The sequence below is a fragment of the Marinomonas profundimaris genome (assembly GCF_000508165.1).
GTDB lineage: Bacteria > Pseudomonadota > Gammaproteobacteria > Pseudomonadales > Marinomonadaceae > Marinomonas > Marinomonas profundimaris.
The window spans coordinates 57672-114532 of the sequence record NZ_AYOZ01000005.1; the positions used below are offsets into that span (position 1 = coordinate 57672).

48 protein-coding genes, 1 tRNA gene and 1 riboswitch (1 of these 50 only partly in view) are annotated in these 56861 nt (G+C 44.9%); of the genes, 31 read left to right on the plus strand and 18 right to left on the minus strand.

The features are described 5' to 3' along the window. From rsmI to thiH, 6 genes are all read left to right on the plus strand, one after another. Positions 1–550: the 3' portion of a 16S rRNA (cytidine(1402)-2'-O)-methyltransferase gene (gene rsmI / locus D104_RS23470; RefSeq protein WP_235075889.1), read on the plus strand. 311 nt of this gene lie to the left of the window's left edge; 550 of the gene's 861 nt are visible here — the last part of the coding sequence; its start codon lies off the left edge, out of view; it ends in the stop codon at positions 548–550. A 77-nt stretch (positions 551–627) separates the two neighbouring features. After that, a riboswitch (TPP riboswitch) is annotated at positions 628–732 on the plus strand. A 196-nt stretch (positions 733–928) separates the two neighbouring features. Then, the gene (thiC, locus tag D104_RS23475; RefSeq protein ID WP_024023090.1) at positions 929–2938 is read left to right on the plus strand and encodes a phosphomethylpyrimidine synthase ThiC; all 2010 of its coding nucleotides are present in this window, start codon (positions 929–931) and stop codon (positions 2936–2938) included. A gap of 11 nt (positions 2939–2949) precedes the next feature. Further along, the gene (thiE, locus tag D104_RS23480; protein ID WP_024023091.1) at positions 2950–4353 is read left to right on the plus strand and encodes a thiamine phosphate synthase; all 1404 of its coding nucleotides are present in this window, start codon (positions 2950–2952) and stop codon (positions 4351–4353) included. Further along, complete coding sequence (gene thiS, locus D104_RS23485) at positions 4350–4547, plus strand: sulfur carrier protein ThiS (protein WP_024023092.1); 198 nt, start codon at positions 4350–4352, stop codon at positions 4545–4547. Before thiE ends, thiS begins: the two co-directional genes overlap by 4 nt. Before the next feature lies 1 nt (position 4548). Beyond that, complete coding sequence (locus D104_RS23490; RefSeq protein ID WP_024023093.1) at positions 4549–5325, plus strand: thiazole synthase; 777 nt, start codon at positions 4549–4551, stop codon at positions 5323–5325. Then, positions 5322–6500 (plus strand): 2-iminoacetate synthase ThiH, encoded by a 1179-nt coding sequence (thiH, locus tag D104_RS23495; protein WP_024023094.1) that lies wholly within the window; start codon positions 5322–5324, stop codon positions 6498–6500. Before D104_RS23490 ends, thiH begins: the two co-directional genes overlap by 4 nt. Before the next feature lie 104 nt (positions 6501–6604). Here thiH and aroA read toward each other — a convergent pair whose 3' ends face one another. Continuing rightward, positions 6605–7882, minus strand: coding sequence for a 3-phosphoshikimate 1-carboxyvinyltransferase (aroA, locus tag D104_RS23500; RefSeq protein WP_024023095.1), 1278 nt, complete (start codon positions 7880–7882; stop codon positions 6605–6607). 299 nt (positions 7883–8181) lie between these two features. On the opposite strand from aroA, the gene D104_RS23505 reads away from it, so the two are divergent. Further along, positions 8182–9081, plus strand: coding sequence for an aldo/keto reductase (locus tag D104_RS23505; protein ID WP_024023096.1), 900 nt, complete (start codon positions 8182–8184; stop codon positions 9079–9081). Positions 9082–9146: 65 nt separating this feature from the next. On the opposite strand, the gene D104_RS37615 is transcribed toward D104_RS23505, so the two are convergent. Beyond that, a complete protein-coding gene (locus D104_RS37615) occupies positions 9147–9656 on the minus strand; it encodes a YchJ family protein (protein ID WP_031214518.1) in 510 nt (169 codons plus the stop codon). Positions 9657–9764: 108 nt separating this feature from the next. Between D104_RS37615 and sbcB the strand changes: the two genes are divergently transcribed. The 4 genes from sbcB (at position 9765) to pyrC (ending at position 15531) form a co-directional block, all read left to right on the plus strand. Next, a complete protein-coding gene (gene sbcB, locus D104_RS23515) occupies positions 9765–11219 on the plus strand; it encodes an exodeoxyribonuclease I (RefSeq protein ID WP_024023098.1) in 1455 nt (484 codons plus the stop codon). A gap of 9 nt (positions 11220–11228) precedes the next feature. Continuing rightward, positions 11229–12272 carry an AI-2E family transporter gene (locus D104_RS23520; protein ID WP_024023099.1) on the plus strand — a complete coding sequence of 348 codons (1044 nt, stop codon included), beginning with the start codon at positions 11229–11231 and terminating at the stop codon, positions 12270–12272. Positions 12273–12427: 155 nt separating this feature from the next. Further along, positions 12428–14302 (plus strand): DEAD/DEAH box helicase, encoded by a 1875-nt coding sequence (locus D104_RS23525; protein WP_024023100.1) that lies wholly within the window; start codon positions 12428–12430, stop codon positions 14300–14302. Positions 14303–14499: 197 nt separating this feature from the next. After that, complete coding sequence (gene pyrC / locus D104_RS23530) at positions 14500–15531, plus strand: dihydroorotase (protein ID WP_024023101.1); 1032 nt, start codon at positions 14500–14502, stop codon at positions 15529–15531. A gap of 138 nt (positions 15532–15669) precedes the next feature. Here pyrC and D104_RS23535 read toward each other — a convergent pair. After that, positions 15670–15754 (minus strand) — tRNA-Leu (locus tag D104_RS23535). A 184-nt stretch (positions 15755–15938) separates the two neighbouring features. On the opposite strand from D104_RS23535, the gene D104_RS23540 reads away from it, so the two are divergent. The 5 genes from D104_RS23540 to D104_RS23560 all read left to right on the plus strand — a co-directional run bounded on the left by D104_RS23540 (position 15939) and on the right by D104_RS23560 (position 21259). Then, on the plus strand, positions 15939–16670 hold the full coding sequence (locus D104_RS23540; protein ID WP_024023102.1) for a DUF599 domain-containing protein: 732 nt from the start codon (positions 15939–15941) through the stop codon (positions 16668–16670). Beyond that, positions 16660–17364, plus strand: coding sequence for an O-methyltransferase (locus tag D104_RS23545; RefSeq protein WP_024023103.1), 705 nt, complete (start codon positions 16660–16662; stop codon positions 17362–17364). The genes D104_RS23540 and D104_RS23545 overlap by 11 nt, the downstream gene beginning before the upstream one ends. 213 nt (positions 17365–17577) lie before the next feature. Continuing rightward, on the plus strand, positions 17578–19506 hold the full coding sequence (gene htpG, locus D104_RS23550; protein WP_024023104.1) for a molecular chaperone HtpG: 1929 nt from the start codon (positions 17578–17580) through the stop codon (positions 19504–19506). Between the two features lie 172 nt (positions 19507–19678). Further along, complete coding sequence (locus D104_RS23555; RefSeq protein WP_024023105.1) at positions 19679–20518, plus strand: DNA ligase; 840 nt, start codon at positions 19679–19681, stop codon at positions 20516–20518. Between the two features lie 27 nt (positions 20519–20545). Beyond that, positions 20546–21259 (plus strand): alpha/beta fold hydrolase, encoded by a 714-nt coding sequence (locus D104_RS23560; protein WP_024023106.1) that lies wholly within the window; start codon positions 20546–20548, stop codon positions 21257–21259. Here the strand turns inward: D104_RS23560 and D104_RS23565 are convergent. Continuing rightward, positions 21249–21563: an ArsR/SmtB family transcription factor gene (locus tag D104_RS23565; protein WP_024023107.1), complete on the minus strand. Its 315-nt coding sequence runs from the start codon at positions 21561–21563 to the stop codon at positions 21249–21251. The genes D104_RS23560 and D104_RS23565 overlap by 11 nt on opposite strands. Before the next feature lie 178 nt (positions 21564–21741). Continuing rightward, entirely contained in the window at positions 21742–22557 is an 816-nt protein-coding gene (gene xthA / locus D104_RS23570; protein ID WP_024023108.1) for an exodeoxyribonuclease III, read from the minus strand. Between the two features lie 184 nt (positions 22558–22741). Between xthA and gorA the strand changes: the two genes are divergently transcribed. After that, positions 22742–24118: a glutathione-disulfide reductase gene (gorA, locus tag D104_RS23575; protein ID WP_024023109.1), complete on the plus strand. Its 1377-nt coding sequence runs from the start codon at positions 22742–22744 to the stop codon at positions 24116–24118. A 69-nt stretch (positions 24119–24187) separates the two neighbouring features. Here gorA and D104_RS23580 read toward each other — a convergent pair whose 3' ends face one another. Then, positions 24188–25861, minus strand: a complete 1674-nt coding sequence (locus D104_RS23580; RefSeq protein WP_024023110.1) for a pectate lyase — start codon at positions 25859–25861, stop codon at positions 24188–24190. Between the two features lie 221 nt (positions 25862–26082). On the opposite strand from D104_RS23580, the gene D104_RS23585 reads away from it, so the two are divergent. The 4 genes from D104_RS23585 to D104_RS23600 all read left to right on the plus strand — a co-directional run bounded on the left by D104_RS23585 (position 26083) and on the right by D104_RS23600 (position 33636). Next, complete coding sequence (locus D104_RS23585) at positions 26083–27555, plus strand: aminoacyl-histidine dipeptidase (RefSeq protein ID WP_024023111.1); 1473 nt, start codon at positions 26083–26085, stop codon at positions 27553–27555. A gap of 163 nt (positions 27556–27718) precedes the next feature. Continuing rightward, positions 27719–28588: a 2Fe-2S iron-sulfur cluster-binding protein gene (locus tag D104_RS23590; RefSeq protein WP_024023112.1), complete on the plus strand. Its 870-nt coding sequence runs from the start codon at positions 27719–27721 to the stop codon at positions 28586–28588. A 51-nt stretch (positions 28589–28639) separates the two neighbouring features. Continuing rightward, a complete protein-coding gene (gene sbcD / locus D104_RS23595; protein ID WP_024023113.1) occupies positions 28640–29905 on the plus strand; it encodes an exonuclease subunit SbcD in 1266 nt (421 codons plus the stop codon). Then, a complete protein-coding gene (locus D104_RS23600) occupies positions 29902–33636 on the plus strand; it encodes an AAA family ATPase (RefSeq protein ID WP_024023114.1) in 3735 nt (1244 codons plus the stop codon). The genes sbcD and D104_RS23600 overlap by 4 nt, the downstream gene beginning before the upstream one ends. 161 nt (positions 33637–33797) lie before the next feature. Here the strand turns inward: D104_RS23600 and D104_RS37385 are convergent, their stop codons facing one another. Further along, positions 33798–33938: a hypothetical protein gene (locus tag D104_RS37385; RefSeq protein ID WP_024023115.1), complete on the minus strand. Its 141-nt coding sequence runs from the start codon at positions 33936–33938 to the stop codon at positions 33798–33800. Between D104_RS37385 and minC the strand changes: the two genes are divergently transcribed. From minC to D104_RS23625, 5 genes are all read left to right on the plus strand, one after another. Next, positions 33937–34662: a septum site-determining protein MinC gene (gene minC / locus D104_RS23605; protein WP_024023116.1), complete on the plus strand. Its 726-nt coding sequence runs from the start codon at positions 33937–33939 to the stop codon at positions 34660–34662. The genes D104_RS37385 and minC overlap by 2 nt on opposite strands. A gap of 61 nt (positions 34663–34723) precedes the next feature. Then, positions 34724–35533: a septum site-determining protein MinD gene (gene minD, locus D104_RS23610; RefSeq protein WP_031214525.1), complete on the plus strand. Its 810-nt coding sequence runs from the start codon at positions 34724–34726 to the stop codon at positions 35531–35533. A 1-nt stretch (position 35534) separates the two neighbouring features. After that, on the plus strand, positions 35535–35792 hold the full coding sequence (gene minE, locus D104_RS23615; RefSeq protein ID WP_024023118.1) for a cell division topological specificity factor MinE: 258 nt from the start codon (positions 35535–35537) through the stop codon (positions 35790–35792). A 165-nt stretch (positions 35793–35957) separates the two neighbouring features. Further along, positions 35958–37142, plus strand: coding sequence for a cytochrome-c peroxidase (locus D104_RS23620; protein WP_024023119.1), 1185 nt, complete (start codon positions 35958–35960; stop codon positions 37140–37142). Between the two features lie 169 nt (positions 37143–37311). Continuing rightward, positions 37312–38364 (plus strand): aldo/keto reductase, encoded by a 1053-nt coding sequence (locus tag D104_RS23625; protein ID WP_024023120.1) that lies wholly within the window; start codon positions 37312–37314, stop codon positions 38362–38364. Between the two features lie 139 nt (positions 38365–38503). Here the strand turns inward: D104_RS23625 and fusA are convergent, their stop codons facing one another. The 5 genes from fusA to D104_RS23650 all read right to left on the minus strand — a co-directional run bounded on the left by fusA (position 38504) and on the right by D104_RS23650 (position 44879). After that, positions 38504–40600, minus strand: coding sequence for an elongation factor G (gene fusA / locus D104_RS23630; protein WP_024023121.1), 2097 nt, complete (start codon positions 40598–40600; stop codon positions 38504–38506). A 183-nt stretch (positions 40601–40783) separates the two neighbouring features. Further along, positions 40784–41953, minus strand: coding sequence for a cation:proton antiporter domain-containing protein (locus tag D104_RS23635; RefSeq protein WP_024023122.1), 1170 nt, complete (start codon positions 41951–41953; stop codon positions 40784–40786). Positions 41954–41966: 13 nt separating this feature from the next. Continuing rightward, positions 41967–42635 (minus strand): TIGR04211 family SH3 domain-containing protein, encoded by a 669-nt coding sequence (locus D104_RS23640; RefSeq protein ID WP_024023123.1) that lies wholly within the window; start codon positions 42633–42635, stop codon positions 41967–41969. A gap of 122 nt (positions 42636–42757) precedes the next feature. Continuing rightward, positions 42758–43234 carry a DUF934 domain-containing protein gene (locus D104_RS23645; protein ID WP_024023124.1) on the minus strand — a complete coding sequence of 159 codons (477 nt, stop codon included), beginning with the start codon at positions 43232–43234 and terminating at the stop codon, positions 42758–42760. Continuing rightward, positions 43218–44879, minus strand: a complete 1662-nt coding sequence (locus tag D104_RS23650) for a nitrite/sulfite reductase (RefSeq protein WP_024023125.1) — start codon at positions 44877–44879, stop codon at positions 43218–43220. Before D104_RS23650 ends, D104_RS23645 begins: the two co-directional genes overlap by 17 nt. 248 nt (positions 44880–45127) lie before the next feature. Here D104_RS23650 and nfuA point away from each other — a divergent pair, with 248 nt between their 5' ends. After that, on the plus strand, positions 45128–45709 hold the full coding sequence (nfuA, locus tag D104_RS23655; RefSeq protein WP_024023126.1) for a Fe-S biogenesis protein NfuA: 582 nt from the start codon (positions 45128–45130) through the stop codon (positions 45707–45709). Positions 45710–45784: 75 nt separating this feature from the next. On the opposite strand, the gene D104_RS23660 is transcribed toward nfuA, so the two are convergent. Both D104_RS23660 and D104_RS23665 read right to left on the minus strand, forming a co-directional pair. Beyond that, entirely contained in the window at positions 45785–46861 is a 1077-nt protein-coding gene (locus D104_RS23660; protein WP_024023127.1) for a 3-deoxy-7-phosphoheptulonate synthase, read from the minus strand. Positions 46862–46956: 95 nt separating this feature from the next. Beyond that, a complete protein-coding gene (locus D104_RS23665; protein ID WP_024023128.1) occupies positions 46957–47718 on the minus strand; it encodes a sulfite exporter TauE/SafE family protein in 762 nt (253 codons plus the stop codon). Positions 47719–47826: 108 nt separating this feature from the next. On the opposite strand from D104_RS23665, the gene cysB reads away from it, so the two are divergent. Then, entirely contained in the window at positions 47827–48801 is a 975-nt protein-coding gene (cysB, locus tag D104_RS23670) for an HTH-type transcriptional regulator CysB (RefSeq protein WP_031214529.1), read from the plus strand. 125 nt (positions 48802–48926) lie between these two features. Here cysB and wrbA read toward each other — a convergent pair whose 3' ends face one another. From wrbA to D104_RS23690, 4 genes are all read right to left on the minus strand, one after another. Next, on the minus strand, positions 48927–49529 hold the full coding sequence (gene wrbA / locus D104_RS23675; protein ID WP_024023130.1) for an NAD(P)H:quinone oxidoreductase: 603 nt from the start codon (positions 49527–49529) through the stop codon (positions 48927–48929). Positions 49530–49543: 14 nt separating this feature from the next. Next, a complete protein-coding gene (gene arsC / locus D104_RS23680) occupies positions 49544–49888 on the minus strand; it encodes an arsenate reductase (glutaredoxin) (protein ID WP_024023131.1) in 345 nt (114 codons plus the stop codon). Positions 49889–49979: 91 nt separating this feature from the next. Next, positions 49980–51704, minus strand: coding sequence for a proline--tRNA ligase (locus D104_RS23685; protein WP_024023132.1), 1725 nt, complete (start codon positions 51702–51704; stop codon positions 49980–49982). Between the two features lie 71 nt (positions 51705–51775). Beyond that, positions 51776–52645, minus strand: a complete 870-nt coding sequence (locus D104_RS23690) for an SMP-30/gluconolactonase/LRE family protein (RefSeq protein ID WP_024023133.1) — start codon at positions 52643–52645, stop codon at positions 51776–51778. Between the two features lie 85 nt (positions 52646–52730). Between D104_RS23690 and D104_RS23695 the strand changes: the two genes are divergently transcribed. From D104_RS23695 to D104_RS23705, 3 genes are all read left to right on the plus strand, one after another. Continuing rightward, positions 52731–53174 (plus strand): HIT domain-containing protein, encoded by a 444-nt coding sequence (locus D104_RS23695; protein WP_024023134.1) that lies wholly within the window; start codon positions 52731–52733, stop codon positions 53172–53174. A gap of 106 nt (positions 53175–53280) precedes the next feature. After that, entirely contained in the window at positions 53281–54903 is a 1623-nt protein-coding gene (locus D104_RS23700) for a hypothetical protein (protein ID WP_235075890.1), read from the plus strand. 164 nt (positions 54904–55067) lie between these two features. After that, positions 55068–56585 (plus strand): fumarate hydratase, encoded by a 1518-nt coding sequence (locus tag D104_RS23705; RefSeq protein ID WP_024023136.1) that lies wholly within the window; start codon positions 55068–55070, stop codon positions 56583–56585. The last annotated feature ends 276 nt before the right edge of the window (positions 56586–56861 follow it).

The following is a 56861-nucleotide window of genomic DNA, read 5'->3' on the forward strand; positions in this document are numbered from 1 at the left end:
CGTGCATGCGTTACGTGAAAAAAGCCATAAAGTCATGCCAATCCCCGGAGCTTGTGCTTTGATTTCTGCTCTTTGCGCATCCGGATTGCCTACCGATCAGTTCTTCTTTGCGGGTTTTGTTCCTGCCAAATCCAAAGGCCGTCGTGACTTATTTGAGTCGTGGAAACAACAAGTGGGTACGGTTGTTTTTTATGAATCAACACATCGAATTTACGACTCTATGGCGGATGTTCAGCAAGTGTACGGCGATGATGCTCAACTTGTGCTGGCACGCGAAGTAACCAAAACGTTTGAGACATTCCTTTCCGGTACGGCGGCTGAAATATTGGCGATGTTTGATGCCGATGCCAACCAAATGCGCGGTGAATTTGTTGTTATGTTGAGCTTCACGCAAGAAAGTGGTAACGAAGCAGAGCTTGAGGCGAAGCGTATTTTGACGATTTTGCTAGAAGATTTGCCGGTTAAGCAGGCGGCCGCTATGGCTGCAAAATTAACGGGGGAAAAGAAAAACTACCTCTACAAAATGGCGCTGGAAATGCAAAGCCAATAGATCGTCATTGCTTATCTTTGGTAAACACCCATAAAAAATGTGGGTGTTTACATTCTAATTAGACTGAGTATACTCGCAATCACTTGTCGGAGTGCCATTTGGCTGAGATCGCATAAATAAATGCGGGATCCGCAGAACCTGATCGGGCTAACACCCGCGTAGGAAACAAGAAAGTCTTCAATTTTCTTTTCTGCATCGAATGAACTCCTGTCTTTTTTATGACGATTGATTCGATGTTGCCTTATTCGCTTCACCACTCTTTTCTCATTAAAAATTCAGGGTTCATGTTTTGCTTTAGAAAAACGCCTTTCGTGCGTTTGCCAGTAAAACAGCACCCCAGACAAGCGATTCTCCAAGTTTTTAATAAGGGAAGTGCTCATGTCGACGATAAACACAAATAACCCAGTCAAAAAACCAAATAAACAGTCTCGTGAAGAATCACGCCAAGCGGCGAAGTCTTACATAGAGTCACTGCAAGCCTCACCGTTTCCAGCATCAGAACGCGTGTATTTAACAGGCTCTGATGATTCCATTCGCGTTCCTATGCGCAAAATTAATCTAACAGATACGCCCATTGGCTCTGATCCAGATAACCTTACTTTCGAACCTAACGAAGCCATTTACGTTTATGACTGTTCTGGCCCTTATGCGGATCCGCAAGAGAATATCGACGTTTATCGTGGCTTGGCTCCGATGCGTACACCTTGGATCGAAAAGCGTGAAGATACAGAGGTATTGCAAAGTGTGTCATCTGAGTTTTCGCAATCTCGTTTAGACGATGCCGCGCTCGACGCGTTGCGTTTTAAAACATTACCAACAGTTCGTAAAGCGCGAAAAGGTAAATGTGTGACACAAATGCATTACGCACGCCAAGGTATTGTGACACCAGAGATGGAATACATTGCGTTGCGTGAAAATCAAAACATGGACGCGATCAAGAGTGAGCTTTTGCTTAAGCAGCATCCAGGGCAAAGTTTCGGTGCGAATTTACAAGCGCGGATTACGCCCGAGTTCGTACGTGATGAAGTCGCAAGAGGTCGCGCCATCATTCCGAACAACATCAATCATCCAGAATCTGAACCCATGATCATTGGCCGTAACTTCTTAGTGAAGGTGAATGCCAACATTGGCAATTCGGCGGTCACGTCTTCTATTGAAGAAGAGGTGGAGAAATTGGTGTGGTCGACGCGCTGGGGCGCCGATACTGTGATGGATTTGTCGACTGGCAAAAACATTCATGAAACGCGTGAATGGATTTTGCGAAATTCTCCCGTGCCGATTGGCACAGTGCCCATTTATCAAGCCTTAGAAAAAGTGGATGGCGTGGCCGAGGATCTTAATTGGACGGTTTTTCATGACACCTTGGTTGAGCAAGCCGAGCAGGGTGTGGACTATTTCACCATTCACGCCGGTGTGTTATTGCGATATGTGCCGATGACAGCAAAACGTCTGACTGGCATCGTTTCTCGTGGTGGTTCTATCATGGCGAAATGGTGTTTGGCGCACCATACCGAAAGCTTTTTGTATGAACGCTTTCGTGAAATTTGCGAGCTGTGCGCTGAGTATGATGTGGCGTTATCGCTAGGGGATGGATTGCGCCCAGGTTCCATTATGGACGCCAATGACGAAGCGCAAATGTCGGAGTTACGGACGTTGGGCGAGTTGACAAAAATTGCTTGGGAATACGATGTTCAAGTCATGATCGAAGGTCCAGGGCACGTGCCAATGCAGTTGATCGAAGAAAACATGACTGAGCAGCTGAAGCATTGCCACGAAGCGCCGTTTTACACATTAGGGCCTCTGACGCAAGACATCGCGCCGGGTTACGATCACATTACGTCGGGCATTGGTGCGGCGCAAATCGGTTGGTATGGCTGCGCCATGCTGTGTTATGTGACGCCAAAAGAACACCTTGGTTTGCCAAATAAAGAAGACGTCAAAGAGGGTTTGATTACCTATAAAATCGCGGCGCACGCGGCCGATTTAGCCAAAGGCCACGCTGGCGCGCAGATTCGCGACAACGCTTTGTCAAAAGCACGTTTTGAATTTCGCTGGGAAGACCAGTTCAATTTATCGCTTGATCCGATGACGGCCAGAGCGTATCACGATGAAACCCTACCTCAGGCATCTGGTAAGGTCGCGCATTTTTGCTCGATGTGCGGGCCGAAATTCTGTTCGATGAAAATCACCCAAGAAGTTCGAGATTATGCCAAGGGGTTAGAGAGCGCAAAAGGCTCGGAGCTTGAAGCGCAGGCAATTGATGTCAGCCAGCTCGCGCTAACCGAAGCGGAAAGTGGTATGCAAAAAATGTCAGAACAGTTTCGAGAGCTGGGCAGTGATGTCTATTTGACCACAGACAAGTTAACGGCAGACAAGTTGTCTCAATAAAGGGGGGATTTATGTCGATAAAACTTCCTCTTATCTGGTGTGTGGGCGGTGCGGATTCGTTCGCCCGCACAGCCTTACCGGAATTGTCTGTGAATTTACGCACGGGACAGAACCTAGACTGTCGTGTGCAGCATATTGCGACGTGTGTTGCTGCACAGAATGTTGAAGGTGTTTCATTTACTGAGCCGGTGTCTTTGACCTCGTTCGATGCGCAATGGCGAGCCTTGCTTGATGACGCGGTGCCAGATGCGATTAGCGTGTGTTTTCTGCCATCAATGGAGATGGCGAAAGCCTGTTCTGTCTTGCTAAAGCGCATAAAAACGGACTTTCCGGCGGTATCGGTGGTGTTTGAATCAATATCACCACAAAAGAGCGATGTTCAGGTTCCATCAAGTGCTGATTTTCAGGTGTCTTTATTACCATTTATTGATGTAGTTATTATCAATGCTGAGGCGTTCGAAACCCTCACAAATGCGGCCGTGTGGCCGTGTGGTTGGTTAATTCGAGGTAGCAATAACGATACAGGGCAAGTGATGTACAGGTTTTTAAGCCAAAACGCGGCGGTGGGCTTCTCTAGTAGCGGTGTTGAGAGGAATGAAGACGACGTCTTATCCATGGCGTTGGTGTGTTTTATGGCGCATGGCTACGATATAAAAGACTCTGTTACCTTGGCAAAAGCTTATTGTGCAGGTGAGCAAAAAGGTTGGCCTTCATCGCTTGAATGTTTCCCCAAGATCCTCATACAGGGTAGATCCATTTCGACGTCTGATTTGTCTTTTGCGGCAATGGATGTTGAAAAAATGGGCTTGTATCCGGTGGTCGACACGGTTGCTTGGTTGGAGCTTGTTCTTGCGCAAGGGGTGAATGTTGCTCAGCTACGCATTAAAAACCCTGACGATCCGCAGCTGAGTGACAAGATTCAACAGGCTATTTTGCTGGGTAAAAAATACAACGCACAGGTGTTTATCAATGACTATTGGCAGCAAGCAATCGAATTTGGTGCTTATGGTGTTCATCTCGGGCAAGAAGACCTGGACGTTACGGACCTTGCTCGTATTCAATCGGCTGGCTTGCGATTAGGCATCAGCACGCATGGCTATTATGAAATTGCGCGCGCTCAATCCATCAAGCCGAGTTACATCGCGCTGGGTCACATTTTTCCAACACAAACCAAAGACATGCCTTCTCAACCGCAAGGGTTAATACGTCTTGCGCATTATGCACGGCTATTAAAAGGCCATTATCCCACCGTGGCGATTGGCGGCATTACTGCGGAACGATTGCCTTTGGTGGCGCAGACTGGTGTTGACAGTGTGGCGGTGGTAACGGCGATTACCAAGGCTGAATCGCCAGATGTGACGACGCGATCACTCGCGGCGTCATTACGATTACATAAAGTGGGGAACGCCAAATGAATATAATGCTAAACGATGTGCCTTTTGAGTTTTTTGGTAATACGTTAACGGACTTGCTCGACAGCTTGGAAAAAGAAGCAAAAGGCATTGCCATCGCGATCAATCAAAAAGTGGTGCCGAGGAGTTTATGGGATCGTACTGAGTTGGATGAGCAGAGTCAGGTGTTTATTTTTGAATCGATCGCAGGAGGCTAACATGTCGTCTTTATTTATTGCTGGACACGAATTTCATTCTCGACTTTTTACGGGTACTGGCAAATACGCCAGCGCAGACGCCATGTTGGCGTCGTTAGTGGCCAGTGAAAGTGAACTGGTCACTTTGTCGTTACGCCGTATGGATTTAAAACACCAAAGTGACAACATTCTCCAACCTTTGCAGAAGCAAGGGATGAAACTGCTGCCAAATACGTCTGGCGCACGAACCGCAAAGGAGGCGGTTCTTGCAGCCGAATTGGCAAGAGATGCATTGGAAACTCATTGGGTGAAGTTAGAAATTCACCCAGATCCACGCTACTTGATGCCGGATGGCGTGGAAACCTTATTGGCTGCAGAAGCGCTGATCAAAAAAGGCTTTGTGGTGATGCCGTATGTTCATGCTGATCCGGTGTTGTGCAAGCGGCTTGAAGAAGTCGGTTGCCAGTGTGTCATGCCATTGGGTTCGCCGATTGGTTCCAATATGGGATTGGCGAGTCGTCCATTTTTGGAAATCATCATTGAGCAAAGCGCGGTGCCAGTGATCATTGACGCTGGCATTGGCGCGCCGTCGGATGCGGCGTTAGCGATGGAGATCGGCGCGGACGCTGTTTTGGTCAATACGGCGCTTGCGGTGGCCAAGCAACCCGCTCAAATGGGCGAAGCATTCCGATTAGCGGTGCAGGCTGGGCGCATAGCGTATGAGTCAGGTTTGGGTGAAAAGCGTGTTCAAGCGCAGGCGACCAGTCCGTTGACTGATTTTCTTGGAGGCTTGTCATGAGCTTGATTGCGAGCTCGAACCAAATGGCAAAAGTGAATATGTTAGAGCAAAGCCCAGCTGTTGACGGTCAGTTTAGTCAGGTTGTAGAAAGCGCAGATTGGCAACAAGTGACGCGATTGCATCACGCAAAAACCGAGCAAAATGTGAGGCAAGCTTTGAGTAAAAGTAAGCTCGATGTGGAAGACTTTGCCGCCTTAATCTCTCCTGCGGCAGAACCATTTTTACTGGAAATGGTCGCGAAAAGCGAACAGCTCACGTTGCAGCGTTTTGGCAATGCCTTAAGTTTGTTTGCGCCTTTGTACTTATCTAACACCTGTGCCAACGAATGTACGTATTGCGGCTTTTCCATGAGTAATGCGATGAAGCGCTTAACACTCAATGAAACGCAAATAGGGCAAGAAGTCGCGGCAATTAAAAGCAAAGGTTTTGATCATCTTTTATTGGTGACGGGCGAAACGAAAAGGGTCTCCATGCCGTACTTTGAACGCATGATTCCCTTAATTAAGCCGCATTTCAGTCAACTATCTATGGAGGTGCAACCATTAGAGACTGACGAATACAGGCGGCTAAAAGGCATCGGTTTGGATGGTGTTTTGGTGTATCAAGAGACCTATCGTCGTAAAACCTACCTAGAACATCATTTGCGTGGCAACAAATCCAATTTCAATTACCGGCTTGATGCGCCAGATCGAATTGGTCAGGCGGGCATTCATAAAATCGGTTTAGGGGTTTTATTGGGTTTGGAAGATTGGCGAACAGATTCTGTGATGATGGCGCACCATCTACGGCATTTGCAAAAGCGCTACTGGCGCAGCCGATTTAGTGTTGCGTTTCCACGTATTCGTCCCTGCAAAGGGGGGATCATACCGAAATCGGTCATTTCAGACCGACAGCTGGTGCAGTTGATTGCGGCGTGGCGGTTATTTGATAGAGATTTAGAAATGAGCTTGTCGACACGAGAGTCGCCTGAGTTTCGCCACCACGCGGTGCGAATGGGGTTTACGACGATGAGTGCCGAGTCTAAAACGCAACCCGGTGGGTATGCAGATGACTCTCAGGAGGCGTTGGAACAATTCGAAATAAGTGATGAACGTTCTGTGGCAGACATTTCAGCGATGATTCGATCGCAAGGGCGTGGCGTGGTGTGGAAGGACTGGGATCCTGCGTTATCGTAAGGTATTTAAAGATGTGAATCGGTTGTTTGGTATTAAAAAGTGGCTTCTAAGGTTTTTTTAGAAAGAACAAGGCTTCCCCTTAATAAAGGGAAGCCCGCAAATTTTTAGCTTGCGACGGAATTGAATAATTCAAAGTACGTCGGGAAGGTTTTTGATGTGCAACCTGGGTCGTTTATTGTGACTGGCGTGTCCGAGAAGGCGACCAATGAAAAGCACATGGCGATTCGATGGTCGTTGTACGTATCGATTTCGGCGTGTTTCAACTTTTCCACTGGTGTAACGGTAATGAAGTCTTTGCCTTCGATGACGTCAGCGCCGAGTTTTTTTAATTCCGTTGCCATGGCGTATAGACGGTCGGTTTCTTTTACGCGCCAGTTGTAGATGTTGCGAATGGTGGTCGGGCCTTTGGCGAACAGGGCGGTCGTTGCTATGGTCATGGCCGCATCTGGGATATGGTTCATGTCTAAGTCTACGCCGTTTAGTTCGTTGTGTTCCGCTTCTATCCACGTTGGGCCGTAGGTAATTTTGGCGCCCATTTGCGCAAGTACATCGGCGAATTTTACATCACCTTGTACGCTGTCTGTTCCTACGCCGTGAACTTTGATTTTACCGCCGGCAATCGCAGCCGCTGCTAAGAAGTATGATGCAGAAGACGCATCGCCTTCCACCATGATCTCGCCTGGGCTTTGGTAGGTCTGTTGGCCTTTGACGACAAATGCTTGGTAACTTTGATTCTCTACTTCAACGCCGAATTGCTTCATCACATGCAATGTAATATCGATGTACGGCTTAGACACTAATTCACCATCAACTTTGATGGTTAAGTCGCTCTTTGCCAAAGGTGCGCTCATCAATATAGCGGTTAAAAATTGGCTAGAAATGTTGCCTTTGATGGAGACTTCGCCGCCAGACAAACCATTGGCTTTAATGCAAAGTGGCGGGTAGTTTTTCTCGCCTTCGTAAGCAATGTCTACGCCTAATGCTTGTAGTGCGTCGACTAGATCGCCAATTGGGCGCTCGTGCATTCGAGGTTCGCCGTGAAGGTGAAACTCACCTTGACCAAGACAAAGTGCTGCCGTAAGTGGGCGCATTGCCGTGCCGGCATTGCCAAGGAATAAATCGCCAAAATCGGCCTGAATGGGGCCACCAAGCCCTTCTAGAATACAAGTTGTGCCATTGTCTTCTAGAGAGTAGTTGACGCCTAATTTGGTTAAGCTTTCTAGCATGTGACGAATGTCGTCGCTGTCTAGTAAGTTGGTGATTTTCGTGGTGCCTTTAGCAAGCGTTGCCAACAATAAAATGCGGTTTGAAAGGCTTTTGGAACCCGGAATTTGGATCTCTCCATTTGCGTTGGAAAGAGGGCCTAGCGTAATTGAATTCATTATTAAGTCCATCACAGTGGTGTTGTGTTTGTTGGTTATTAGCGTATCGCTGCGAGTAAATTATAAGTGTTCGGTATTGCCCAAAAGTTGTCCGTTTGTATGTGGTCGCGTCGCTCTTTATGAAGAGGTCAGTCTTGAATGCGGATTAGTATACATTCGATGGCGTGCTGTGTCAGTGCTCACTATTATGCGTTGTGATATTGAATGCGTACTTTTTAATAAAAGCAGTTGATTTGTGTTGTGGCGAAATTTACTTAGAATAGCGCGCATTAAAATAATCATAGGAAAGGAGAGTAACCATGAGGCATCAATATCACCCGCTCGGTTTTGACGGTTCGCGTATTGCGCAAGGCTTTTGGCGAATGAATGAATGGAATATGACGGCTGAAGCGTCTTTGGGTTTTATAGAGGCTTGTTTGGATCTTGGTGTGACAACATTCGATCACGCGGATATCTATGGAGATTACCAGTGCGAAACATTATTTGGTAACGCGTTAGCACTTAAGCCTGCGTTACGAGAGAAAATGGAAATTGTCACGAAGTGCGGGATCTTGCTGCCCTCGAGTAATCGACCTGATATTAACGTACATCGTTATGATTATCGTGCGGAACACATTTTGGCGAGCGTGGATCGATCATTGGCAATTCTGCAGTGTGAATACATTGATACTTTGTTACTGCATCGCCCAAGTCCATTAATGGACGCTGACGAGATCGCTCAGGCATTTGATTTGCTGTTTACACTTGGTAAGGTGAAGCACTTTGGTGTGTCCAATTTCACCACAAATCAGTTTGATTTATTGCAGTCTCGCCTTGATGCACCGTTGATTATTAATCAAGTGGAATTGTCGCCGTTGGCATTGCAGCATTTTGAAGATGGCACGCTGGATCATGCTCAACGACATGCAGTGACGCCAATGGCATGGTCGCCTTTTGCTGGTGGTGAGTTGTTTTCTGGTACTGATGAAAAGGCAAAGCGAGTCCGTGCAATATTGGGTGAAATGGCTCAAAACAAAAAATGTTCGGTTGATCAGCTGGTTGTGGCTTGGTTGTTACGCCATCCGTCTGGTATTTGTCCTGTTATGGGGTCTGGGAAGATCGAGCGTTTAGCGGCGGCGGTTAATGCGGTGTCTATTGAGCTAAGCGATGACGATTGGTTTCGCGTTTGGATTGCATCGCAAGGTCATTCGGTTGCGTGATAATACAAAGCATCGCTTGAGCGTGGCGTTTGACATGCGATGATTTGCAAAGAGTGTTGCGCAGTTTATGTAACCGCGCAGCATTTTTTGAACTTTTTACCTGAGCCACACAAGCAAGGGTCGTTACGGCCTGTTTTCATTTCTTCAGAATTAATAAGCGGTGTGTTTTTCTGGACATCGTGTTCGCCAGAAATATAAAACCACTGACCTTTAGTTTTTTTGAAAATAGATCGTTCGCTTAAACGGCCAATGTGTTTGCCTTCTTTAAAATGGGCGGAAAAGGCCACGACGCCTGTTTTGTCTTTTTCTAAGCCTTCTTCCGTTTCGGTGATTTCCAGCTTGATCCATTTTGTGTGTTCATTGCTGTCTTGGATGTCTGTCGCGGATTGTTCTGGTGCTTCTTTTATTTTTTGTGTTGCGGCTATGTAGTCAAAGTCGCCAATGGCGAAAGCCGTATAGCGAGAGCGCATGAGTGTTTCGGCGGTCGGCGCTGTGCCTGGATTGTTGTGATACATGCCGCAGCACATTTCGTAAGGGCTTCCTGTTCCGCAAGGACATTTCACTGGGATTGGCATAGAACAACTCCTCTCATGGCCAAATACACTTTAATAAATGAACTTTAACAAATGAACTTCAAGGTGCGTATAATACCTGTCTTATTTAATGGCTAACAGGAATTATTTGTGACCTCATCGGGCCCAACTTCATTTTTTTGGTTTGATTTTGAAACAACTGGAACGGACCCAGCGCGAGATCGTCCTATGCAATTTGCAGGGATTAGAACAGATCTTGATTTTAATCCTATCGGCGAGCCTGTCATGTTTTATTGTCGGTTAGCAGAAGATGTTCTTCCTCAGCCGGAAGCGTGTTTGTTAACGGGAATCAGTCCGCAAGATGCAAATCGAGAAGGTTTGTGTGAAGCCGAATTTATGCAGGCAGTGGAAGCAGAGTTGTCATTGCCAGGAACGTGTGCGCTTGGCTACAACACCATTCGTTTTGATGATGAAGTGGTACGCCACGGTTTTTATCGTAACTTTATTGACCCATATGCACGTGAATGGCAAAACAATTGCTCTCGCTGGGATATGATTGATCTGGTTCGAATGACGTATGCAATGCGCCCAGAAGGGATTGTTTGGCCGAAAGGTGAAGACGGACAAGTCTCAATGAAACTGGAAGCGCTCACAAAAGCAAATGACATTGCCCACGAACAAGCGCATGACGCACTGTCAGATGTATACGGTACGATTGAAATTGCTAAGTTGATTCGTAGCAAGCAGCCGAGGTTGTTCGATTATTACCTGAAAATGCGTCAAAAGCATGAATTACAGCAATTTATTGATCCAGTTCGAATGAAGCCTTTTTTGCATATTTCGGGTATGTTCGGACAAGCGAAACATTATTCTGCATTTGTTGTTCCTATCGCGCCGCACCCAACGAATAAAAACGGTGTCATCGTTTACGACTTGATGTCGGATGCTCAGCCTTTGATTGATTTGAGTGTGGAAGAGATTCGTCATCGAGTGTTTACTCGCAAAGACGAATTAGGTGATTTAGAGCGATTGCCATTAAAGGTGATTCATTATAATAAATCCCCCGCGGTGGCACCGGCTACTTTCCTTAAAGATGCTGATGTGGTTAAGCGTTTAGCATTGGATGGTGAAATTTGTCGTCATAATCTTGCCGTTATTAATGGGCAAACTGGACTAGCGGCCAAGTTGAGTGATGTTTTTGTTCAAGAAGATCGACCGATTTTAAAAGACCCAGATTTAATGTTGTATACAGGCGGTTTTTTCTCACGCGAAGACAAAGTGAGAATGGAGTCGATTCGTTCGACACCGCCGAGCAGTTTGGCTGAACTAGCGATGTCGTTCGATGATCGACGCTTGCCAGAAATGTTAATGCGTTATATTGGTCGTAACTACCCTGATCAGTTAACCGAGTCTCAGCGAGTTGAGTGGGAAGAGTATCGTCAAATTCGTTTGCTTGAGGCGGATGGTGGCGGTTCTATTACGATGGAGCAATTTTTCGCTCAACTAAATCATATTGCTCAAACGCCAGATTTGCCTGCGTCTAAGCAAATTATGCTGCAAGATTTGGCGGACTACGCTCAAAGTATTTACCCAATACCAATGTAAGGAATAGAGATGATTGATCAGCATAAAGGAACACATTGGCTTGTCGGAGTGGCTGCATTTGTCATTATTATTGCGGGCTTAAAGGCGGCGTCACAGATTGTGGTTCCTTTAATGTTGTCTGTCTTTATCGCTATTATTTGTGCGCCAGCTATGTCGAGCTTGCGCCGACGAGGTTTGCCAACCTGGTTGTCTATCTTGCTGGTTGTGTTTGTCATCTTGGTTGGTATTAGCTCGCTTGCTTTATTGGTGGGTGCATCGTTGGACAGTTTTTCGAGTCAATTGCCTGTTTATAAACAGCGCTTTGCGGAAGAAACGTCTAACGTGATTAAGGTGTTTAATAGTCTTGGCGTACAAATATCGTACGATCAGGTGAAGGGTTATATTGATCCCTCAGCCTTGATGCAGATGGTCGCGAATGCGTTAAGGGGGTTGGGGAGTGCTCTAACGAATTTCATCTTAGTGGTGATGATCGTTATTTTTATATTGTTTGAAGCAGTGGAGTTGCCTAAGAAATTGTCGTTGGCGATGTCAGACACGTCAGGTTCAATTGAATGGTTTGAGTCATTTATTCGTTCGGTGAATCGTTATTTAATCATTAAGACATTGGTGAGTATGTTGACCGGTGTGCTAATCACCGTTTGGTTGTGGGTCTTGGGTGTTGATTTCCCGATTTTGTGGGGTGTGTGTGCTTTTCTTTTAAACTTTGTGCCAAATATCGGTTCCATTATCGCGGCCGTGCCGGTTGTGTTGTTGGCGTTTGTTCAGCTAGGAAGTTTATCAGCGGGTTTGACAGGATTGGGATTTTTGATCGTAAACTTGATTGTCGGCAATATGATTGAGCCTCGCTACATGGGGAAAGGCTTAGGGCTGTCTACTTTGGTGGTCTTTCTGTCTTTGTTGTTATGGGGGTGGGTTTTTGGCCCTGTCGGAATGCTGCTTTCTATTCCACTGACCATCATCATGAAATTGGCTTTTGAAGCCAATCCAAAAATGCATTGGCTGGCGATTATGATCGACTCAGAGTCTGAGGCGTCAAAACGCGATTCGAATTAAGAAGGTGCTAAGTCAGTCGTATCTTATTTTGAACCTTACTGGCTTTTTTTTATTTTTTCGCATATACTTCGCCATCGGATTTTCGTTCGAAGAATTCTATTAGGGCATGTAAATATTACAGGCCTTATACTCACCAAAAAAAGGTACTAATTTACATGTCTGATGCTGAAACTCAGCCTACATTTGATTCGTTGGGTCTAATCGCCCCTGTTCTTAAAGCGGTTGCTGACCTAGGTTACGAGCAACCATCTGCTATCCAAGCGCAAAGTATTCCATATTTATTAGAAGGTCGTGATCTTCTAGGACAAGCGCAAACGGGTACTGGTAAGACGGGAGCGTTCGCGCTTCCTTTGTTGTCTCGCATTGATATTACAGATAAAACGACACAATTACTTGTTCTGGCTCCAACTCGTGAACTTGCTATTCAGGTCGCTGAAGCATTTCAAAGTTACGCACGCCACCTTCCAGATTTCCATGTGTTGCCAATTTACGGCGGCATGTCGTATGACACTCAACTTCGTCAGCTAAAGCGTGGCGTTCAAGTTGTTGTTGGTACACCTGGCCGTGTTATGGATCATATTCGTCGTAAAACATTAAAACTAGATGGCCTTAAAGCGCTGGTACTTGATGAAGCGGACGAAATGCTACGTATGGGATTCATCGACGATGTCGAATGGGTTCTTGAGCAAACACCACCAACTCGCCAAATTGCTTTGTTTTCTGCAACGATGCCTAATGTGATTCGTCAAGTGGCTAACCGTCATTTGAATAACCCAAAAGAAATCAAAATTGTTACGAAAACATCGACGGCAACGACGATTACTCAAAAATACTGGCCAGTAAGTGGTTTGCATAAGCTTGACGCTTTGACTCGTATTCTTGAAATGAACGAACACGATGGCATGATCATCTTTGTTCGTACAAAAGCGGCAACGGTAGAATTGGCTGAAAAGCTGTGTGCTCGTGGCCATGCTTGTGAAGCTTTGAATGGTGATATTAGCCAGAATTTACGTGAACGTACGGTTGATCGTATCAAGAAAGGTCAAATTGACATTCTTGTTGCAACAGACGTTGTGGCGCGTGGTTTGGATGTAGAGCGTGTAAGTCACGTTGTAAACTATGATATTCCATACGATACAGAGTCTTATGTTCACCGTATTGGTCGTACGGGTCGTGCAGGCCGTTCAGGTACAGCAATTTTGTTTGTTGCTCCTCGTGAACGTCGCATGTTGCAAGCCATTGAGCGTGCAACTCGTCAGCCAATCGAAACAATGACACTTCCAACTGCGTCAGATATTAATGAGCATCGCGTTAATCGCTTCAAGCAGAAAATCACTGACGTGATGGACAATGAAAACCTCGATTTCTTCCTAGAGCTTGCGCAAAGCTACCAGAAAGATAATGAAGTTGATCCAATCAAAATGGCGGCTGCTTTAGCGCACATGGCTCAAGGCAAAAATCCATTGTTATTGTCAGAAATGGAAGTTCGCCAAGAGCGCAGAGAGCGTCGTGATGATCGCGAAAATTCTCGCGGTGATCGTGGAGAGCGCGGTGATCGTGCCCCTCGTGAGCGTAAAGTTCGACCAGTAACCGCTGATGCGATGCCGTTGAAAGACGATCCAAACACCGCAATGACGCGTTATGTTGTTCAGGTTGGTTACAGTGCAGGTGTTAAGCCAGGTAACATCGTTGGTGCGATTGCGAACGAAGCGGAAATTGAAAGCCGTTACATTGGTCACATTGAAATCTACGAAGATTTTGCGACTGTTGATTTACCAACAAACCTGGATTCAGGTGTATTGGGTAAATTAAGCAAAACGCGTATTTGTGGACAGCGTACAGACATTGCTAAGCTAGAGAATGCAGAAGAGTTGAATAAGCGAGCTGCTTCGCCTTCAACTCGCAAGCGTCCTTCTGGTGGCGGTGATCGTCGTCCTTCGAATGCTGGTGAACGTAAGCGTCCCGCTGGCGGCCGTGGAGATAATAACCGCGGTGAGCGTCGTCCAAGAGCGCCACGTAAAGACAGTTAAGTCGCTTTGCTGATGATTGACTTTGAAAAACCGAATCTTGTTTAGAGATTCGGTTTTTTTATGTCGATTTTTTGAATGCACCAAAATCAAAATCAAAGTCGAAGTGTTTGGCTCTGCTACTTCCATTGAGATTCTGTTAACATTCCTTTGCTTTTTCCCCTCTTTACTCTCTAATTAGTTATCTAAAAAGGCCTGTGATGAACGAAATTACTATAATCAAGCCAGACGATTGGCATTTACATTTTCGTGATCAAGACATGTTGCTTGAAACGGTTCCAGCAACGGCGCGTTGTTTTGAGCGTGCTGTGGTAATGCCTAATTTGGTGCCGCCTGTCACGACAGCTGCATTGGCGTTGAGTTACCAAGAGCGTATTTTGGCGGCTCGTCCAGAAGGCAGTACTTTTACGCCCGTGATGACGATTTATCTTACGGATAAGACCAGCATACAAGACATTAAAGATGCGAAAGCAGCCGGCGTTCTGGCGGCGAAAATGTATCCGGCTGGCGCCACCACAAATTCTGATTCTGGCGTAAACTCTCTGGAATCTCTTTACCCTGTGTTTGAAGCCTTAGCGGATAACGACATGTTGTTGTTGATTCATGGCGAAGTCACGCAGAAGCACATTGATATTTTTGATCGTGAGAAAGAGTTTATCGATCAGCACATGGTCAACATTGTTGATCGCGTTCCAAATCTAAAAGTGGTTTTTGAACACATTACTACGAAAGATGCTGTTGACTTCGTTTTGGCGGCGCGTGATGGTGTTGCCGCGACCATTACGCCTCAGCATTTGATGTTGAACCGTAATGACATGTTGGATGGCGGTATGCGTCCGCACAACTATTGTTTGCCTGTGCTTAAGCGTAGCACTCACCAAGAAGCGCTTCGAGCCGTGGTAAAGTCGGGTTCACCAAAGTTCTTCTTAGGGACGGATTCTGCGCCGCACGCGAAGCATCGTAAAGAGTCTGATTGCGGTTGTGCGGGTTGTTATAGCGCTTGGTCTGCTTTGGAGCTTTATACACAAGTGTTTGATGAGCTTGGTGCGTTAGATAAATTAGAAGGCTTTGCGAGTCTGTATGGTGCCGATTTTTATGGCTTGCCACGTAACACAGAAACCGTAACCTTGGTTCGTGAGTCATGGGAAGTGCCGGCGAGCATTACCTTGCCAAACGGCGATCCGATTGTACCATTTTTTGCGGGTAAGCAAGTGGCTTGGAAGCTGAAATAGTACTGACAGCGGTTTCTTAAAAATGCCAAAGCCGAATTCAGAAATGGGTTCGGTTTTTTATTGGATCCAGAAGTTGAGCAGAGTGTTTGGCTTGAAGGGAATTCTGTATGGAAAAGACATTTTTTTGAAAGGAAATGATGGTGCGGATGGAGAGACTCGAACTCTCACGCCGTGAAGCACTGGAACCTAAATCCAGCGTGTCTACCAATTCCACCACATCCGCATGTCGTGTTGACGAGGCGGAATATTACCGATATTCAGACATGATGCAAGTCTTATTTGGAAGATGGTGAAAATTATTTACGTTATGTTTTTTGCAGGCTTTTTATCGGTGTAAACAGGGACATACAAAGTGAAAAATGATCTAATGTTGGCAACATAAATTGTTATCGAAGCAGAGTTGAATTATGGAAAGTCGTTCAGTTTCCTTACTATTAAACACACTTGATCTTACTACGCTTTTTGTCTTTTTTACTTGTTGGTGGGGCTATGCTTTTTATGCCCAATATAATTCAAAACGACGTGCTTGTTTGGTCAGTGTCCTTCATCAATTTCGATTGGCTTGGATGTCCCGGTTATTGCGCCGAGATAACCGAATTGCCGATGCGTCTGTGATGGCAAACTTAGAGCGGAGCAGTTTGTTTTTTGCTTCAAGTAGTTTATTGATTATTGCCGGTTTGTTTACCGCGTTTAACTATTCTGAAAAAGCGCTTGGTATTCTTTCGGACTTCTACCTTTTGGCACCGATGAGCCCACAAGAATGGGAAGTTAAAATTATCGTCTTGGTGGCCATATTTTCTTATGCCTTTTTTACCTTTACTTGGTCGGTTCGACAATACAATTTTTGCTCTGTATTAGTAGGGAGTGCACCGCTTGCAACGGAGCGTGGTATTGAAGACAGTGAGCGCGAATTGTACGCGATGCACATGGCGCAAATTTGCAGCTTGGCGGCCAATCAGTTCAATTACGGCTTACGGGCTTATTATTTTGCGATGGCATTTTGTGGCTGGTTTCTGGGCCCTTATTTTTGTATGGCGGCCAGTGTGATGGTAGTGGCTGTACTGTATCGTCGTGAATTTCGATCGAAAACCTTTAAAACCTTGAGCCGTGGACTCGTGATGAAATCCCATGCTTCCTAATTTTCCTAAACCCTTACCAGAAGATGATAAACCTGTAAATCGCACCGTAAATGTTGATGATAGGCTTTATCAATATTTGGTAGATGTGTCTGTTCGAGAGTCTGATTTATTAAAATCACTACGTCGAGAAACGGCGCAATATCATATGGCGCGTATGCAGTTGTCGCCAGAAGTTGGCCAGTTGTTGGCTTTGCTCGTTAAAATGCAGGCGCCATCGAAGATTCTCGAAATTGGCGTTTTTACGGGTTATAGCACCTTGTCGATGGCGATGGCGATGCCGAAAGACGCGACGCTAGTAGCCATTGAAAAGAAACAAATGTGGTTGGACATTGCGGCGCGTTATTTAGATCAAGCTGGCGTGATGGATAGGGTTACAACTTATTGTGATAAGGCACTGCCAGTCATGACGTCTTTGCTGGAAAATGAGTCGGAGACTTTCGATTTTATCTTCATTGATGCAGATAAGAAAAATTTGCTGGCGTATTACCAATTGGCCAAGCAATTATTGCGCCCAGGCGGCTGTTTGTTGATCGATAATACCTTGTGGTGGGGGAATGTCGCAGATGACGACTTTACCGATAAAGACACCAAAATTGTTCGTGAGTTGAATACAACCATTCATCAAGATCAAGCCGTTGATTTATCGCTCATTCCGATCGGCGATGGGCTGACATTGGTTCGCAAGCGCATTTAATTTAACGCGCTTTCTGTCTTAAGCTCTGCTCTCAAATTCCTCTCTAAATGCACTAACAATCTAATATCCATAATAAATTTGTGACTTTTTCTTTGTTTTGCTTACGCTGCCTCTTGAAATCGCGTCAAGAGGCTTTATTTATGGAGCACAAGTGAAAAGAAATACGCCTTTGATTGTAATCGAAGGTTCATTCAAATAGGAGCAAGCTACAACATGGCAACTGATACTCAAAAAGAAACGTTAGGATTTCAAACGGAAGTAAAACAACTACTGCATTTGATGATCCATTCTTTGTACTCCAACAAAGAGATCTTTCTACGAGAGCTCATTTCAAACGCATCCGATGCGGTCGATAAGCTTCGCTTTGAGTCTGTCGCTAACGCAGACCTTCTCGCTGAAGACCCGAACCTACGTGTTCGCATTGAATTTGATAAAGAAACAAACACCGTGATTATTGATGACAACGGCGTTGGTATGTCTCGTGAAGAAGCCATTACCAACCTTGGTACTATCGCCAAATCTGGTACGTCTTCTTTCCTAGAGCAATTAAGCGGCGATCAAAAGAAAGACAGCCAGCTTATTGGTCAGTTTGGTGTGGGTTTTTATTCTGCTTTCATCGTTGCTGACAAAGTGACTGTCGAAACTCGTCGTGCTGGCGCGTCGGAAAATGAAGCGGTTCGTTGGGTGTCTGATGGTTCTGGTGAATTCACTATTGAAAACATCGACAAAGCGACACGCGGATCGCGCATTACCTTGCATTTGAAAACAGAAGAAAAAGACTTTGCGGATAACTTCCGTCTTCGCTCTTTAGTGACAAAATATTCGGATCATATTTCCATTCCTGTTGAAATGGAAAAGCCGGTGTATCCAGAAATGGACGAAGAGGGCAACCCTAAGCCTGTTGATGAAAGCAAAGCGGCTGAATTCGAAGCAGTGAATTCAGCGAAAGCGTTGTGGACTCGTCCTCGTAACGAAGTAACAGAAGAAGAATACCAAGAATTCTACAAGCACATCTCTCATGATTACCAAGAACCTTTGAAGTGGTCTCACAATAAGGTAGAAGGTAAGTTGGAATACGCAAGCTTGCTGTACATTCCGTCTAAAGCGCCTTACGACCTTTGGAATCGTGACATGCAACGTGGCCTGAAATTGTACGTTCAGCGCGTGTTTATCATGGATGAAGCAGAAGCCTTCTTGCCGCCTTACATGCGTTTCGTAAAAGGTGTGGTGGATTCTAACGATCTGTCTTTGAACGTCTCTCGTGAGATCTTGCAAAACGACCACGCGGTTGACTCTATGCGCTCTGCATTGACCAAACGTGTGTTGGACATGCTGACTAAGATGGCGAAGAACGAACCAGAAGATTACCAAAAATTCTGGGACGAGTTTGGTAACGTCATCAAAGAAGGCCCTGCAGATGACATGGGCAATAAAGACAAAATCGCTGGTTTGTTACGTTTCAGCTCAACCAATAACGACGCACCAGAGCAAACGGTATCATTGGCTCAATACATCGAGCGTATGAGCGAAGGTCAAGATAAGATTTACTACATCTATGCGGAAAGCCATAACACGGCGAAAAACAGCCCGCATCTAGAAATTCTTCGTAAGAAAGGCTACGAAGTCTTGTTGCTGAGCGATCGTATCGACGAATGGATGATGTCTTCATTGCAAGAATTTGAAGGCAAATCTTTCCAAGACGTGACCAAAGGCAAGCTGGACTTAGCCGATCAAGAAAACGAAGAAGAGAAGAAAGAAAAAGAAGAAAAAGCGGAGCAAATGAAGCCGCTTCTTGATCGCATGAAAGCGGTATTAGAAGAGAAAGTGGCCAGTGTAAATTCAACAGACCGTTTGACAAATTCACCAGCGTGTTTGGTGGTTGGCGAAAACGACATGGGGCTGCAAATGCGTCGTTTGCTTGAGCAAGCGGGTCAGAAGCTACCAGAATCTAAACCAACGCTTGAGGTGAACCCTGATCACCCAATCGTGGCGAAGATGAATGATGAATCTGATGAAGAGCGCTTTGCGGACATGGCTTGGTTGTTGTTTGAACAAGCTACCTTGTCTGAAGGTGGTCAATTAGAAGATCCTGCGACCTTTGTTAGCCGCATGAATAAGTTGATTGTTCAGCTGAGCAAATAAGTAACAGCGACACCGTTTCTTTTTAGAACATAAAAGCCCATATTGGATGACCAATATGGGCTTTTTTTATGACGGCATTTATTACCATGTGAAAGTTTGATTCATTAATTGAAATGGTTTAGCGTTATCACGTGCTAAGGAGTAGCGCATTTATTTATCAAAGGAGTGAAAAATGTTGTCTAAAAAGTATTTGTTGGTTTTTCTGTGGTTGTTTTCTGTCTTGTTGCGTGCTCAACCAGAAGTGCAGCTTGCAACCCAATTTACGGAAGGTACTCACGTCGATGAGTATTTAGTGAGTGAAAAATACGATGGCATTCGCGCCATTTGGACAGGAGAGGCGCTGCTGACTCGTCAAGGTAATCCTATTAATGCACCGAGTTGGTTTACTGAAAAATTGCCAAATGTTTGGCTGGATGGTGAGCTTTGGTCGAAGCACAATGACTTTGAGTTTGTTATGTCGACCGTCAGGAAAAATAACCCCGTTGATGATGAGTGGCGAAAAATACATTACATGATATTTGACGCGCCAGACAAAGAAAAAGCCATGACGTTTGAAGCAAGATTTACACGTTACACTCGTATTGTTAATGCTCTCAAATTACCGCATGTTATCCCTATCAAACAATTCACCGTCGCTAATAATCAAATGCTCCAGAATGTCTTGGATGAATATGTCCAGCAGGGCGCAGAAGGCTTGATTTTGCATCGTAAGTTGGCGCGCTTCGAAAGCGGCAGAACCGACAATTTACTCAAATTGAAACCGCATATGGATGCCGATGCGAAGGTCATTGAGATTCTAAACGGTTCTGGAAAATACGACGGCATGATGGGCTCAATGTTGGTTGAAATGCCATCTGGTATTCGCTTTAAAATAGGCAGTGGTTTTACCGATGCTGAGCGAGCGTCTCCACCTCAGCCCGGTGAATTTGTAATATATAAATATCATGGTTTTACCGAACGTGGGGTGCCTCGTTTTGCGAGTTTTTTACGTCTTCGTAATCAAGGTTATTAACAGCACATTTTCAGCAGAGAGAGCGCTTTGATCGAAATTTATTGTTTACCAGGCACAATGTGCGATCAACGGTTATGGGATTCTACACAAGCGGCATTAGGTCAGGATGTCGTATTGCGTCCTATCGCGATCCCAATGGAAGACAGTATTGAGTTGATCGTAAGGGTATTGGCGGATGTCCTGCCGCAACAGCCAATTCATTTACTTGGGTTTTCCATGGGCGGTTATATTGCGAGTGCTTTTGCCAGTCAATATCCTCAGAGAGTTTGTCGTTTAATGGTCGTGTCGAATACCTCGACTGGGTTGTTGGCGGCGGAGCGGCGGCAGCGTGAAGTGGCTCTCGATTGGGTTCAGAAGCAGGGTTATCGAGGGCTGCCAAGGAAAAAAGCGCAAGCCATGTTGGGCGATAAGCATAAGGGCAATGAATTGATTTTAGACATTATGAAAACTATGGACAAGGCGCTTGGTGAGCGTATCTTGATTCAGCAGTTGCAGAGTAGCTTGGACCGTCCTGATCTTTTGTCGTATCTAGAGCAAACGCATCTCCCTATCTGTTTTGCAGTGGGTAAAGAGGATGCATTAATGCCAGCATCTGCATTGGAGCAGATTGAAAACAATGAGCATTTTGATTTGAATACAGCGGAACAGTGTGGACACATGCTGCCTTTAGAGCAGCCAATTTGGCTGTCTGCGTTGATTCACCGTTTCTATGCTGAAGAGACAAATAGAATTATAAAGTAGGGCAAAATAATAGGTGTAGAGTTTGGATTAGTTCCTTCACCTTGGCATCACCGATACGGTAATAAATCGTCTGAGATTCACGACGAGTGTTGACTAAACCGTCTTTTCTTAATATGGCCAGATGTTGAGAAAGGGCAGATTGACTCAGTGGCAGCTTTTCGTTCAGTGCAGTGACGGACAGTTCTTGATCCAGTAAATGGCATAAAATCATGAGACGGTTTTCATTGCTTAATGCTTTTAAAAACACGGCGGCTTGTGATGACTGGCGCAACATGTCTTCCATTGTGGGTGTGTCGTTATTCATGTACGTATCTCGTTTAAAACAGAGCAAATGGCATGCTTTGCTGTATGACAATAATAAAACCATCCACATTGTCTGTGGATAAATTTTGTATAGACAGAGTTAATAGCGGTTCTCATCAAGTAAGGCGGTCACTGTATCATTTTGTATGTTATTTGATCAGGTTCCGCCTTGGCATTTTTTATGGGGTTAATTTGAACGTTGTCCAAATTGGTGCGTGGTCAGAAGGTTTTTCTAAGGCGCGTAATTCATAGTCTACATCGGAATCTTCCAAGTAAGGCGTTAAGCCATTGGAAGACATGATAACGTCAATTCTTAGGCCACGCTTTGGCGTATCGTCGAAGCCTTTTGAGCGATAATCAAACCAGCTAAAACGGTCGTTTTTGGTTGGGTTTAGTTGGCGGTAAGTGTCAGTCAGTCCCCAATTCGTTAATGTACTAAACCATTCTCTTTCTTCTGGTAAAAAGCTGCATTTCCCCGTCTTTAACCAACGCTTTGCATTGGGTTCACCAATGCCGATATCCAAATCCGTTGGCGAAATATTTATATCTCCCATGACGATGATTTTTTCATCAGCAGAGTGAGATGCGAGATAGCGCATTAGATCCGCATAGAACTTACGCTTTGAGGGAAATTTGGTTTCGTGGTCACGGCTTTCTCCTTGAGGAAAGTAACCGTTTAGTACTTTAACCGGACCTTGTGGGGTATCGAATGTGGCGATGATCATGCGGCGCTGAGCATCTTCGTCGTCGCCAGGGAAGCCGTACTCTACGCTAGTGGCTTCTTGCTTACTAAAAATCGCCACGCCGTAGTGGGATTTTTGGCCATAATAATAGGCATGATAGCCAACCGATTTGGGGATCTCATGCGGGAACGCATCATCATGAACCTTGATTTCTTGTAAGCCGATAACGTCCGGTGCATGCTTTTCTACAAGTGCTTCTATCTGATGTGGTCGAGCTCGTAAGCCATTGATATTAAAAGAGACAAATTTCATGAGAATTATTTCCGTAGCAAGTTGTCCTAATCATACCTAGATGTGGCGCGCTCATAAAGTGCTGAACCCATGTAACTTGGTTGGTTTTTTAGATCGTGATAATAGCGGTATTCTTTTTAACATCTTTAAATTGCCCTGTTACACTGGTTGAATGATTTTAATGGATAACATTGGAGTGCGAAAAATGGCTTATCAGTACGATTTATTTGTAATTGGCGCAGGCTCAGGCGGTGTAAGAGCGAGTCGTGTTGCGGCCTCAAAAGGCTACAAAGTCGCGGTTGCAGAAGGCAGCGCATTAGGCGGTACTTGTGTGAACATTGGTTGTGTTCCTAAGAAGCTTTTTGTTTACGCGTCTGAATACGGCCATGGTTTTGATGAAGCGGCAGGGTTTGGTTGGAAACACGAAGGCCTTCAATTTAATTGGTCTGTATTGCGTGATAACAAAACCAAAGAAATCGAGCGCCTAAACGGCATTTATGGCAACTTGCTGAACAATGCAGGTGTAGAGTTGATTTCTGGTTTTGCTAGCTTTGTGGATGAACATACTGTCATGGTGGATGGAAAAACCTACACAGCAGAGCGGATTCTTATCGCCGTTGGCGCAAAACCTTTCATACCAGAATTTCAGGGAAGCGATTTGGTCGTTAGCTCCAACGAAATGTTTTATCTTGATGAGCTGCCCAAAAAAGCTCTCGTTGTGGGTGGTGGTTATATTGCGGTTGAGTTTGCTGGGATTTTGAATGGCCTAGGCGTGGAAACCGCATTGGCTTATCGCGGTGATCAGTTACTTCGCGGCTTCGACGAAGATGTCCGAGCGTTTGCCAGTGAAGAGTACGCTAAATCTGGCATTGATGTGCGTTTGAATACTGATGTTGAGCGCATTGAATTACTTGATACCGCTAATCCAAACGGCGCTCGAACGGTTCATTTCAAAGATGGTCATTCAGAAACGTTTGGTTTGATCCTTTATGCAACGGGCCGAGTGCCTAATGTGGCGTCACTGGCGCTTGAAAAAGCCGGTGTCGAGACGGGCAAAAATGGCGCGGTAATCATTGATAAAAACTTCACGACATCAGCAAGAAGCGTGTTTGCCTTAGGGGATGTGACGGACAATATTCAATTAACGCCGGTTGCTATTAAAGAAGCCATGGCGCTGATCGATTACTGGTTTGATGGCAAACAAGTTGATTTTGATTACGACAACATTCCAACTGCGGTTTTCAGCCAACCAGCGATTGGTACGGTGGGTTTGTCTGAGCAAGAGGCGGAAAAACGCGGCCTAGACTTCCGAGTTTATCAAACGGACTTCCGTCCAATGAAACACACGTTAAGTGGCGGCACTGCACGTTCTTTGATGAAATTGTTGGTGAACAACGCAGACGATAAAGTAATTGGTGCGCACATGGTCGGTGATTATTCGGGCGAAATTATTCAAGGTCTTGGCATTGCATTAAAAGCAGGCGCGACGAAAGCCGACTTTGATGCGACGGTTGGCGTTCATCCAACCAGCGCTGAAGAGTTTGTTACTTTCACAGCAGGGTCGCTCAAAGAACGTAAATAGTGTTTGAGTTGTCCTTTCGCAAAAAGCAAAAAAAGACGCATCGGTAGACTATGACTGATGCGTCTTTTTTTATGAATCGAATGACGTTTTTCTAGATTGTGTATAAGAATGTTTCGTTCTCAAATAAATCGATTTCACGTCCATCGTATTTTTCAAACTGCCATCTGGCATCATCATATCTCCATGAATATAACCGCCTCGGCTGCGATAAACGGGAACTAATTCACGCTGACCTCGTTTGGCCGCGGTTAGGCTGAGTAGGGCGAGCGGTTCGATGTCGTCGAATCGGCAGTGAATGTGTTTTTCACTGGGGGTAAATAATCCACGATGCGCGCTGCGTTTCATTATGTTATTCCCGAGTTTTTCCGCGAGTTCGAGGTAGCTCGCGTGTTGGCTGACTTGATGCATTTCTAGCACCGCAAACATGAGGAGAGCGTCGTTGGCTTCTGTGTTGAGTTTGACTGTTGGGTTTGCTGTGTTCCATTCACCTAAGTCAACGTGTTTTGCCATCGCGCAAACCGTTGACCAAAGTGTGTCGCTGCGGCTTTCTACCCAGTTGGTGACATACGTAAGGAAAACGTGGCTCGGAAGCGGTCGACGAATCATCTCGACGCCTTTTTTTCCGTAGTAACCGTACCGTGGGACTCGATGGCCGGTTAAATCCTTTCCATCGGCAAACATCGGTTTTATCTCGTTGGTTTCGGCGTCATAAGCGTACTGCGCCCAGGCCTCTAAGCCTTCCGTCGTCCAATCCAATAATTGTTTTCCATCTTCCCCTAATTCGCGGGCGAGCAGAGTTTGTGCAAGCGCGCAGTCACCGTAAATACCTTCGGGGCCATTTAACGCTTCGTCGTCCATTTTGAATAATACCCATGCCTCTTTCGCGACGTCGCCGTATTCAGCTCCGAACTGTCTTGCCGCGCGATCACCCCAAAATGAAAAAGTATACTGCGGATGACTTTCGTCTTCTGGCGGTGAGCCAGTTTGCTTAGGGCGGTTATATTGATAGCAACCCAGCTTGGTTTCTGGATGACGAGAATCAACATATTGGCGCATTAAAAACTCGGCCCAAGAAAGGGCTTTTTCATCGCCGTCAAATTTGTAAAGCATGCCAGCGCTAAACACCAGATCGTTGCCAATATTTACGAAGGACAAGCCTTTCATTTCACGTAATGGTTCTAGGTTACTGCTTTGGGGTTTGTCCCAAAATGTCGTTTCGTCGAACGCCAACCCATAACTGCCATGACGGGACATTTCCATGTTCTCCCAGTTGGTTACATGGCAGTTCCAGATGGCCATGATCATTCGGCTAGTAGCAGTTGGGTTGGTTTCGTACATGAGTTCGTAATATGGGCAGTGGTGTTTGAGCTCGTGCACCATATTTTTATTTTCTGGGCCAACGGCGTTTAAGGTTTTTAGGTCGAGAAAAGAATGCCCACCCCAGCGAATCAAGCCACTGGAATCGGCATGCTCAAAATGCCAGTGAATCGCATCTTTTGCGGCTTGCTTGTATTTTGGTTGATGGGTGATTGCACTTAATCCGCTAAAAAAGCGAAATAAGTTCTGCTGGCTGGCAATGTTTGACGGTTCCCAAATGCTTCCGTCGGTGTTTTTCCACGTAACGGGCTTGCCTGTAAATGTGTCGCAACCATCAAAGAAAAGCGGGGTTCCGTGGTAAGGATCAATATAGTGTTCAAGAATCGTATCCGCGTATTTTATAAGATAGTCCAGCATGTCTTGCATCGTGTTTGTCCCTGTTTTTATTCTGTCTCTCATCTTAAAGGAGATTTTCACCGCTCGCCATTAAAAATTAAAACGGCGTTTCTATTTTCTTCTTGAAAGTTGTTTGGCCGCCACATACGTTTTCTCTATCGGTGTAGTCTTAATTTCGATTGCCTCAACCTATGCTCTTCTTTACTGTCCGTAACACAATATGTACCGATGAAAAATACTAAGAGAGCAGCATGAACGACGTATTAAGAACTCTAGAACCGAAAGCCATTTGGCAGCATTTTCAAACCTTATGTAACACGCCTCGCCCTTCTTATTATGAAGCAGCGTTAAGAGAGCATTTGATTCAATGGGCAACTGGATTAGGCCTTGAAACCTACGTTGATCCTGCTGGTAATCTATTGATTCGTAAAATCGCGTCAAAAGGTATGGAAGATCGTGAAACGGTTGTGCTGCAAGGTCATTTGGACATGGTGGCGCAAAAAGAAGCAAACATCGAGCATGACTTCACCAAAGACCCAATCGTCACGCAAGTCATCGATGGATGGGTTCACGCAACGGGCACAACACTAGGCGCAGACAACGGCATAGGTGTGGCAGCGGCTATGGCCGTATTGGAATCGACCGATTTGCTTCACGGGCCCATTGAAGCTTTGTTTACCATTGAAGAAGAAACCAGTTTGCGCGGTGCATTACAGCTAGAAGAAGGCATTTTAAAAGGTAAAATTCTGCTTAACTTGGACTCAGAAGACCGAGGTGATGTGTACATTGGCTGCGCGGGTGGCGTGGACATTAACGTTATGAAGCCGTATTTAGCTGTGCCTGTGAATGCCGCAAAAAAAGCCTTCGACATTACCGTATCTGGATTGCGCGGCGGTCACTCAGGTTTGGATATTCAAAAAGGCCGTGCCAGTGGGAATGTTTTGATTATTCGCCTATTAAATTTGCTAAAAGAGCAATGTGAGTTCGGCTTGAGTGGTTTGTCTGGTGGCACATTGCGAAATGCAATTTCCCGAGATGCAAAAGCGACCATCAATATTGAAGCGGAAAATGAGACAAAATTATTTACGTTCATCGATGCGTTTGAAAAAGCCACTCAGGCGGAATTTTCGACGACGGAAGCTAACCTGAAAGTAACCTTAGCACCAGCGGAATTGGATGCAGAACTAGAAGCGTCTGATGCCGCATCTTTGCTGAGTGCATTGTATTGCGCACCTCATGGCGTTCATCGAATGAGTGCTGATTTAGAAGGTGTTACCGAGACATCGTGCAACCTTGGTGTGATTAATTTGAAGAATACCGAAAACGGCGAGAAAGTATTTGATGCCTGTTTGCTGGTTCGTTCTTTAGTGGATTCCGCGGTAGAGCATCACGCTTACGTGGCGAAGTCTGCGTTTTCCTTGATTCAAGCTGACGTCAAATTGGAAAATGGTTACCCTGGCTGGCGACCAGACCCAAGCGCTGGCTTGCTCAAGCACTTTCTTGAAGTGCATAAAGACGTAATGGGGCATGAAGCGAACGTAAAAGTCATTCATGCTGGCCTAGAGTGCGGTATTATTGGCGCGAAATATTCCGGCATGGAAATGGTGTCATTTGGCCCTAACATTCGTGGAGCGCATTCACCCACTGAGCGCATGGAAATTGATTCGGTAGCCGACTTCTGGCGACTGCTTGTCGCTCTTTTGGAGTCTACACCGAGGGCTTAAGTCTTGTATCATTCTTGGTAAGTATGTTCTTGGTCTAAGTACTTGTATCTTTCTTCTATGGGAAGGCAATGCTCTCAACTAGCATTGCCTTTTCTTTTTTAGGATGGGTGCAAGGTCGGCGGGTTAGAATATGTCATAATAGCCAAATCGAAGATGAGGTTAGATGATGGGTTCACAGGCGCTGACGATAGAATTGGATGATGAGCAGTTTGAGGCGGTTTTGGGTGACAATTTGTTGTCATCGTTGCTTTCTCAGGGTGCGGATGTTCGTTACGGTTGTCGTGCAGGGGCTTGTGGAGCTTGTCGTCTATATGATGCGAGTAATTGTGAGTCGATTCTTTCTTGCCAAACGACGGTTGCTTCGGCGATGTCATTGACTCGGCAAACGCCAGCCGTGTCTTCTTCTTTTTCTGTTTTAAATCCTATTTGTTTGAATGAATCAGCTATCGAGCTAACGCTTTTGGGGCCAAGTGATGATTCTTTCGGGGATCGTGTTTCGGTTGGCTTTCCTGCTAGTAAATCATCGTCTGTTTTTATTGATGAGCAGGCTCATTTTTATGAGTGTATGGCGTTAAATCCTGCTGGAGCGCCTTTAAAAGTCGTGTTGCATAAAGCGCAGTTATGCGACAAGGATTGGCTGCGTGCCTTAGCGCTTTCGTCTGATAATAAGGTGGATGTTCAATTATCGACTGGAATGCGCAAAGGTCGTTTGTTGTTTGAGATGGATATTGCTGATGCGCCTGCTGTAGTCATTTCTTCTCCTGATAATGCTATTTATGCATCTTATTGGCGTGAGACTTTGTTGGATTACACGCCAATGTTTCTCGGGCATTTTGCTTTGTATGCAAATAATGATCTGACGCTTAGTTTGGCCGATGACGCTTTTATTGCGTTTCTCAGTGACGCGTTTGCCAATGCAGGAAGTGGTGTTTTACAGATTATTTATCATGGTCAAAAAATCTCAGCGAAAGATTGGGAACAATCGCTTCGTCCTTTGAGGATTCGAATGAATCAGTTGCATTTTGTTCGTTAATTTTATTAGACCTTTTTTGGCTTTGTGCTTTTTATTTATTGGATTTTATTAATGAAAATTCTTCACACTTCTGATTGGCATCTCGGTCAACACTTTATGGGAAAATCCCGCCGAGATGAACATAAGGCATTTATTGATTGGTTGTTGGCGCTGGTGGACAGCGAATCGATTGATGCGGTGATTATTGCGGGTGATGTTTTTGATACAGGATCGCCGCCAAGTTATGCGCGTGAAATGTACCATCAGTTGGTATTAGACATGAAAGCGCGTCAATGTCAGTTGGTCATTGTAGCGGGTAATCATGATTCAGTGAGCATGCTGAATGAATCAAAGAGCCTGCTTTCTTACCTAGATACGCAAGTGTCGAGTCAGGCAAGTCTTGAAGACTTGGCGTCTCACGTGATTGCGCTAAAAGATAAAAGTGGTGAAGTAGCGGCTTGGGTTTGTGCGGTGCCGTATTTACGACCAAAAGACGTTATGAAAAGCATTTCTGGTCAGTCTGAGCAAGATAAAAAGCTGGGGTTATTGCAGCACATTGGTGATTTTTATCAGCAGGTGTATGAACTTGCCTGCGAGAAAAATAAAAGCCTCAAACAACCTGTGCCGATTATTGGAACCGGTCATTTAACCGCAATGGGCGGGCAAGTGAGCGAGTCGGTGCGTGATCTTTATGTTGGTACGCTTGAAGCCTTGCCAACGTCGGTTTTCCCTAAATTTGATTACCTTGCACTTGGGCACATTCACCGTGCGCAGGCGATTACCAAAGATGGTCGTTTTCGCTACAGCGGTTCACCGATTCCATTGAGTTTTGATGAGTTGGGTAGAGAGAAATCCTTGGTTGTTATTGATACGGCCGCGCTTGTTGCGCAAGGTCCAGCGATGGATCTTTTTGACGAGAAACAAGAGCCGATTCAGCTTCATACGATTCCAACTTTTCAACCCATGCAAAGTTTAAAAGGCAACCTTAAAGACGTGTTGAAGCAGATAGACAAACTGACAATTATTGACGGCACGATGCTTTGGTTAGAAGTCACGGTGATTGCAGACGAATACTTAAGTGACGTCCATAAGCGATTGGTCGAAGCCATAGAAGGCAAGTCTATCGAGTTGCTTCGAGTCATGCGAAAAAGCGCCGTGGACACAAAAAAGGCGGCGTTTGAATCGCGTCAAACCTTGTCTGAATTGACCGTGAAAGAGGTGTTTGAGAAAAGCTTACAAGGCAACGCAGACATTGACGAAGAAGAAAGCGTGATCTTAACCAATTTATTTAATCACTGTTTGATCGAGATGGAAGACAGCCAGGAGAAGCAAGTATGAAAATTTGTAAGCTTCGACTGAAAAACATCAATTCCTTAAAAGGTGAATGGGAAATTGATTTCACCAAAGCGCCGTTTGACGATGCAGGTGTCTTTGCCATTGTCGGTCCAACGGGCGCTGGCAAATCCACGTTATTGGATGCGATCTGTTTGGCTTTGTACCACGAAACACCAAGGCTCAAAGTCTCGCCGAGTCAGAATGAGTTAATGACACGCCATACAGCGGAGTGTTTGGCGGAGGTTGAGTTCGAAATAAAAGGCAAAGGTTATCGAGCGTTTTGGGGACAACGTCGTGCGCGTGGAAACAGTGATGGTAAATTGCAACCAATGACGTGCGAGTTGTGTGAGCTAGATGGCACTATTATTACCACTAAAATCAACGAAAAAATCGATAAAATTGCTGAAATTACCGGGTTGGATTTTTCACGCTTTACCAAGTCTATGTTGCTCGCTCAAGGTGGTTTTTCGGCTTTTTTGAATGCTTCCGCCAATGACAGAGCGGAATTACTGGAAGAGTTAACGGGCACAGAAATTTACGGACAAGTGTCTAAATGGGTGTTTGAAAAGCACAAAACAGAACGCCAAAAAATTGCGCAGTTGGAAGCGGTTAATGCACAACGCCAACTGATGAGCGAAGATGCTCTGCAAGCGCTTATTGAACAAGAAACCAGCTTAGCGGCAGAAGACAAAACCCTGTCTGACAATCTAAAGCAACATAAGACAAATCTTGAGTGGCGACAGACAGAATCGAACCTTGTAAAGCAGTTAGTGACAAGCCAGCAACACAATGAGAATGCGATCGCGGCGTTGGCGGATTTCAAACCAAAGCAAGACGCATTAGAAAAGGCTGGTGTTGCGAATACGCTTCGTCCTCAGTATGAAAGTTTGAAAGACATTCAGCGCCGAAAGTCAGACCTTGAGCGTGAACAGTCAGGCGTCTCACAGGAACAGCTTGAGCAAAGTGAGGTGATTCAACAGCTTGATCTTCATACCGAGAGCGTCAAGCAGGCATTTGAAACGCAAACCCAACTATGGGATGCGCTTAACGAAGACATTGCGAACATTATTCAGCCGTTGGTTTCTCGTCGAGAGAGCGTCAATGAGCAACTTACAGAGATTAATCATCGACGTAGTACGATTGAGCAAAAGCACCTCGAAAGTGTGAATGCGTTAGCTCAGCAGAAGCAAAAACACCACGAAAGTACATTGGCTTGCGAAAGCAATCAGCCGCGTTTGGCTGAGTGGCAAGCGCCAGAGCAAATAGAAGCACAGCTGTCGAATTGGCAATATCAACAATCGTCTATTCAGACTCAAGATCAAGCGTTGACTCGCATCGCCACAGAGGTGTCGTCTGCGCAAGTGACGCTTGATTCTGCGCTGAGTACCTTTGCGGCGAGCAAAGAGGCATTAGAGACGCAAACTCGTCATGCAGCGGCGCTTGAGCAACAAGTGAAATTGGTTGTTGACGCGTTTCATTCCCTGTCGTCTGGGCGCGATTTGAATGAATGGCAAGATCATTTTCGGGGCTTGGAAGGCAGGCAGCAAAAAGCCGCTGAGCTAGTACAGCGCTATGAGTCGTATCAAGGTAAACACCAACAAATTCAGCAGATTGATGATGCCATTCAGGCATTAGTGGATCAGCTTAGTAAACAAGGCGAGCAGTTAATACAGCAAAGACAAACCTACAAAGATAAACATGCGCATTGCATGGATCTGGCCAAGTTGGTGGATGCTGAGCGACATATTGTGTCATTGAACGAATTACGTCAATCATTGGGCGAGCATGACGCTTGTCCTTTGTGTGGCTCCCATGAACACGACCTTGACCAAGCGTTGCATCAAGCGGTGAATGTCGAAAATCAAACGCGGTTGCAGCAATTGCAATCTGAACTGGATGCATTGGTGCAAGCCGGGCAAGCACTCAAGGCCGATCAAAAGGTTGTCGAACGCGAACAGGAAATGCGCCACGATCAGCGAGACGCGTTGATAAAAGAACGCTCGACCGCAGAGAGCGAATTGTTGTCGATGTTAAATGATTTGATGTCTTTAACAAATGTGAGTGGAAGCGAACCGCTGCAAGTGTTTGACGCGGCTAGAATGTCTTCTTGTGTGTCCGACATTCAGCAAGCGTGGCAGGGCGTGCTTGAACTCAATCAAGCGGTGTTGGAAAAGCACCAGCAGCGAGCTGCGTTGGAGCAAGAATTTACCAGCGCCAACACGCAAATGCAGCAGATGACGCAAGAACTTCAGCAACTGGAGTTTCAGGGGCGCTCACTTCGTCAAACGCTTGAATCAAAACAGTCGGAATATCAAAAAATAACCATTGAGAAAGACCGTATTGAGCAGGCGCTGATGGTTTCTATGAGCGCGTCTAGTGTGCCTGAGCGTTATCTGGCGTCACCGCTGGCGGAGTCCTTGTCTGCATTGCAAACGTCCTTGCAATTATGGCGAGACGCGAAAGTGAATCATGATGCGCATGTGAAGCAAATTGAACAGCTTGGTTATGAAATTACGGTGCTAGAAGAGCGGTTGAAAGAAGGCGAGGCTCAAGTGAGTGAAGTCACGCTAAAGGCAAATGAGTTACGTGATGAATGGGATAAAATTGACGCGGCATTGTTTGATAAACTGGCTGGAAAATCCTTGTCGGACGTACGATCCGATGCGCAAGTCGCATTGGCAGGAAAGCGAATAGATTACGAAACGGCGTTGAAAGAGCGAGAGCGCGTACAGGAAGTATTGACGACGTTATCAGCGACGTTGAAAGCTCTCGAAAAATCCTTAGCGGCGTTGCGTAAAGAGTGGGAGTCGGCGGACTCTGCTTGGCAAGTTGTGTTGAAAGAAAAAGGTTTTAGTGACGAAAGCGCCTGGCAACGGACGTGTTTGACAGACACTGATCTGGCTACTTTGAAAGAGATGTCTGTCGCCTTAAAGGACACGATGACTCGACAAGCGGCTCTGCTAATGCAGGCGGAAGACGCTTTGCTTGACCATAGAGGCCAAAAACCGACGACCGAGTTGATTGGCATTGGTTTGTTGGGGAGTGATTCGCTCGATGAGCTGGTGGCTTTGGTCGAGACGTTTGAGGTTCAACGACAGCAGTTAAATCGACAACTGGGCGAGGTTTCACAGAAAATACGGGAAGAGCATCAAAGGCGAGAGCAAGCCAAAGCGTCAGTGGAGGAATTGAATAGATTACGAGATGAACTGATTCATTTAGATCGTTTGAATCATTTGATTGGGTCGGCAGACGGTGCGAAGTTCCGTCGTTTTGCACAAAGTCTCACGCTAGATCATTTGGTGTATTTAGCCAATCAGCATTTGGATATTTTGCATCGTCGTTATCAGTTAATGCGCAATGAGGAAGCGTTGTCGTTGTTGGTAGTAGACACTTGGCAGGCGGATGTATCGCGAGATACGAAAACCCTCTCAGGCGGTGAATCTTTCCTTGTTAGTTTGGCGTTGGCGTTGGCGTTGTCAGACTTGGTATCTCATAAAGCCAGCATTGATTCTCTATTTTTAGACGAAGGCTTTGGTACGTTAGACAGCGAAACGCTGGAATCCGCGCTGGACGCGTTGGATAATTTGCATTCCTCCGGTAAAACCATCGGAATTATCAGTCATATTAGTGCGCTAAAAGAGCGTATTCCGGTGCAGATAAAGTTAACCAAGCAAAGTGGTTTGGGTGTGAGTCGATTGTCAGCAGAATTCGCGGTTCAGTCTCAGGATGAATAAGTTTTGTTGTGTTTTTTATGGTGCAAAAGTTTTCCCCAGATTAATGGGAACAAGTATGTAAGTAAGTTGTAAAAGATTAACTAAATCAAAAGGTTAATCTTTCGTTCATTATTGCGCATTTTACGTTATTCTTAGCACTATAAGAGAGCAACGATCACTTTTTAGCAGTGTAAAGCCGTTGTCACGGTGACTTTCATTAATCGGTCAGCTTGATAGAATGGTTTTTTACGCTGATGACGTTTGTTCAACTCGGCTTGATAACATAAAGCGCCATTTAAGGTATTTAAAAGGACCGTTTGCATGACAGACTCAGGCTTCCGTCTTAAAGGAAGTGTTGTTACGACAGTGTTGCTAGAAATTCAAACTTTTTCTCTCGATGACATTGTTTTTCATCTGAAAGAAAAAATTGATCAGGTGCCGCACTTTTTTAATCAGGCTCCTATCATTATTGATATTTCAAAAATGAAACGTGGCATTACATTGGAAGAATTTGAGGCGCTGATTAAATCAGTCAGCGCGCTTGGCCTTGGTGTGATTGGCTGGCGTTGCGATCCTGACAGTTTGCCCGTGTGGAATGCGTCGGTGACGATTCCACTTTTGCCCGCCAGCAAAGCAAGACCCATTAATATTGCGCCAGAAATCAAAGAAGTAAGCAGTCCTGATGTGGTCGTAAAAACCGTGGTTGAGGAACGTTTGATTCCTCAGGCGACAAAGGTCATTACCAAGCCGGTTCGGTCTGGTCAGCAGGTTTACGCAGAAGGTGATTTGATCGTATTGGCACAGGTCAGCGCCGGTGCAGAAGTGTTGGCCGACGGCAATATACATGTTTACGGCGCTTTGCGAGGACGAGCATTGGCCGGAGTGAAGGGCGATGTAGAAGCACGAATTTTTTGTAAAAGCATGGAGGCGGAATTGGTATCCATCGCGGGCAATTTTATGCTGAGCGATGCGCTGCAAAATATCGTTTGGAAAGACAGCGCTCAAGTGTTATTAGTTGACGATAGCTTAGAAATCGTACCGCTTTAAAAATTATTTTTCATTTGATTAGTTAGATAAACCCATTGTGGGGTTATCGGGGGATACAGCATTGGCAAAGATCATAGTAGTCACCTCAGGCAAGGGCGGTGTTGGCAAGACCACATCCAGCGCTGCTATTGGGACTGGTATTGCGTTAAAAGGACATAAAACGGTTATCATCGATTTTGATGTGGGCTTGCGTAATCTGGATTTGATTATGGGTTGCGAACGTCGAGTTGTTTATGATTTTGTGAATGTGATTAATAAAGAAGCGACATTGTCGCAAGCGTTAATCAAAGACAAACGCACAGCGGGGTTGTTTATCCTGCCAGCATCGCAAACTCGCGATAAAGATGCGTTAACTATTGAAGGCGTGCAGGAAGTGTTAAACGACCTTGCCAAAGACTTTGATTATATTATTTGTGATTCTCCGGCGGGCATTGAGAAGGGCGCTCAAATGGCGCTGTATTTTGCCGATGCGGCGATTGTCGTGACCAACCCTGAAGTATCTTCGGTTCGAGACTCGGATCGTATTTTAGGTATTTTGCAAAGCAAGTCTAAGCGCGCGGAAGAGGGCAAAGAGCCAATTGAAGAGCATTTGTTGCTAACGCGTTACCATCCTGGGCGTGTTGCGTCAGGCGAAATGTTGAGCGTGTCTGACGTTGAAGATATTTTGGCGATTCCATTGATTGGTGTGATTCCAGAATCTGAGGCGGTACTTAAAGCGTCTAACCAAGGAACCCCTGTCATTCTGGATACAGAATCGGAAGCGGGATTGGCTTATATGGATGCCGTTGACCGTTTGATGGGTGAGGAGCGTCCGTTGCGTTTCTTAGAAGTCCAGAAGAAAGGCTTTATTAAACGTTTGTTAGGGGGTTAGAGTGGGGATTTTCGATTATTTTAAAAGTAAAAACGCACCTAGCTCGGCGTCTGTCGCCAAGGATCGTTTGCAGATTATTGTTGCTCATGAGCGTAGTAAGCGCCATCAGCCAGATTATTTGCCACAGATGCAGCAAGAAATTATTGATGTGATTCGAAAGTATGTGAACATTGGCAGTGAAGATGTGCAGATACAATTAGACAATACTGACGATTGTTCGGTGCTTGAGTTGAATGTGACGTTGCCAGACCAAAACTGATTATTTGATTAGAGTGCAATAGGGCGTCAAACGAGATTATTGATATGGATCTTGTTTGACGCTTTTTTTGTGTGCGATTGAGTCTAAGCGTTTGCCTTTGTTTTACTCGAATTCTACGTGGGTGTATTATTCGTGCACTTATTTTTGACTGCTAGAGAAAGGCCAATGCTGCGTTATTTTCTTGGTGCCACTGTCGTTGCTCTACTTCTTTCTGCCTGTAGTGAACCATCGCAGTTGGTGGATCACAAAAAAACAAAACCGGCTTCTGTACTACCTATTGCTTCGGCAGACCCTAAAGCTTTGCTTGGCTCGCAATTATTCTTCGATGTTAACCTTTCAAAAGAGCGTAATCAGTCGTGCGGTACGTGTCATGATATTGCTAATGCGTTTGTAGATAAAAGGCAGGATGCCCTGTTTGGTGCGGTGTCACTAGGTAGCGATGGTCATTCAATGGGTGGTCGTAATACGCCCACCGCCGGTTACGCGGCTTTTTCACCGGCATTTCATCGTATGGCAAATGGTGAGTACAAAGGAGGCCAGTTCTTAGATGGTCGCGCTTCTGATTTGGCGAAGCAGGCGGAAGGGCCATTTGTCAATCCGGTTGAAATGGCCATTGTGGATGGTGCGGCCGTTGTCTCTCGAGTAAAAGAAAATACGAGATACGAAAACCTGTTTAATTCACTTTATGGTCAGGGCGTTTTGGATGATTCTGAAAAGGGTTATGCGGCGATCACTGATTCTATTGCGTCATTTGAAAAAACGGCTTTATTCATGCCGTTTGATTCGAAATACGATCGGGCGTTAAGAGGGGAGGAGCGGTTGTCACCACAGGAAGAATTAGGTAAAACGCTGTTCTTTTCTCAGCAGTTTACGAATTGTAATGCGTGTCATCAGTTAAATAGCTCGCCTTTGAATCCTCAAGAAACTTTCAGTAACTATGAGTACAGAAATATTGGTGTGCCAGCTAACCCTGTTCTTATGGCACACAATGGCAATACAAAAGACCTTGGTTTGTTGGATAATCCAGATATTGATGATCCAAAGCAGGCGGGCAAGTTTAAAGTGCCTTCCTTGCGGAATGTTGCGGTTACTGGCCCTTATATGCATAACGGGGTGTTTAAGGACCTGCGAACGGTTGTTCTTTTTTATGATAAATACAATAACCCTAGCCGTACTATTAATCCTGAAACCGGCAAGCCTTGGGCGGCACCAGAAGTGGAAGAAAATATTGATTTATTGAATTTGGAAAAGGGGCCGGCATTGCAGGATCGCCGTGTTGATGCAATTGTCGCTTTTTTGAAGACACTTACCGATAGGCGTTATGAAGCATTGCTAAACGACAAAGAGTAGAGCCTTTTACTATTCTAATTCTAGGGTTCGGGCTGATTTAAATTGGGCGTCTCCTTATTGTTTTCATTGATTAAACTGGCCTGACATTCAAAAATTTATTACATTGACCCTTTGGTTTACTTTGTTGCGCACATTGCGTGTGTGAAATGAAACATGAAGGATTGTAAAAATGAAATATGTTCCACTCGGGCGAACTGGTTTAGAGGTTTCTAGAGTATGTTTGGGTACCATGACTTGGGGGACTCAGAATAATCAAAAAGACGCAGATGAGCAGATTGAATATGCACTGTCCCACGGTGTGAATTTTATCGATACGGCTGAAATGTATTCCATCCCACCGAACGCCGAATCTTACGGTAAAACAGAAACCATCATTGGTGATTGGTTGTCTCGTAATCCATCGCGTCGAGAAGAGTTTATTTTAGCGACGAAAATTGCTGGTCCAGGTCTCCATTATGTCCGTGATGGCGGCCCTATTACAGGCGCTGCGATTATTGAAGCGGTTGATGCGTCTTTGAAGCGCTTGCAAACGGATTATATTGACCTTTATCAGCTGCATTGGCCAAATCGTACAACACCACATTTTGCAAAACACTTTCCAGGTCATATTTCTTTTACAGAAGTGGATGGTAAAGCGCACTCGGCGCAAATGTTAGATATTTTGCAGGGTATAGATGCTTGTGTGAAAGCGGGTAAAATTCGTCATTTTGGTTTGTCCGATGATACAACGTGGGGAATCAACGAATACATTCGTTTAAGTGATGAGCATGGTTTACCACGAGTGGCGTCGATCCAGAATGAATTTAGCTTGCTGCATACGAAAGATTGGCCGTACTTGATAGAAAACTGTGTGCATGAAGATGTGGCGTATTTACCGTGGTCTCCTTTGGCGGCGGGCGCATTGACAGGAAAGTATTTGGATGGCGCGCGTCCTGAAGGCAGTCGATGGAGCTATGTTCAACGTAATGGTATTTTTCGTGATACGCCATTAGTTGATAAGGCGGTGAGGGAATATTTAAAAGTTGCTGATAAGCATGGTATGACGGCCGCTCAGTTGGCGTTGGCGTGGTGTGATCAAGTGGATGGTGTAAGTTCTTCTATTATCGGTGCCACATCTCTAGAGCAGCTCAAAGAAGATATGGATGCATTTGATATGGTTCTGTCTGAAGAGGCATTGCAAGATATCATGGCGGTCTTTAAAGCGTACCCTGTGCCGTTTTAATCTTAATTTGTATGTTGTTTGAAAAGGGCGCTTTCTAAGCGCTTTTTTTATGTCTAAATTTTGGTTCTATCTCTAGATAATAAAAAACCCGATACGCAAAGCGTAACGGGTTTTTTTAGAACAAAAAGTAAGCGATTAATTATTTATCTTTACGTTCTTGTTCTTTTTTCTCTTTAACAGCAGCAATAACTGTTTCTGCCACGTTCATTGGGCATGGTAGGTAGTGAGAGAACTCCATAGAGAACTGACCACGACCAGAAGTCATTGTACGTAGAGTACTGATGTAACCAAACATTTCAGATAGAGGAACGTCAGCCTTGATGCGAACACCAGTCAAACCTTTCTCTTGGTCTTTGATCATGCCGCGACGACGGTTAAGGTCACCGATTACATCACCAACGTGATCATCAGGAGTGAACACATCTACTTTCATGATAGGTTCGATCAACTGAGGGCCAGCTTTAGGGATAGACTGACGGAAAGCGCCTTTAGCAGCGATTTCAAAGGCAATAGCAGAGGAGTCAACTGCGTGGAAACCACCGTCGAACAACTGAACTTCAACGTCTAGAACTGGGAAGCCAGCTAGAACACCTTCGTCCATCATAGACTTGAAGCCTTTTTCTACTGCTGGGAAGAATTCTTTCGGTACGTTACCGCCCACAACAGAAGAAGAGAACGTAAAGCCAGAGCCAACTTCGCCTGGTTTGATACGGTAATCGATTTTACCGAATTGACCAGAACCACCAGATTGTTTCTTATGCGTGTAAGTATCTTCAACTTCTTTAGTGATGGTTTCACGGTAAGCAACCTGTGGTTGACCTACAATCAAATCAACGCCGTAAGTACGTTTCAAGATATCTACTTTGATGTCTAGGTGAAGCTCACCCATGCCGCGAAGGATTGTTTCACCTGAATCGATATCAGTTTCAACGCGGAAAGTTGGATCTTCTGCAACCATTTTACCGATCGCAATACCCATTTTCTCGTTACCGCCTTTGTCTTTCGGAGTAACAGAGATAGAGATTACTGGCTCAGGGAAAACCATTGCTTCTAGTGTACAAGGGTGTTTAGGATCACAAAGAGTGTGTCCAGTTTGTACGTTTTTCATACCAACGATTGCAAGGATATCACCCGCTTGTGCAGAGCTGATTTCTTTACGGTCATCGGCTTGCATTTCAACCATGCGGCCTACACGTTCTGTTTTGCCTGTGAAGCTGTTTAGGATCGTGTCGCCTTTGTTAAGCGTACCAGAGTAAACACGTACGAAAGTCAAGGCGCCAAAACGGTCATCCATGATTTTAAACGCAAGCGCTTTAAATGGTTCGTCAGCAGATACGATTGCTTTCTCGCCATTTGGGTTACCTTCTTCGTCCGTTAGATCTTGTGGAATAACATCTGTTGGGCTTGGTAGGTATGAAACAACGGCATCAAGAAGAAGCTGCATGCCTTTGTTTTTGAAAGCAGAACCACAGTACGTTGGGAAGAACGCAAGGTCACGAGTACCTTTACGGATACAACGGTTGATGTCGTCGATAGAAGGTTCTTCACCATCCATGTAGGCCATCATGATGTCGTCGTCTTGTTCTACCGCAGTTTCAATAAGTTTTTCACGGTATTCTTCAACTTGGTCAACCATGTCAGCAGGAACGTCTTCAATGCTGTAGTTTTCTGGCTGGCCAGAATCATCCCAAACGTATGCTTTGCGAGTTAGAAGGTCAACAACACCAACGAACTCATCTTCAGTACCGATAGGAAGAACCATGATTAATGGTGTCGCACCTAGTACTTTTTGAACTTGTTCTGTAACGCGGTAAAAACTTGCACCAAGACGGTCAAGTTTGTTTACGAAAATGATACGTGCAACTTCAGATTCGTTAGCATAGCGCCAGTTAGTTTCAGATTGTGGTTCAACACCACCTGAACCACAGAATACACCAATGCCGCCATCAAGGACTTTAAGAGAACGGTAAACTTCTACAGTGAAGTCAACGTGTCCAGGTGTGTCGATAACGTTAAAGCGGTGATCTTTCCAGAAACAAGTGACAGCAGCAGACTGGATAGTAATACCGCGCTCGGCTTCTTGTTCCATGAAGTCAGTTGTAGATTCACCTTCATGTACTTCACCGATTTTGTGGATCATACCGGTAAGTTTAAGAATACGTTCTGTTGTTGTCGTTTTGCCCGCGTCAACGTGAGCAAAAATACCGATGTTTCTGTATTTTGATAAGTCAGCCATTACATTACTCTAAATAAGTTAGGACGAAATTTGCGCGTTAGTATACAAGACTTTTTGCATTTGTAGTCAGGTATTTCGCGCTATTCTATTATATTTTATGTGATTAAAGGAAGGGGCAAGGTAAAAGCATTTTATAAATCACCAAGAACCGCTTTTTGAGGTGATCTAAAATGCTTTATATCGTTAATCTCGGCGCAATTTGTCTGAAATAGCGATGGGGTTGGGGAAATTTAAAATTACAATATAGGTAGACAGAGCGAAGCTTAATATCGCAGTGGCTTGTATGACATGCGAAGCCTCCGTTCCTATTAAGCCAATGTTCGCCGCAAGGTAAGCGATTAGTAAAGAAAACTCACTGACTTGCCCTAGGCGAAAACCGACTTCCCAAGATGTGCTGGCGTCTTCCTTAATGCCTTTTAGTAAAAACCTAAATACAACGGGCTTAATTAGCATCGAACCGATGGCTAATATCAATGCAGGTACAATGACTAATCCGAGTAAGTCAAGATTGAAGCTGGCGCCAATACTAAAGAAAAACAAGATTAAGAAAAAATCTCTCAGGGGTTTTAGGTGAGTGGCTATGTATTGAGAAATAGGGCTGGTTGCCAAGGCTACACCCGCAATAAAAGCGCCCATTTCAGCAGACAAGCCAGCGGTTTCGGCCAGCACTGCCATGGATAGGCACCAACCAATGGAAACCAAGAAAATATACTCGTGAAAACGGTCAAATCGGGTGATCAGTTTGAGCAAAATGTATTTTACGAACAGGAAGGCGCCTGCTACTAGTAAAGGGAGTCCGACGATTGGTTTTATGTATTGCATCATGCCGTTGTTGTCGCTGCCGGAGATACTGTATAGAACCAGAAGGACAGCGATCGCAATCATGTCTTGTAGGAGTAATAGGCCAACAACCAGTTCGCCAGTGTGCTTATGGTGTAAGACCGTTGTGGGAAGCAGTTTGATACAGACAATCGTACTTGAGAACATCATGGCGATGCCGATGATCAAGCTCTCAATCGAGCTGTAACCACACAATATGGCCACACAGTAGCCGAGAATGGCAAATGCGGCTGAGCTAAGTAGGGCAATCCACGAGGCTTTTTTGAGCATGTTAATTAAGTGGCTCGGCTGCATGTCTAGACCAAGCAAAAACAATAAGAAAATGATGCCGATGTGGCTCATTTCGTCCATTAATTGCGGCTCGTTGATTAGAGACAGTGCTGATGGGCCAAATAAAACGCCCAGGGCTATGTAGGCGATGATCATCGGTTGCTTAGTGTACAGCGCTATGGTCGCAACGACGGCCGCTCCTGCAAATATTAAAAAGAAGGAGTGAACTATCGATGCTTCCATGTTTATACCTCAGTTAAGACCAAGAGCCGGTGTTGTTTTTCTTGCGACGCAGCAGGGGTAACAGTATGCCTAATAAAAGACCGCCAAACAGAGTAACGGCGCCTAACATAAACCATTTTTGTTCTGTCGTGTCTTGTAGTTTTTCGGATTGAGCTATGGCTGTGCTGGCTTGCTGTTTGAGGCTTTCAATTTGGTAGCTGACATCATCGTTCTGAGAGACAATTGCTTGCGCTTTTTCTGAGAGCTCGGCGGCTTTTTCAAGCTGGGTTTTTAATGAGTCGTTTTCGTTTTTCAGTGCGGTGTTGGTGTTGCTTAATTGCTGGAGTTTTTGTTGACTGATATTTAGTGCATTGACAATTTCGGTTCTGCTTTCTGTGCCTTTACTCAATCGAGTTCGTAACGCGTCTAATTGATCTCTGGTGACCATATCTTCACTGAGGAAGTAATCTGCCACCCAGCCTTCATTTCCACTTGGCGTACGAACTTTAGTATAGCCTTCACTTTGTTCGAGAACGTCGAGCGGTGTGCCACTCTTTAGGCCTCGCTCTACTGCCCTTGTACTATTGTCTAATCCTTCGCGTATCGCGACAAATTGAACATCAGAAATGTACACCGTTGCAGATTGTGCGGTGGTAGAAAGTAGTGCGCCAACTATTAGGCTTGTAATACGTTTTTTAGACACGTTAAGTTCCTTTAACAATCAATCACTTTATCTATTTAATACGATAATCATGAGTCAGCAAATACGCAATAGAAAAGGCCATCGTAATGGCCTTTTTGGGTTTTTAATTGTAAAGCGGGTTGTTATCGACGTAAGAATATCGGTCTTGGGTCGGCAACATCACCTTGATAGGCGATTGAAAACGGCTTATGGAGGGCGAGTGCGCTTTCTAAATTAACCTCTTCATTGAATTGAAAGCCGTTAAAGCCAACGCGTAAAAGGTAACCTAGTTGATCAGGGATAAAGTGGCCAAGAGCGCGTATTTCACCTTGATAATGTAATCTTTCTCTTAACAGGCGTGCGTAGCTAAAACCACGGCCATCTGTAAAGGCTGGGAAATTAACCCCAATTACGTCAAATTGATTTATATCGATGTCCTGTAAAAATTCAACGCCATCGCCTGCTTCAAGCCAAATGCCAACAACGGAGCCAATGGTGTCTTTTTCGCTCAGCCATTTTTGTGCTGGAACAATGCTATTCGACGTCACTTCTTGCTCGGCGTCTTGCTGCCACACGTAAGTGTTGTCGATGATTTTGCCGTTCTTAATTAGCTTTGGCATAAGCAGCCTCTTTAAATGGTGTGATGCCAACACGGCGGTAAGTATCAATGAAGCGCTCTTCTTCAGAGCGATTTTCAACGTATACATTCATTAGTTTCTGGATGATGCGACTGACTTCTTCTTGGGCAAATGATGGTCCTAAAATTTTACCGATGCTAGCGTCATGGCCTGAAGCGCCACCAATGGAAACTTGGTAGAATTCTTCGCCTTTTTTGTCGACACCTAGAATGCCGATGTTACCAACGTGGTGATGGCCACAGGCGTTCATGCAGCCAGAAATATTAAGGTCGATGTTGCCTAAGTCATATAGGTAGTCTAGGTCATTAAAGGTTTCTTGGATCTGTGCTGCAATTGGAATGGATTTCGCATTTGCCAAGGCGCAAAAATCGCCCCCTGGGCAGCAAATCATATCGGTTAATAAGCCAAGGGTCGGTGTTGCGAAGCCTGCTTCTTTTGATGCTTCCCAGAGTTCAACAAGTTTGTCTTGGCGAACATCTGATAGTACAAGGTTTTGTTCGTGACTAACACGCAATTCGCCAAAGCTAAAAGTATCAGAAAGGTCGGCGGCTTTATGCATTTGCTCTGATGTTGCGTCACCTGGTGCTTGCCCTGGTTTTTTCAGTGTCAGTGTGACCACGCGATAACCAGATTTCTTGTGTTCGAATGTGTTGCGTTCGTACCAGCGTGCAAACCCAGCGCTATCAGCAAGTTTGCTGGTTAAAATGGAGGGCTGATTTTCCAAGGTATCGTAAGAGGGTTCAGAGAAGAAACCAGTAAGTCGATCAAATTCACTCATTGGCACCGTGCTTTCTTTGCCTTTTAAGTGCGCCCATTCGGCATCAACGCGGCTGCGAAATTCTTCAATACCCAGCGCTTTAACTAAAATTTTGATACGAGCTTTGTATTTGTTGTCACGACGGCCGTGCTGGTTATAAACGCGGATGATAGCGTCTAGGTAAGTCAGTAAATCTGCACGGGGGATGAATTCACTGATAGTAACGCCTACCATTGGGGTACGACCAAGGCCGCCACCGACAATGACTTTGAAGCCAATTTCACCGGCGTCATTTTTCTTGATATGTAGGCCAATGTCATGGACTTGTGTTGCGGCACGATCAGCAGATTCAGTCGCATTAACGGCAATCTTGAATTTACGGGGTAAGAACGCAAATTCTGGATGAAAGGTTGACCATTGGCGAATCAGTTCACAGTAAGGGCGAGGATCAACGATTTCATCTGCGATGACGCCAGCGTATTGGTCTGTCGTGGTGTTACGAATGCAGTTGCCGCTGGTTTGTACCGCGTGCATTTGTACTTCAGCAAGTTCCGCTAAAATATCTGGCACATCTTCCAGTTTTGGCCAGTTTAGTTGTAAATTTTGGCGTGTACTGAAGTGACCATAAGATCTATCGTAACGACAACTGATATCGGCTAATTTACGCAATTGCGTGCTGGAAAGCATTCCGTAAGGAATCGCAATGCGCAGCATAGGAGCATAGCGCTGCACGTAAAGTCCGTTCTGAAGTCGTAACGGTAAAAATTCTTGCTCGCTGAGCTCTTTGTTTAAATAGCGGCGTGTTTGGTCGCGGAATTGTGCTACACGCTCTTCAACAAGCTGTTGGTCAATTGCGTCGTATTGATACATAGTGAAATGAACCGTGGTTAATAAATGTTAGTTAGCGCATCTTAGCAAATATCCTTTATTCTAAAAATGAATATTTATCTATATCTTTAGGGGTTTTTCTAATAAGGCTTATTCAAGTCTGCCCTTTTTTAGGCAATTTATAGAAAAAGGAAAAATACCCTACTTTTTTACTTGGTCTTTGGCTTTGCTCTTTATCTGCTGTAATATAGCGCCTATTGATCGTTATGTAGATTTAGAAAAGGGTTGTTATGAACATTACCATTACGGATAGTGCCCAAGAATACCTATCGTCTTTGCTTGAGAAGCAAGGAGTGGAAGGTATTGCCGTGCGAATATTTATTCAGCAGCCAGGTACGCCTTATGCTGAAACTTGCCTTGCTTACTGTCGTCCAGACGAAGTAAACGAAACCGATGAAATTTTGAATTTACCCAAGTTAAAAGTGTACCTTGAAAAAATGTCCGTCACTTTTTTGGATGAGGCGTTTGTTGACTACGCAACAGAAAAAATGGGTGGTCAATTAACCATCAAGGCACCGAATGCCAAAATGCCTAAAGTCACTGCAGACAGTCCGATTGAAGATCAGATTAACTATGTTCTGTATTCGGATATTAATCCAGGCTTGGCGGCTCATGGTGGTGAAGTTAGTCTTTTAGAGGTGGTTGATGGTAACGTCGCCGTACTAAAATTTGGCGGCGGTTGTCAGGGTTGCAGTGCTGTCGATCTAACCCTTAAAGAAGGCGTGGAAAAAACCTTAATGGAAAAGGTTCCGGGTCTGATTGCGGTGAAAGATTCCACCGATCACACGGTGACAGATAACGCGTTCATGTAAGTGCTATTTAGTAGAAAAGGGGAAATCGTTTATAAGCGATTTCCCCTTTTTTATGTTTGCTTCTAGTCTAAACCCTTATCCACGTTGACGTTTTGGAAGCGTATCGCGTAGAGAGTTAGCCATGTCTGTTAGTGTTTTTTCTGTTGTATCCCAATCGATGCAGGCATCGGTAATGGATACGCCATATGTTAGATCTTTTAAGTCTGTAGGGACTTTTTGATTTCCCCAGCCGATGTTACTTTCGATCATCAGGCCCATAATAGAGTTGTTACCCTCTAAAATTTGTTGAGTGGAATCTTCTGCAACGGTTACCTGACGTTCAGGTTTTTTGTTTGAGTTCTCGTGAGAGCAATCCACCATGATATTATGCTTTAGTTTTGCGGCGGTTAATGCGGCTTCACTTAATGCAATGTTGGCGGCGTCATAGTTTGGTAAACCGTTGCCGCCACGAAGTACAAGGTGACCATAGCCATTGCCTTTGGTATTAACAATGCTTACTTCACCGCTTTCGTTAATGCCTAAAAAAGAATGCGAGTGAGAGACAGACTGCATTGCATTTACGGCAACGGTTAAGCCGCCATCTGTACCATTTTTAAAGCCAACAGGTCCTGATAATCCAGACGCCATCTCACGGTGAGTTTGTGATTCGGTTGTGCGTGCGCCAATCGCAGACCAGCTAATTAGGTCTTGAATATATTGTGGTGAAATTGGATCTAATGCTTCAGTGGCAAGTGGAAGACCAAGTTCAGCTAAATCGATTAATAATTTACGTCCGATTCGAATGCCTTTGTCTATGTCAAAAGTTCCATCAAGATTTGGATCGTTTATTAAGCCTTTCCAGCCTACTGTAGTGCGAGGTTTTTCAAAATAAGCGCGCATAATGATGTATAGCGTATCATCTAGTTTCTCTGCGAGCGTTTTAAGACGTTTGGCGTAATCTATAGCGGCCTGAGTGTCGTGGATGGAGCATGGGCCAATGACAATGGCTAAACGGTGATCTTTGCCATCCATAATGTTCTTAATGACGTCACGAGATTCCGCTACGTGGCGGCTAACGCTTTCGTTTACAGGCAGTTCTTTCTTTAATTGACTCGGTGTTACCAAAGAGGTAAAAGAGGCAATATTTAAGTCTTCAAGACGTGTATTACTCATTGCGGGGTTTCCTGATTTTTGCTTTTAGTTATAGCCTCTAACAATATCGTGTTTTTATAGATGAATGAACCGCTAGCGGTTCATTTTTTGTGTTTTTAGAAGAAAAGATACTTTACGCCAAAAGATAAAAGAGCTGTGGCTAAAATTGGTTGCAAAATATGATTGGGAACGTGGCTGGCAATGCGGGTTCCTATGTAAATTGTTGGGATAGAACCAATTAATAAAGCAACCAGCAAGGTGTAATCGACATTGCCTAAAAGCAAGTGACCAATACCCGCGACGAGCGTTAAAGGTACGGCATGCGCAAGATCAGTTCCAACTATATTTTTGGCTCTCATAATAGGAAATAATATCATCATGATGGCGGTGCCCAGTGCGCCTGCGCCAACAGAAGTTAGTGTTACCAATATCCCCAGTATAAAACCGCAGATAAAAATGATTTTTGTTCCCATTTTTTCACTGACGTGAATGTTTAATGCTTTGGTGAGTTTTGATCTAAATAAAATGACGACAGCGGTAACGACAAGCATGAGCCCTAAAGAGCCTGTCAGTATTTCTTGGTAGTGATCGGGTTTTTCGAATCGAGACAATGCCCAGACCGTCAGAAAAGAAGCGGGTAGGCTTCCTGCAGCCATGGCAAACACGATTTTCCAATTAACGTTGCCGCGTTTTGCATGCATGACAACCCCTGTGCTTTTCGCAATGCCTGCGTACATAAGGTCGGTGCCGATTGCTATATGAGGAGGGATGCCCAGCATTAATAGTAGAGGTGTCATTAATGAGCCGCCGCCAACGCCAGTAATCCCTACTGCCAAACCAACTGCTGCGCCTGCACAAATGTACCAGAAAAAATCCATCAGTAAACCATATCGAAGTTATTTAAGCTGGCAACACTAGATCTTTTTTACTATTCTATAAAGTAATATTTTATTATGTTTTTAACTCTTTTTCGAATAAGGAAAATGATGAAGTTACAGCAGCTTAGGTATATATGGGAAGTAGCGCGTCATGACTTAAATGTTTCGGCGACAGCGCAAAGTTTGTATACGTCACAGCCGGGTGTTAGTAAACAGATTCGGCTTCTGGAAGATGAGTTGGGTGTGGAGGTGTTTGCGCGCAGTGGCAAGCATTTGACGCATGTAACGCCCGCAGGTGAGAAAATTATCGCTTTGGCGGGAGAGGTGTTGAATCAAACGCAAAATATTAAGCGTGTTGCCAAAGAATTTAGCGATGAGCGTAAAGGGTCTTTGGATATCGCGACAACCCATACTCAGGCGCGATATGCCTTACCTAAAGTCATCAACCAATTTATTGACGGCTACCCTGAGGTAAGTTTGCATATGCATCAAGGTACACCAATGCAAATAGCGGAAATGGCGAATGACGGGATTGTCGATTTCGCGATTGCAACCGAAGCACTTGAGTTGTTTGGTAATTTGGTGATGTTGCCTTGTTATACTTGGAATCGTTCGGTTGTTGTGCCTAAAGATCACCCTTTGGCCAAAGTGGATAAGCTCACGTTAGAAGCGTTGGCGGCGTTTCCTATTGTGACTTACGTGTTTGGCTTTACTGGTCGCTCTCAATTAGATCGGGCATTTCAAGATGCCGACTTGCAACCCAATGTGGTTTTTACCGCCGCTGATTCCGACGTAATTAAAACCTATGTTCGTCTTGGTTTGGGTGTGGGTATTGTTGCTTCCATGGCGCACGATGTTGTTCAGGATGCAGATTTGGTTGCATTGGATGCGTCACATCTTTTTGCTGATAGCTGTACAAAAATTGGTATTCGCAGCAATACATTTATTCGAGGTTATATGTATAAATTCATCGAATCTTTTGCGCCACATTTAACAAAAGACGTGGTGATGGCAGCGATGGAGGCGGGCAATCGACAAGATGTCGAGCTGTTGTTTAAAGATGTTGAACTGCCTCGGCACTGATTTTCTAGATTTTGAAAAAAACCGCGTCATAGATGCCTATGAAGTGACCCTCATTAGTTGGACTAATCCAATTACTGGGGGTCACTTCACTATGTCGCGGTTTTTTTATTGTTAAGTCTTAAAAATCACTTTTGTAGCTTCAAGGCCATTTCAGCGATGCGTTTTCCTTGCGCTTCACACAGCGCCTTTTCGTCATTGGTTAGGGTGTTTTCACTGGAGCTGTTTGCCAGATGGCTTGCACCATAGGGTGTGCCGCCAGCGAGTGTGCTAATCAGTTCTTTGTTTTTGTATGGAAGTCCAACCCAAATCATGCCGTGATGCAGTAGTGGCGTCATCATGCTGTGAAGGCATTGTTCTTGTCCGCCATGCATGGTGCTTGCGCTGGTGAAGCCACACGCTGGTTTATCTATTAATTGTCCTGTCAGCCACAGTGTTGAGGTTTGGTCGATGAAGTGCTTGAGTGGGGCGGCCATGCTGCCAAAATAGGATGGAGATCCCATTGCCAGGCCAGAACAATTCGCCAACTCTTCTAATGTGCAGTATGGCGCGCCGTCGTCAGGTAGAGCGGGCGAGGCGATTTTTGTTGTGTCCGATACGTCCGGGACTTGTCGTATCTTAGCTTCAATGTCGCTCACTTTATTGATGCCACGTGCGATGTGTTTGGCCATTTCCGAAATAGAACCATGTCGACTGTAGAATAAAACCAATATGTATGGCGTGGTAATCACTTAAGCCTTCCTTGTTATTTGAATAGTGCCAAAACGCTTTCAGGTGGGCGTCCGATGATGGCTTTGTTGTTGTGAATGACGATTGGGCGTTCTATCAATTTCGGATTGTTGTGCATTGATTGTAAGCGCTCTTCGTCGCTCGATTCTTTATTTAGGCCTAGTTCTTTGTAGATGTCTTCTTTGGTGCGCATAAGTTCTAGAGGTGAGACTTGTAGTTGGGCGAGGAGTGCTTGCAATTCTTCAATGCTAGGCGTGTCTTGCAAATACATTCTGATGATAGGTTGGATGTTGTTTTCTTCTAGGAGTTGTAAGGTTTGGCGTGACTTTGAGCAGCGAGGGTTGTGATAAATAGTGGTCATGTTTGGATCCTATTTAGAAATATTTTTTCTTTCTTGCAAAACGCAATGATGCCTGACAGGCGTTAAGGTTATTCTGTCAGGCATCATGTTATTATTTTTTGCTGAGAATGAAATCGATCGCGTCGGCGATGACGACGTCTTCGTTTTCACCGGCTTTACGATGTTTGTATTCTAATGTGCCTTTTTCTAAGCCTTTATCACCTACAACGAGACGATGTGGGATGCCCAATAATTCACAATCCGCAAATTTAACGCCAGGGCGTTCTTTACGATCATCCAGTAATACGTCTAAACCTTTTGCTTTTAGTTCCGTGTATAGACGATCGCACTCGGCGCGCACCGCTTCTGATTTATCGTAATTCATCGCGATAATGGCGATATCAAAGGGTGCGATGCTTTCTGGCCACAAAATGCCTTTGTCATCGTAATTTTGTTCAATGGCCGCTGCAACGATACGAGACACGCCAATGCCGTAACAGCCCATGTGCATGACTTGTGCTTTTCCGTTCTCATCCAATACCGTGGCTTTTAATGCTTCTGCGTATTGTTGGCCAAGTTGGAAAATATGGCCCACTTCGATGCCGCGCTTAATAACAATGCTGCCCTGGCCGTCTGGTGAAGGATCACCTTCAACGACGTTGCGAATATCAGCAATTTCAAATTCTGCGCAATCACGTTCCCAATTCAAGCCTGTGAAGTGGTAGTCGTCTTTGTTTGCGCCAGCACAGAAATCAGACATGACGGCAGCAGAGCGATCGGCAATCACGCGAATGCCTTTATCTTTAAGGTCTTTAGGGCCGATAGAACCCGGCGCGCAGCCAATTTTTGCCACAATGTCGCTTTCGTCTGCAAACTCAAAAGGCACAACAAGACCGGACAGTTTTTCCACTTTGATTTCATTGATGTTGTGATCACCACGAAGCACAAGCGCGACGATAGTTGGTTGCTCGTTTTCATCGATGGCTTTTACCAGCATGGTTTTGACCGTGCTAGTGACGTTGAGCTTAAGGAATTCAGCGACCTTCTGAATGGTTTTGCAATCTGGAGTGAAGACTTCCGTCAAGGCTTGTGTTGGCGCGTCTGCTTTTTCTTTTAGGCAAACGGCTTCTGCTAGCTCTATATTGGCAGCGAAATCAGAAGAATCACTGAAAGCAATGTCGTCTTCACCAGAGTCGGCCAAAACATGAAACTCGTGAGAGAATGCTCCGCCGATACTGCCTGTGTCTGCGCGCACTGGGCGATAGTCTAAGCCAATGCGGTCGAATACGTTGCAATACGCTTGGTGCATGACGTCATAAGTTTGCTGTAAGGATTCTGCGCCAACGTGGAATGAATAGGCGTCTTTCATGCAAAACTCGCGTGAGCGCATGACGCCGAAGCGAGGGCGGACTTCGTCACGGAATTTGGTCTGAATTTGGAAGAAGTTCATTGGAAGTTGCTTGTAGCTGGTTAATTCATTGCGCGCAAGTTCGGTGATGACTTCTTCATGAGTTGGGCCAAGGCAATAGTCACGGCCGTGGCGATCTTTTAGGCGAAGTAATTCTGCGCCGTATTTCTGCCAGCGACCTGTTTCTTGCCACAGTTCAGCGGGCTGAACGCCTGGCATCATGACTTCCAAAGAACCTGCTTTTTCCATTTCGTCTCGAACAATGCTTTCGACTTTACGAAATACTTTAAGTCCAGTCGGTAGCCAAGTGTATAAGCCTTTTGAAATCTGGCGAATCATACCTGCACGAATCATGAGTTGGTGGCTGGTCACCACCGCGTCGGTTGGGGCTTCACGTAGGGTTGAGAATAAATAGTTACTTGCGCGCATAATAATGTTTGTACTTTAAGTGAGAGTGATTAACGTTAGTGTCAAAAATAAAACCGTAAACAATAAATATCTTAACCGGCGAAGCGAGGCTCAATTAGGCCCTTAACCGTTGTCTCAAAAGCAAATATTCCGCCAGCTTGAGGGAATTGCTTTAGTTCCTCTTCTGTTTGTGCGCCTCGACAAGTGCTCACAAAAAGAGTCTTCATGTCGGGGCCGCCAAACGCGACCATGGTCGGGTAAGTTGCTGGCACTGTGTGTTCTTCTAAAATCTCACCTTGAGGGTTGATTTTGACAACGCGTTGTCCTTGATACAGTGCGGACCAGTAATTGCCTTCACTATCAACGGCGGCGCCATCTGGGCGACCATTGCCGTGTGGAAATTGAATGAAAACACGCTTATTCGAGGCTGAGCCTGTTTCTATATCATAATCAAACTGATAAACCACATGATTTGGCGTATCTGAGTAATACATGATGGTGTTGTCTGGTGAGAAAGCCAAACCATTTGATGTCCAAGCGGCCTGGTCTATTAGTGTTTCTTGTCCGTTACTGAATTGGTGTAGCGCACCATTAAAGGCGTCTTTAGGAGAGTACATAGTGCCAGCCAGAAAACGGCCTTTCGCATCGCATCGTCCATCATTAAAGCGTGTGGTTTTTTGATCGTAAGTTGCAAGCCAGTAGGGCTTCATATCTGCGGTGAAGCTTTCAAATGTATAGACACCGGAGCGGAATGCAGCAATGAAACCGCCATTTGTGTCTAGCGAGAAACAGCCAATTTCTTCATTAAAGGTACGGCTTTCGACCTTTTTTGTTTGAAGGTTGTAGGCGTGAAGTTTGAAAGAATCAATGTCAACAAAATAGAGCGTTTGAGTGCGTTCGTCCCAACGAGGACATTCGGCTAATTTTGCTTGTGCGTCTAAAGCACATTGCATATCCGTCATGCGGGCTCCAAGTCTCTGAGAGTTTTTAAAAATAGGGTGCTATAGTGCTTATTAAAGCCTTTTTTGTAAATAGGAAGATGTAAAGATGTTTGAGTTAAATCCAGTGTTGGCGCGTGATTCTATTCTTGTTGGCCACTTTGCTTTGTGCCAGCTCCGTATTATAAATGATGCGCAGTTTCCTTGGTTTGTGCTTGTACCTCAGCGTAAAAATATCACTGAGATCTATCAACTGGTTGAAACGGATCGTCAAAAGCTGCTTGCAGAAAGCTGTCTGTTGGCTGAGGCGCTGCATGATGCCTTTTCTGCCACAAAGCTAAATATTGCCGCTCTTGGCAATCAGGTGCCGCAATTGCATGTTCATCACATTGTTCGTTATAAAACTGATCCGTGTTGGCCAGCCCCTATTTGGGGGAAGTTAGAGGCAATTCCATACGAAAAGGAAAACTTGGCTGAAATTTTGCAAAAGATTCAATCATTACTAAGCGATGATTTAACTTTACCCGATGATGGGGCTGAACTTTACTATTGAAAAAAGCCTCTAAATTCGTATTCTATATTGAGTGAAATTTAGCCAACTGGAAGCATGTTTTATGAGCATACGCAAAAGGAAGAAGGTCATACAAAAGGTTGTTAAGTTGCTGAACCTTGCAACCTCTAATAACCCTAGTGAATCGACGATGGCGTTACGCCATGCTGAGTCCTTAATTAGGCAGTATGAAATTGCTCAAAAAGAGCTGCCTATTTTGCAATTGTGTGATCGATCTATGCTTTATCGTGTTAGTTGGGGGGTTGTTCCGAGGTATCACAAAGAATCATCGGTCAAGTCGCCTTCAGAAGGTTCTGTCTATCAGCGACGCTTTAGTGAAAAAAATAACGACCCAAATCGAGCGTACGAATCTGCTCGTACTATTCTTGATGACATGGGCTTGAGTGATGAAAGTGACTCTTTGGAAAGTGTCGGAGGTGTTGAGATGGCCGACAGTTTTTCAGAAGAAGATATTGTTCAAGTGAATGTTCAGGGTGAATTTGAGGGTCAGGATGCGAGCGTCGTTTATGATGAGGTTAATGAGCAAGAAATGACGGGAGAAACGGGGTTGGATGAGTCAGGTTCGGTAGATGCGATGGCGATGGGTGGGAAGGGTTCGTCAGCTTCGGCTTATGCGCCTTCTAGTGATAATGTGATTAATGCGACTAGAGCCTTTCGCCCTGGGAATCATGAATTCACTGAAACTTTAAAAACACAGTACGCAACCAGTGATCCAAATGTACCTTTTGCTGAGGATGATTATTGGTCCAGTGTGTATGAAAAGTTAGCTGATTTTGATGAGACGAAGCTCCAGACTGAAATCGATACCTTGGATAAGCAGCTTTCTTTGGCTCAAGAAAATTTACACGTTAAAAAGCAAAAGCGCTATGAGCATGAGCAAGGTGAGATTTTAGAGCGAGCTGAGCGCGCTAGAATTGAGCAAAGCTTTGAAGAGGCGATAGAGCGTGCGTTTCAGGCTAGAGCTAAATCTTATGAGTCTTGGGAAGAGAGTTGCACTAAAATTCGAATTTCTCGATTGAGGGATGAGCAAGAGGCGGTTCAGGGTTTTGATGCAATAAGCAATGACCTGGTTAAAAAGCAGGAGTCTTACAAGCAGCATTTACAGCGAAAAGAAGATTATCGAGCGGCTAAAATTATGCACGAACTGCGTCGTCACTTGGTATTGGCGGTGTCTGTTGGTGAAGGTGCAATGTCGTCTTATGAAAAAGTCATCGACATAATGGGAGAGAACGGTCTCTCACTCAAAGATCTTGAGTTTTCCGATATCAAGAATAAGAGTCTCTTTATTCGACTTCTCGAGCGTGAGTCTGCTCAAATTTCAGATGTGAATGAAAGAGAGAAGCATACAGAGGAGATGCTGGATAAATTCCTGACGTCAAGCCTGACTAAAAAAACGTCCCGAGCATCAGAGAATCCTATACAGCATATCCAGCGCTTACTTGTTGCTGCAAGTGAGGGTGGTCAGTTTGAGACTCAAAAGAATCTTGAGCAAGTTATTTACTTGATGGATGCCAATGAAATCAGTGTTAGGGATATTGGATATGGTTTCATAAAAAAATATTCTGTTTTTATTCGCCTTATTAACTGGGAGGCAGAACGCATAGTTTCGTTGTCTGAGAGGGAGCGATTTACTGCTCAAATTTTGGAGGAGTATATCCAGCATTCGGTGCAGAAGCCAAAAGCAGAAAAAGAACAAAAAGTCAGTCGATAGTTTTTTTGATATCTGAAAACCCCCTTTCCTGATGATATACCCCTTATTCATTTGCTTGATAAGGGGTATATCTATGTTAAAAACACCTTAATGCTTTCTTTGCGTGCCTGCATCTTTTACCATTTCAGCCTTGATTCAATTGTAATTCTCAGCAGGAGAGAAGCATGAGCATTATTAAAGAAGATGATCTGATTGATAGCGTGGCAGACGCATTGCAGTTTATCTCTTATTACCACCCTCTGGATTTCGTTAACGCTGTTCATGAAGCGTACGAAAGAGAAGAAAGTCAGGCGGCAAAAGATGCTATGGCGCAAATTCTTATTAATTCAAGAATGTGTGCGGAAGGTAAGCGCCCCATTTGTCAGGATACTGGTATCGTTACCGTATTTGTCAAAATTGGTATGAATGTACAGTGGGAAGGTTCTAAAAGTGTTGCGGATATGATTAATGAGGGGGTTCGCCGTGCTTATTTGAATCCTGATAACGTCTTGCGTGCTTCAATTTTGGCTGATCCTGCAGGCGCTCGTAAAAACACTAAAGACAACACGCCGGCTGTCATTCATATGGAAGTTGTTCCAGGTGATACGGTTGAGGTTCATGTTGCTGCCAAAGGCGGTGGTTCAGAGAATAAATCAAAGCTTGCGATGTTGAATCCTTCTGATGATATAGTTGAGTGGGTTAAGAAAACCGTTCCTACTATGGGGGCGGGCTGGTGTCCTCCAGGTATGTTGGGAATCGGTATTGGTGGTACAGCTGAAAAAGCCATGGTTATGGCAAAAGAATCCTTGATGGATCCGATTGATATCCATGAACTAAAAGCGAGAGGTCCGAAGAGCCGAGTTGAAGAGTTGCGTTTGGCTATTTTTGATGCGGTTAATAATTTAGGTATTGGTGCTCAAGGTTTAGGTGGTTTAACGACGGTTCTTGATGTGAAAATCATGGATTATCCAACGCATGCTGCTTCTTTGCCTGTTGCGATGATTCCTAACTGTGCGGCAACGCGTCATGCGCATTTTGTTTTGGATGGCTCAGGCCCTGCTGATTTGGTTCCCCCATCATTGGATGATTGGCCGGAGATCACTTGGGAGGTTGGTGAAAATGTTCGTCGTGTTGATCTAAATAGTATTACGCCAGAGCAAGTGAAAGAATGGCAGCCAGGTGAGACGGTTTTACTAAGCGGTAAAATGCTCACTGGGCGTGATGCTGCGCATAAGAAAATGGTTGAAATGATTGCCAATGGTGAAGAATTGCCGGTTGATCTTAAGGGTCGTTTTATCTATTACGTTGGTCCAGTTGATCCAGTAAGAGATGAGGCGGTTGGTCCTGCAGGGCCAACTACAGCGACTCGAATGGATAAATTCACAAGAACCATTCTAGATAAAACGGGTTTGCTCGGTATGATTGGTAAATCTGAGCGCGGCCCAGTTGCGATCGAAGCGATTAAAGAGTTTGGTGCTGTTTACCTGATGGCTGTAGGTGGTGCGGCCTACCTTGTGTCGAAAGCAATTAAGAAAGCTGATGTCATTGCGTTCCCTGAATTAGGAATGGAGGCTATTTATGAGTTTGATGTTGTTGATATGCCGGTGACGGTTGCGGTTGATTCTGCAGGAACGTCTGTCCATATCACTGGCCCGGCTGAATGGAAGGCCCGTATTGAAGCGCAAGCTTTAGAGATTAAATAAATTCTCTGGTTATGAGTGACATGTATTAATTTAAAGGGCCACAATTTTTATTGTGGCCCTTTTTTGTATTTTTCATATAGAGGTGTTGCATCATTAAATTTAATCTGTATTATACGCAGCTCGTTCAGGCAAATTGCTTAAACGCGCTCTTTAAGAATTTAAACAGATAATTTGTGTGGGCGCTCGCTAGAGGCTTCAGAAGATCATCGCAGACCGGTTTTGCCGAGATGTGGTTGATCAAAAAAAATGAAGTCTTACGAGAGTCTACACGGCAAT

Bases quoted from the DNA above. Each gene is read 5' to 3' on its own strand.
- thiC (WP_024023090.1), top strand. From the start codon at position 929: ATGTCGACGATAAACACAAATAACCCAGTCAAAAAACCAAATAAACAG.
- thiE (WP_024023091.1), top strand. From the start codon at position 2,950: ATGTCGATAAAACTTCCTCTTATCTGGTGTGTGGGCGGTGCGGATTCG.
- thiS (WP_024023092.1), top strand. From the start codon at position 4,350: ATGAATATAATGCTAAACGATGTGCCTTTTGAGTTTTTTGGTAATACG.
- D104_RS23490 (WP_024023093.1), top strand. From the start codon at position 4,549: ATGTCGTCTTTATTTATTGCTGGACACGAATTTCATTCTCGACTTTTT.
- thiH (WP_024023094.1), top strand. From the start codon at position 5,322: ATGAGCTTGATTGCGAGCTCGAACCAAATGGCAAAAGTGAATATGTTA.
- aroA (WP_024023095.1), bottom strand. From the start codon at position 7,882: ATGAATTCAATTACGCTAGGCCCTCTTTCCAACGCAAATGGAGAGATC.
- D104_RS23505 (WP_024023096.1), top strand. From the start codon at position 8,182: ATGAGGCATCAATATCACCCGCTCGGTTTTGACGGTTCGCGTATTGCG.
- D104_RS37615 (WP_031214518.1), bottom strand. From the start codon at position 9,656: ATGCCAATCCCAGTGAAATGTCCTTGCGGAACAGGAAGCCCTTACGAA.
- D104_RS23520 (WP_024023099.1), top strand. From the start codon at position 11,229: ATGATTGATCAGCATAAAGGAACACATTGGCTTGTCGGAGTGGCTGCA.
- D104_RS23525 (WP_024023100.1), top strand. From the start codon at position 12,428: ATGTCTGATGCTGAAACTCAGCCTACATTTGATTCGTTGGGTCTAATC.
- pyrC (WP_024023101.1), top strand. From the start codon at position 14,500: ATGAACGAAATTACTATAATCAAGCCAGACGATTGGCATTTACATTTT.
- D104_RS23540 (WP_024023102.1), top strand. From the start codon at position 15,939: ATGGAAAGTCGTTCAGTTTCCTTACTATTAAACACACTTGATCTTACT.
- D104_RS23545 (WP_024023103.1), top strand. From the start codon at position 16,660: ATGCTTCCTAATTTTCCTAAACCCTTACCAGAAGATGATAAACCTGTA.
- htpG (WP_024023104.1), top strand. From the start codon at position 17,578: ATGGCAACTGATACTCAAAAAGAAACGTTAGGATTTCAAACGGAAGTA.
- D104_RS23555 (WP_024023105.1), top strand. From the start codon at position 19,679: ATGTTGTCTAAAAAGTATTTGTTGGTTTTTCTGTGGTTGTTTTCTGTC.
- D104_RS23565 (WP_024023107.1), bottom strand. From the start codon at position 21,563: ATGAATAACGACACACCCACAATGGAAGACATGTTGCGCCAGTCATCA.
- xthA (WP_024023108.1), bottom strand. From the start codon at position 22,557: ATGAAATTTGTCTCTTTTAATATCAATGGCTTACGAGCTCGACCACAT.
- gorA (WP_024023109.1), top strand. From the start codon at position 22,742: ATGGCTTATCAGTACGATTTATTTGTAATTGGCGCAGGCTCAGGCGGT.
- D104_RS23580 (WP_024023110.1), bottom strand. From the start codon at position 25,861: ATGCAAGACATGCTGGACTATCTTATAAAATACGCGGATACGATTCTT.
- D104_RS23585 (WP_024023111.1), top strand. From the start codon at position 26,083: ATGAACGACGTATTAAGAACTCTAGAACCGAAAGCCATTTGGCAGCAT.
- D104_RS23590 (WP_024023112.1), top strand. From the start codon at position 27,719: ATGATGGGTTCACAGGCGCTGACGATAGAATTGGATGATGAGCAGTTT.
- sbcD (WP_024023113.1), top strand. From the start codon at position 28,640: ATGAAAATTCTTCACACTTCTGATTGGCATCTCGGTCAACACTTTATG.
- D104_RS23600 (WP_024023114.1), top strand. From the start codon at position 29,902: ATGAAAATTTGTAAGCTTCGACTGAAAAACATCAATTCCTTAAAAGGT.
- minC (WP_024023116.1), top strand. From the start codon at position 33,937: ATGACAGACTCAGGCTTCCGTCTTAAAGGAAGTGTTGTTACGACAGTG.
- D104_RS37385 (WP_024023115.1), bottom strand. From the start codon at position 33,938: ATGCAAACGGTCCTTTTAAATACCTTAAATGGCGCTTTATGTTATCAA.
- D104_RS23620 (WP_024023119.1), top strand. From the start codon at position 35,958: ATGCTGCGTTATTTTCTTGGTGCCACTGTCGTTGCTCTACTTCTTTCT.
- D104_RS23625 (WP_024023120.1), top strand. From the start codon at position 37,312: ATGAAATATGTTCCACTCGGGCGAACTGGTTTAGAGGTTTCTAGAGTA.
- fusA (WP_024023121.1), bottom strand. From the start codon at position 40,600: ATGGCTGACTTATCAAAATACAGAAACATCGGTATTTTTGCTCACGTT.
- D104_RS23635 (WP_024023122.1), bottom strand. From the start codon at position 41,953: ATGGAAGCATCGATAGTTCACTCCTTCTTTTTAATATTTGCAGGAGCG.
- D104_RS23645 (WP_024023124.1), bottom strand. From the start codon at position 43,234: ATGCCAAAGCTAATTAAGAACGGCAAAATCATCGACAACACTTACGTG.
- D104_RS23650 (WP_024023125.1), bottom strand. From the start codon at position 44,879: ATGTATCAATACGACGCAATTGACCAACAGCTTGTTGAAGAGCGTGTA.
- nfuA (WP_024023126.1), top strand. From the start codon at position 45,128: ATGAACATTACCATTACGGATAGTGCCCAAGAATACCTATCGTCTTTG.
- D104_RS23660 (WP_024023127.1), bottom strand. From the start codon at position 46,861: ATGAGTAATACACGTCTTGAAGACTTAAATATTGCCTCTTTTACCTCT.
- D104_RS23665 (WP_024023128.1), bottom strand. From the start codon at position 47,718: ATGGATTTTTTCTGGTACATTTGTGCAGGCGCAGCAGTTGGTTTGGCA.
- cysB (WP_031214529.1), top strand. From the start codon at position 47,827: ATGAAGTTACAGCAGCTTAGGTATATATGGGAAGTAGCGCGTCATGAC.
- arsC (WP_024023131.1), bottom strand. From the start codon at position 49,888: ATGACCACTATTTATCACAACCCTCGCTGCTCAAAGTCACGCCAAACC.
- D104_RS23685 (WP_024023132.1), bottom strand. From the start codon at position 51,704: ATGCGCGCAAGTAACTATTTATTCTCAACCCTACGTGAAGCCCCAACC.
- D104_RS23690 (WP_024023133.1), bottom strand. From the start codon at position 52,645: ATGACGGATATGCAATGTGCTTTAGACGCACAAGCAAAATTAGCCGAA.
- D104_RS23695 (WP_024023134.1), top strand. From the start codon at position 52,731: ATGTTTGAGTTAAATCCAGTGTTGGCGCGTGATTCTATTCTTGTTGGC.
- D104_RS23705 (WP_024023136.1), top strand. From the start codon at position 55,068: ATGAGCATTATTAAAGAAGATGATCTGATTGATAGCGTGGCAGACGCA.